Annotated in this window: 56 protein-coding genes and 2 pseudogenes (1 of these 58 cut by a window edge); 9 read left to right on the top strand and 49 right to left on the bottom strand. The window is 38.2% G+C overall.

What is annotated here, in order from left to right; translation table 11 throughout:
• The 4 genes from COD11_RS03960 to upp all read right to left on the bottom strand — a co-directional run.
• Nucleotides 1-64, bottom strand: the 5' portion of a protein-coding gene (locus COD11_RS03960; RefSeq protein ID WP_098795459.1) for an ATP synthase subunit I. 305 nt of this gene lie to the left of the window's left edge; only the first 64 of its 369 coding nucleotides appear in the window; the start codon lies at nt 62-64; its stop codon lies beyond the left edge, outside the window.
• Nucleotides 65-70: 6 nt separating this feature from the next.
• The gene (locus COD11_RS03955) at nt 71-292 is read right to left on the bottom strand and encodes an AtpZ/AtpI family protein (RefSeq protein WP_098795458.1); all 222 of its coding nucleotides are present in this window, start codon (nt 290-292) and stop codon (nt 71-73) included.
• Between the two features lie 217 nt (nt 293-509).
• The gene (locus tag COD11_RS03950; RefSeq protein ID WP_098795457.1) at nt 510-2,732 is read right to left on the bottom strand and encodes a S8 family serine peptidase; all 2,223 of its coding nucleotides are present in this window, start codon (nt 2,730-2,732) and stop codon (nt 510-512) included.
• 101 nt (nt 2,733-2,833) lie between these two features.
• Nucleotides 2,834-3,463 carry a uracil phosphoribosyltransferase gene (gene upp, locus COD11_RS03945; protein WP_098795456.1) on the bottom strand — a complete coding sequence of 210 codons (630 nt, stop codon included), beginning with the start codon at nt 3,461-3,463 and terminating at the stop codon, nt 2,834-2,836.
• Between the two features lie 184 nt (nt 3,464-3,647).
• Between upp and COD11_RS03940 the strand changes: the two genes are divergently transcribed.
• Complete coding sequence (locus tag COD11_RS03940; protein WP_176550967.1) at nt 3,648-5,873, top strand: MASE3 domain-containing protein; 2,226 nt, start codon at nt 3,648-3,650, stop codon at nt 5,871-5,873.
• Nucleotides 5,874-5,916: 43 nt separating this feature from the next.
• Here the strand turns inward: COD11_RS03940 and glyA are convergent, their stop codons facing one another.
• The 7 genes from glyA to COD11_RS03905 form a co-directional block, all read right to left on the bottom strand.
• Nucleotides 5,917-7,158 carry a serine hydroxymethyltransferase gene (glyA, locus tag COD11_RS03935; protein WP_098795454.1) on the bottom strand — a complete coding sequence of 414 codons (1,242 nt, stop codon included), beginning with the start codon at nt 7,156-7,158 and terminating at the stop codon, nt 5,917-5,919.
• A 783-nt stretch (nt 7,159-7,941) separates the two neighbouring features.
• Complete coding sequence (locus tag COD11_RS03930) at nt 7,942-8,514, bottom strand: TIGR01440 family protein (RefSeq protein ID WP_098795453.1); 573 nt, start codon at nt 8,512-8,514, stop codon at nt 7,942-7,944.
• Nucleotides 8,515-8,531: 17 nt separating this feature from the next.
• On the bottom strand, nt 8,532-8,978 hold the full coding sequence (gene rpiB, locus COD11_RS03925) for a ribose 5-phosphate isomerase B (RefSeq protein ID WP_098795452.1): 447 nt from the start codon (nt 8,976-8,978) through the stop codon (nt 8,532-8,534).
• A 46-nt stretch (nt 8,979-9,024) separates the two neighbouring features.
• Entirely contained in the window at nt 9,025-10,311 is a 1,287-nt protein-coding gene (locus COD11_RS03920) for a methyl-accepting chemotaxis protein (protein WP_098795451.1), read from the bottom strand.
• A gap of 24 nt (nt 10,312-10,335) precedes the next feature.
• A complete protein-coding gene (locus COD11_RS03915; protein ID WP_098795450.1) occupies nt 10,336-10,785 on the bottom strand; it encodes a low molecular weight protein arginine phosphatase in 450 nt (149 codons plus the stop codon).
• A gap of 139 nt (nt 10,786-10,924) precedes the next feature.
• A complete protein-coding gene (locus COD11_RS03910) occupies nt 10,925-11,788 on the bottom strand; it encodes a TIGR03943 family putative permease subunit (RefSeq protein ID WP_098795449.1) in 864 nt (287 codons plus the stop codon).
• Nucleotides 11,789-11,802: 14 nt separating this feature from the next.
• A complete protein-coding gene (locus tag COD11_RS03905) occupies nt 11,803-12,819 on the bottom strand; it encodes a permease (protein WP_098795448.1) in 1,017 nt (338 codons plus the stop codon).
• Nucleotides 12,820-13,054: 235 nt separating this feature from the next.
• Here COD11_RS03905 and COD11_RS03900 point away from each other — a divergent pair, with 235 nt between their 5' ends.
• The gene (locus COD11_RS03900; protein ID WP_176550966.1) at nt 13,055-14,041 is read left to right on the top strand and encodes a CobW family GTP-binding protein; all 987 of its coding nucleotides are present in this window, start codon (nt 13,055-13,057) and stop codon (nt 14,039-14,041) included.
• 27 nt (nt 14,042-14,068) lie between these two features.
• Here COD11_RS03900 and COD11_RS03895 read toward each other — a convergent pair whose 3' ends face one another.
• The 4 genes from COD11_RS03895 to COD11_RS03880 all read right to left on the bottom strand — a co-directional run bounded on the left by COD11_RS03895 (nt 14,069) and on the right by COD11_RS03880 (nt 17,204).
• A complete protein-coding gene (locus tag COD11_RS03895; protein ID WP_098795446.1) occupies nt 14,069-14,827 on the bottom strand; it encodes an alpha/beta hydrolase in 759 nt (252 codons plus the stop codon).
• A 78-nt stretch (nt 14,828-14,905) separates the two neighbouring features.
• Complete coding sequence (locus COD11_RS03890; protein ID WP_098795445.1) at nt 14,906-15,466, bottom strand: manganese efflux pump MntP; 561 nt, start codon at nt 15,464-15,466, stop codon at nt 14,906-14,908.
• A 77-nt stretch (nt 15,467-15,543) separates the two neighbouring features.
• The gene (locus COD11_RS03885; RefSeq protein ID WP_098795444.1) at nt 15,544-16,593 is read right to left on the bottom strand and encodes an L-threonylcarbamoyladenylate synthase; all 1,050 of its coding nucleotides are present in this window, start codon (nt 16,591-16,593) and stop codon (nt 15,544-15,546) included.
• Between the two features lie 167 nt (nt 16,594-16,760).
• A complete protein-coding gene (locus tag COD11_RS03880) occupies nt 16,761-17,204 on the bottom strand; it encodes a hypothetical protein (RefSeq protein ID WP_098795443.1) in 444 nt (147 codons plus the stop codon).
• Nucleotides 17,205-17,374: 170 nt separating this feature from the next.
• Here COD11_RS03880 and COD11_RS03875 point away from each other — a divergent pair, with 170 nt between their 5' ends.
• Entirely contained in the window at nt 17,375-18,226 is an 852-nt protein-coding gene (locus COD11_RS03875; RefSeq protein WP_098795442.1) for a hypothetical protein, read from the top strand.
• Nucleotides 18,227-18,270: 44 nt separating this feature from the next.
• Nucleotides 18,271-19,293 (top strand): hypothetical protein, encoded by a 1,023-nt coding sequence (locus tag COD11_RS03870; protein ID WP_098795441.1) that lies wholly within the window; start codon nt 18,271-18,273, stop codon nt 19,291-19,293.
• 76 nt (nt 19,294-19,369) lie between these two features.
• Here the strand turns inward: COD11_RS03870 and spoIIR are convergent, their stop codons facing one another.
• From spoIIR to prfA, 3 genes are all read right to left on the bottom strand, one after another.
• On the bottom strand, nt 19,370-20,023 hold the full coding sequence (gene spoIIR, locus COD11_RS03865; RefSeq protein WP_098795440.1) for a stage II sporulation protein R: 654 nt from the start codon (nt 20,021-20,023) through the stop codon (nt 19,370-19,372).
• A 128-nt stretch (nt 20,024-20,151) separates the two neighbouring features.
• Complete coding sequence (gene prmC / locus COD11_RS03860) at nt 20,152-21,000, bottom strand: peptide chain release factor N(5)-glutamine methyltransferase (RefSeq protein ID WP_098795439.1); 849 nt, start codon at nt 20,998-21,000, stop codon at nt 20,152-20,154.
• 7 nt (nt 21,001-21,007) lie between these two features.
• Nucleotides 21,008-22,078, bottom strand: a complete 1,071-nt coding sequence (gene prfA, locus COD11_RS03855) for a peptide chain release factor 1 (protein WP_098795438.1) — start codon at nt 22,076-22,078, stop codon at nt 21,008-21,010.
• A 150-nt stretch (nt 22,079-22,228) separates the two neighbouring features.
• Between prfA and gloA2 the strand changes: the two genes are divergently transcribed.
• Nucleotides 22,229-22,615 (top strand): SMU1112c/YaeR family gloxylase I-like metalloprotein, encoded by a 387-nt coding sequence (gene gloA2, locus COD11_RS03850; RefSeq protein ID WP_098795437.1) that lies wholly within the window; start codon nt 22,229-22,231, stop codon nt 22,613-22,615.
• A gap of 253 nt (nt 22,616-22,868) precedes the next feature.
• Here gloA2 and nikE read toward each other — a convergent pair whose 3' ends face one another.
• From nikE to nikA, 5 genes are read right to left on the bottom strand one after another with little or no spacing between them, the layout of a single operon-like run.
• A complete protein-coding gene (nikE, locus tag COD11_RS03845) occupies nt 22,869-23,723 on the bottom strand; it encodes a nickel import ATP-binding protein NikE (RefSeq protein WP_098795436.1) in 855 nt (284 codons plus the stop codon).
• Between the two features lie 17 nt (nt 23,724-23,740).
• A complete protein-coding gene (nikD, locus tag COD11_RS03840; protein WP_098795435.1) occupies nt 23,741-24,559 on the bottom strand; it encodes a nickel import ATP-binding protein NikD in 819 nt (272 codons plus the stop codon).
• Between the two features lie 15 nt (nt 24,560-24,574).
• Nucleotides 24,575-25,408, bottom strand: a complete 834-nt coding sequence (gene nikC, locus COD11_RS03835) for a nickel ABC transporter permease subunit NikC (protein WP_098795434.1) — start codon at nt 25,406-25,408, stop codon at nt 24,575-24,577.
• A complete protein-coding gene (gene nikB, locus COD11_RS03830) occupies nt 25,405-26,349 on the bottom strand; it encodes a nickel ABC transporter permease subunit NikB (RefSeq protein WP_098795433.1) in 945 nt (314 codons plus the stop codon). The genes nikC and nikB overlap by 4 nt, the downstream gene beginning before the upstream one ends.
• A gap of 25 nt (nt 26,350-26,374) precedes the next feature.
• Entirely contained in the window at nt 26,375-27,952 is a 1,578-nt protein-coding gene (gene nikA, locus COD11_RS03825) for a nickel ABC transporter substrate-binding protein (RefSeq protein WP_416636143.1), read from the bottom strand.
• Between the two features lie 402 nt (nt 27,953-28,354).
• Between nikA and COD11_RS03820 the strand changes: the two genes are divergently transcribed.
• A complete protein-coding gene (locus COD11_RS03820; protein WP_098795431.1) occupies nt 28,355-28,870 on the top strand; it encodes a MerR family transcriptional regulator in 516 nt (171 codons plus the stop codon).
• Between the two features lie 18 nt (nt 28,871-28,888).
• Here the strand turns inward: COD11_RS03820 and COD11_RS03815 are convergent, their stop codons facing one another.
• From COD11_RS03815 to COD11_RS03785, 7 genes are all read right to left on the bottom strand, one after another.
• The gene (locus COD11_RS03815) at nt 28,889-29,323 is read right to left on the bottom strand and encodes a hypothetical protein (RefSeq protein ID WP_098795430.1); all 435 of its coding nucleotides are present in this window, start codon (nt 29,321-29,323) and stop codon (nt 28,889-28,891) included.
• A 532-nt stretch (nt 29,324-29,855) separates the two neighbouring features.
• Nucleotides 29,856-30,473, bottom strand: coding sequence for a thymidine kinase (locus COD11_RS03810; RefSeq protein ID WP_098795429.1), 618 nt, complete (start codon nt 30,471-30,473; stop codon nt 29,856-29,858).
• A gap of 215 nt (nt 30,474-30,688) precedes the next feature.
• The gene (gene rpmE, locus COD11_RS03805) at nt 30,689-30,901 is read right to left on the bottom strand and encodes a 50S ribosomal protein L31 (RefSeq protein WP_098795428.1); all 213 of its coding nucleotides are present in this window, start codon (nt 30,899-30,901) and stop codon (nt 30,689-30,691) included.
• Between the two features lie 162 nt (nt 30,902-31,063).
• Complete coding sequence (rho, locus tag COD11_RS03800) at nt 31,064-32,335, bottom strand: transcription termination factor Rho (RefSeq protein ID WP_098795427.1); 1,272 nt, start codon at nt 32,333-32,335, stop codon at nt 31,064-31,066.
• A 353-nt stretch (nt 32,336-32,688) separates the two neighbouring features.
• Entirely contained in the window at nt 32,689-33,978 is a 1,290-nt protein-coding gene (locus COD11_RS03795; RefSeq protein ID WP_098795426.1) for a UDP-N-acetylglucosamine 1-carboxyvinyltransferase, read from the bottom strand.
• Nucleotides 33,979-34,598: 620 nt separating this feature from the next.
• Nucleotides 34,599-35,456: a class II fructose-bisphosphate aldolase gene (locus COD11_RS03790; protein WP_098795425.1), complete on the bottom strand. Its 858-nt coding sequence runs from the start codon at nt 35,454-35,456 to the stop codon at nt 34,599-34,601.
• A gap of 208 nt (nt 35,457-35,664) precedes the next feature.
• On the bottom strand, nt 35,665-36,039 hold the full coding sequence (locus COD11_RS03785; RefSeq protein WP_098795424.1) for a response regulator: 375 nt from the start codon (nt 36,037-36,039) through the stop codon (nt 35,665-35,667).
• A 321-nt stretch (nt 36,040-36,360) separates the two neighbouring features.
• Between COD11_RS03785 and COD11_RS03780 the strand changes: the two genes are divergently transcribed.
• Nucleotides 36,361-36,906: a DUF2529 domain-containing protein gene (locus COD11_RS03780; protein WP_098795423.1), complete on the top strand. Its 546-nt coding sequence runs from the start codon at nt 36,361-36,363 to the stop codon at nt 36,904-36,906.
• A 36-nt stretch (nt 36,907-36,942) separates the two neighbouring features.
• On the opposite strand, the gene COD11_RS03775 is transcribed toward COD11_RS03780, so the two are convergent.
• From COD11_RS03775 to COD11_RS26660, 6 genes are all read right to left on the bottom strand, one after another.
• Entirely contained in the window at nt 36,943-37,707 is a 765-nt protein-coding gene (locus COD11_RS03775) for an IclR family transcriptional regulator (RefSeq protein ID WP_098795422.1), read from the bottom strand.
• A gap of 111 nt (nt 37,708-37,818) precedes the next feature.
• Nucleotides 37,819-39,171 (bottom strand): acetyl-CoA carboxylase biotin carboxylase subunit, encoded by a 1,353-nt coding sequence (gene accC / locus COD11_RS03770; protein WP_098795421.1) that lies wholly within the window; start codon nt 39,169-39,171, stop codon nt 37,819-37,821.
• A 24-nt stretch (nt 39,172-39,195) separates the two neighbouring features.
• On the bottom strand, nt 39,196-39,666 hold the full coding sequence (accB, locus tag COD11_RS03765; RefSeq protein WP_098795420.1) for an acetyl-CoA carboxylase biotin carboxyl carrier protein: 471 nt from the start codon (nt 39,664-39,666) through the stop codon (nt 39,196-39,198).
• 15 nt (nt 39,667-39,681) lie between these two features.
• Nucleotides 39,682-40,674 (bottom strand): 5-oxoprolinase subunit C family protein, encoded by a 993-nt coding sequence (locus tag COD11_RS03760; RefSeq protein WP_098795419.1) that lies wholly within the window; start codon nt 40,672-40,674, stop codon nt 39,682-39,684.
• Nucleotides 40,671-41,387: a 5-oxoprolinase subunit PxpB gene (gene pxpB / locus COD11_RS03755; RefSeq protein ID WP_098795474.1), complete on the bottom strand. Its 717-nt coding sequence runs from the start codon at nt 41,385-41,387 to the stop codon at nt 40,671-40,673. The genes COD11_RS03760 and pxpB overlap by 4 nt, the downstream gene beginning before the upstream one ends.
• Nucleotides 41,388-41,487: 100 nt before the next feature.
• Nucleotides 41,488-41,631 (bottom strand): hypothetical protein, encoded by a 144-nt coding sequence (locus tag COD11_RS26660; protein ID WP_176550965.1) that lies wholly within the window; start codon nt 41,629-41,631, stop codon nt 41,488-41,490.
• Between the two features lie 285 nt (nt 41,632-41,916).
• Here COD11_RS26660 and COD11_RS03750 point away from each other — a divergent pair, with 285 nt between their 5' ends.
• Together COD11_RS03750 and COD11_RS03745 are read left to right on the top strand one after the other, a co-directional pair.
• Complete coding sequence (locus tag COD11_RS03750; RefSeq protein ID WP_098795418.1) at nt 41,917-42,675, top strand: LamB/YcsF family protein; 759 nt, start codon at nt 41,917-41,919, stop codon at nt 42,673-42,675.
• Nucleotides 42,676-42,746: 71 nt separating this feature from the next.
• Complete coding sequence (locus tag COD11_RS03745) at nt 42,747-43,928, top strand: NRAMP family divalent metal transporter (RefSeq protein WP_098795473.1); 1,182 nt, start codon at nt 42,747-42,749, stop codon at nt 43,926-43,928.
• A 248-nt stretch (nt 43,929-44,176) separates the two neighbouring features.
• On the opposite strand, the gene COD11_RS27350 is transcribed toward COD11_RS03745, so the two are convergent.
• From COD11_RS27350 to rpoE, 13 genes and pseudogenes are all read right to left on the bottom strand, one after another.
• Nucleotides 44,177-44,506, bottom strand: a complete 330-nt coding sequence (locus COD11_RS27350) for an LPXTG cell wall anchor domain-containing protein (RefSeq protein ID WP_098795417.1) — start codon at nt 44,504-44,506, stop codon at nt 44,177-44,179.
• Nucleotides 44,488-45,111 carry a carbohydrate-binding domain-containing protein gene (locus tag COD11_RS28150; protein WP_483296274.1) on the bottom strand — a complete coding sequence of 208 codons (624 nt, stop codon included), beginning with the start codon at nt 45,109-45,111 and terminating at the stop codon, nt 44,488-44,490. The genes COD11_RS27350 and COD11_RS28150 overlap by 19 nt, the downstream gene beginning before the upstream one ends.
• A pseudogene (locus tag COD11_RS28145) lies at nt 45,112-45,339 on the bottom strand (carbohydrate-binding domain-containing protein); the annotation flags it as partial.
• A gap of 60 nt (nt 45,340-45,399) precedes the next feature.
• Nucleotides 45,400-46,710 (bottom strand): cellulase family glycosylhydrolase, encoded by a 1,311-nt coding sequence (locus COD11_RS28140; protein ID WP_416635912.1) that lies wholly within the window; start codon nt 46,708-46,710, stop codon nt 45,400-45,402.
• A gap of 192 nt (nt 46,711-46,902) precedes the next feature.
• Nucleotides 46,903-47,814 carry a methyl-accepting chemotaxis protein gene (locus COD11_RS28135; protein WP_483296273.1) on the bottom strand — a complete coding sequence of 304 codons (912 nt, stop codon included), beginning with the start codon at nt 47,812-47,814 and terminating at the stop codon, nt 46,903-46,905.
• 30 nt (nt 47,815-47,844) lie between these two features.
• Nucleotides 47,845-48,615: pseudogene (locus COD11_RS28130) on the bottom strand (MCP four helix bundle domain-containing protein); the annotation flags it as partial.
• 177 nt (nt 48,616-48,792) lie between these two features.
• Nucleotides 48,793-50,142 (bottom strand): GH1 family beta-glucosidase, encoded by a 1,350-nt coding sequence (locus COD11_RS03725; protein WP_098795415.1) that lies wholly within the window; start codon nt 50,140-50,142, stop codon nt 48,793-48,795.
• A 38-nt stretch (nt 50,143-50,180) separates the two neighbouring features.
• Nucleotides 50,181-51,182, bottom strand: coding sequence for a LacI family DNA-binding transcriptional regulator (locus COD11_RS03720; protein WP_098795414.1), 1,002 nt, complete (start codon nt 51,180-51,182; stop codon nt 50,181-50,183).
• 124 nt (nt 51,183-51,306) lie between these two features.
• Nucleotides 51,307-52,149: a carbohydrate ABC transporter permease gene (locus COD11_RS03715; RefSeq protein ID WP_098795413.1), complete on the bottom strand. Its 843-nt coding sequence runs from the start codon at nt 52,147-52,149 to the stop codon at nt 51,307-51,309.
• Nucleotides 52,149-53,093 (bottom strand): carbohydrate ABC transporter permease, encoded by a 945-nt coding sequence (locus COD11_RS03710; RefSeq protein WP_098795412.1) that lies wholly within the window; start codon nt 53,091-53,093, stop codon nt 52,149-52,151. The genes COD11_RS03715 and COD11_RS03710 overlap by 1 nt, the downstream gene beginning before the upstream one ends.
• Nucleotides 53,094-53,171: 78 nt before the next feature.
• Nucleotides 53,172-54,473, bottom strand: coding sequence for an ABC transporter substrate-binding protein (locus tag COD11_RS03705; protein WP_098795411.1), 1,302 nt, complete (start codon nt 54,471-54,473; stop codon nt 53,172-53,174).
• A gap of 252 nt (nt 54,474-54,725) precedes the next feature.
• Nucleotides 54,726-56,333 carry a CTP synthase gene (locus COD11_RS03700; protein WP_098795410.1) on the bottom strand — a complete coding sequence of 536 codons (1,608 nt, stop codon included), beginning with the start codon at nt 56,331-56,333 and terminating at the stop codon, nt 54,726-54,728.
• A 295-nt stretch (nt 56,334-56,628) separates the two neighbouring features.
• Entirely contained in the window at nt 56,629-57,195 is a 567-nt protein-coding gene (gene rpoE / locus COD11_RS03695) for a DNA-directed RNA polymerase subunit delta (RefSeq protein ID WP_098795409.1), read from the bottom strand.
• Nucleotides 57,196-57,671 lie beyond the last annotated feature (476 nt).

Below are 57,671 nucleotides of genomic sequence, written 5' to 3'. Positions count from 1 at the left end.
AAACGGCTAGTAGATAAAATATGTATTTTCGATATCTGCGAAACATCAGATGCATTTCAAACATGAAATCTTATTCTCCTGAGAAATAGTGGTTGACTAACTTTAGCATGGCATATACACCAGCAGCTAGTCCTAGCAGAAGGCCTATGATTAAAAACAACGGTTCTGTTTTAAAGTAATCATCTACCCACTTCCCTGCAAAAATACCAATTAAGATAGAGCCAACTAATTGGGAAAGGATAGCTGACATGAGGCCCATCGCATGTAAAGGATGGCGTTTTTTTTGTCGCATTTTATAAATCCTCGCTGTAGATTTATAACGGAATAAGGGGTTATTTACGGGTTTTTATCGGAATTGTAAACCTTATCATTATACCCTCGTTTAGCATACAATAGCGTATATGTGATGTCAATGTGTTTAAAGTTAAAATGTTCACAATCTTACCCAATCATCACAAATCGTTCACAATCACCCTCAATAACCCCCTTGACTAAGTAAATCCACTTAATTATTCACCTAGTAAAATATCCGTTTCTACAAAGTCTTCTTTTCCGCTTTTGTTTGCAAAAATGACTCCTTTATAATTCCCCTCGGGTATATCCGTTTCTTCTAGTTTTACTTCTTTTTCTACTAATCCGCGGGGAGCATCGTGAAACCAATCTAAATAGCCAACAAATGCTAAAGTATCTAGATCATATAAGGCTATTCCCACTTCATCCGCACCACCTGGCAAGTACATCCGGTATTTATAAACTTCCGGCTCATCACTATAAGCAAATTCAAAGCCCATAATTCTCGGATAATTCGGCTCATCCACAACATACGCATAAGGAACGTCAATATCATTTCCATCTTGCTGTAATTTTAACCACCCTTGATGAATACCTGGCGTTAACTGACTTGGAGTAAGATCTAGGCTTATTTCAACCTGCTTTTTCTCACCTGGCTTGATGTTTATATTTTTTGGCAGTTCCCACCTAACCCCAGGTTTATTTTTCGGCATATCAAAATAGATATGTTCTTCTTTATTTGATTGATTATCTATTGTAATTTTTACTGTTTTTTTCGTTCGTGGATGATTTGTTTCATACTGTCCAAATGTTAATGAACCTGGATATACAAGAACTTTTGCCTCAACAGCTTCTTTAATATTAATTCTTCCAGCACCTTGTTCATTTGGCTTTAACACTTTTTCATTATCATTTGTTAATTTTGTTGCCGTGTTCATTAAGGACGCTTTTATTTGCTCCGGATTCCAATCTGGGTGGGCCTGCTTGATTAGTGCGCATGCTCCTGCCACATGTGGCGCTGCCATGCTCGTTCCATGTAATGCTAAATAACCATCAGGAACAGTGCTTTCAATTGCTACACCCGGCGCGACTACATCTGGCTTTATCGCCCATGTACTTGTAACAGGACCTCGCGAACTAAAATCTGCAAGTTGGTCTTGTTCTTTTCTATACTCCGTTCGTATACTAGGATGATGCTTTAGCTGCTTTCGGATTGCCGCTCCAGCTTCCTTTGAAATTGAAGCAACCGGCATGTCGAGCGGTATTTCTAATGCTCCTGCAAAGTTACCTTTTACATTGTTCGAAATTAGCACTGCTTTAGCCCCTTTTTCTTTGGCATTCAGCACTTTTTCAGTAAAAGAGATTTTACCTCTTTCTACTAAAACAACTTTTCCTCTCACAGAATCTTTGATGTCATTTTTATAGCCTAAACCTGCATCAACGATTTCTTCTAGCCCTTTTAATTGCCATGACTTTGCTCCTTGCAGTGAGTGAATGGAGATGTCTTCTTTTATTCCGCCCACTTTTAAATAAGGCATTTGTAGCGGTGGTGAAGATGCCCCTACAGAAATCGCTTTTGAAGATGTTCCTGGAGAACCGACTGTCCAAAGACCAGGACCTGAATTTCCACTAGAAGTAACAGCAACAATCCCCGCTTCAACTGCTCGGTCAAGGGCGAGACTTGTCGGCCAATCAGGACCATTCACATTGTTTCCTAACGATAAGTTGATAATATCTACCTTATCTTTTATCGCTCGATCAATTGCCGCAATCACTTGATCAGATGTTCCCATACCACCTGGTCCGAGTGCGCGATAAGCAATAATTTCTGCTTCTGGCGCAACACCTTTTAGTTTTCCATTAGCGGCAATAATTCCGGCCACATGTGTGCCATGAATCGTTTCACTTCCGTCCTTCGCCATTGTTTCCATTGGATCTTGGTCACCATCTATGACATCAAAGCCACCAAGATAACTTCTTCTTAAGTCAGGGTGGTTATAGTCCACACCTGTATCAATAACAGCAACCTTCACTCCCTCACCAGTTAAGCGATGATCACTTCGGTCAAATAATCCTCTCACATCGTCGCCACCGATGAATGGAACACTTTCATCAATCTGTGACGCATAAGAAACAACAGGACTTGAATGAATCACAGCTGGATCATTTTTTAAGGTCATGATGTCATTAGTTTGACCTTCTATTGAAAATCCGTAAAACACATTTTGATAGGTTTGATTGATCGTAATGTGAGGGTAGCTCTCTAATCTCTTTTTAAAATAATCAAAGTCCTCTTCTTTAACGATCATCATCATTTTTTGATTTTCTTCTTGTGATTCTTTTGGAAGCGGAGGCCTGTTTGGAAAGGTTTCTCCAATTGCCATGTTAGGAAAACAAATCGTTGTAATCAGCATGATGTAAAGTACTTTTTTTATTCCCATCTTGTTCCACCTCCTTTATAGTTTGTTCGCTCATGATAAAATAATGTACAAAAAAGGCCAGAATCTAACAACTGTGTTAGATCTGACCTTTTCTCATGCTCTTATTTTGTTCCGTATAGACGGTCTCCAGCATCACCTAAGCCTGGAACGATATACCCGTGATCGTTTAGCTTTTCATCTAAAGCAGCAATAAAAATATCAACATCAGGGTGGGCTTTTTTCACAACTTCCACACCTTCTGGAGCAGCAATTAAGCACATGAATTTGATATTTTTTGCACCGCGTTTTTTCAAGCTGTTGATCGCTTCCACTGCCGAACCACCTGTTGCAAGCATAGGATCCACAACGATAAAATCGCGCTCTTCTACATCAGAAGGTAGCTTTGCATAATATTCAACAGGCTGTAATGTTTCAGGATCACGATATAAACCAATATGACCTACCTTTGCAGCAGGAATCAGTTTTAAAATCCCATCAACCATACCTAAGCCAGCACGAAGGATCGGGATAATTCCCAGCTTTTTCCCTGCAAGCACCTTTGATTTCGCTGTTGTTACCGGAGTTTCAACATCCACCTCTGTTAATGGCATATCTCTTGTAATTTCAAAAGCCATTAAGCTTGCTACTTCATCAACAAGCTCACGAAATTCTTTTGTACCAGTTTTTACATCTCGAATATATGTAAGTTTATGTTGAATTAATGGATGATCAAATACGTATACTTTCCCCATCAAATCATCTCCTTTTCTTTGACACTTCAATAGATTTTACAGAAAAAAATGCATAGTTTCAAGCGAGTTCGTCTTATTTCTACATATATTGAAAAAACATGCCAGAACTTAGAGGAAAACCCTCTGTCTTTGTCGAAAATTTCAATATATAAGGTTTATCGTTAGTTAAGAAAGGCTGATGATCATGAAAGCATACCAGGACCACCATAAGGCCTATACGATCTCATTTATTTATACTTTCGTACCGTTACTCTTGTTATACCTCATTCAATTTCAATTTCAATCTTTTTATGATCCTAAAAATCATTTAAGTATACACTTAATTCTTGAAACGTATAGTGTGTTTATCTCGTTCATTATTTTTGTTTTTGGATGGAAGGCCTTTGGTCATAACCCACCAACTACCTTGCTATTTGTGCCCTTTGTATTTTTAGCTGTCGGCTATTTTGATTTTATGCACACAATAACCTATTCGGGTATGCCTCCGTTATTTGTTGAGAGTTCAATCAATAAGACTGCTTGGTTTTGGGTCGTTGCACGAGCAATCGAAGCCATTTCCTTGGCAATATTATTTTTTTATGATGAGAAAACTGTAAGGAATCTTAACAGAAAATTGATCCTATTAGGTACGCTTATTTTTCTTGCATTACTAACTGTTTTGATTTATACCTTCGGACCTCAAGCTCCCCAATTAATCATTGAAGGAACCGGACCAACACCTTTTAAAAATGTACTTGAATATGTTTTTAATGGCTTGCATTTCCTCTCATTTATTTTAGTTTTACGCAAATTAAACCATGTGAAAACAGATTCAAACATCTATTTAATATTTGCTTTTGTTCTTTTAATAATAGGCGGATTTCAAATTACGTTATATCAAAGCGTACATGATTTAGTAAATATTATTGGACATGTTTACAAAGCGATTGCCTACACCTTTATTTACCGGGCGTTTTTCTATTCTAATCTTCACTTAACGTTTGTACATAAAGAAAAGGCGGAGAAGAACCTAGCCGCTACACAAGGAATATTAGAATCATTTTTCACACACACACCTGATAGTATTGCTCTTTGTGATCAAAACGGGAATGTTGTTAAAGTTAACAAAGGCTTTGAAAAGCTTACTAAATTAAAATCTGAACAAGTTCTAGGAACACCACTTTCAAAAACGTTTCCACTATTTGAAAAGGAATTGAATGTTCTAATTAAGGAAGTATTAAAAGGGAACAGAATGATTGATTATGAAATTGGAGCAAAACCTCCTAGTTCAATTAGAGTAAACTTTACGATATACCCTATTTATTTCGATGAGTATATTCAATTTGCTGCTATAGCAAGGGATATAACTGAGGAAAGAGTCGCTAAAGAAAAGCTTAAGCAAGTTGAAGAAGAGTTAAAAGAAATGATACAAGAGCATCAAGGAGTTTTTGCTAAATTTAAAAAGATTGATGATTATTTTACGATTACTCTTTGCCACGGAGAGCTTCTAAATGATATGGGAATCTCCAGTGATATTGTTGGCTTTACCTTATATCCCGGCAGTTGTGGTCATCTCGGCACAACAATCTATTCAAATTTACAAAAAGCATGGGAAGGAAACGAAAGAACCTTTGAGTTTGAAAGACATACAGGCATTTATGCCGTAACTCTGAAACCGATTCTTCGTAATTTTGAAGTACAGGAAATTATCGGCTCCTGTATAGACATTACAAAATTAAAGAAAACCGAAGATCTCCTAAGAAAATCAGAAAAGCTCGCTGTAGTTGGAGAGATGGCAGCTGGTATTGCCCATGAAATTAGAAATCCGTTAACTACCTTAAAAGGTTTTACCCAAATCTTAGGTAAGGATGCCCAAGAGAGAGAGAAGCAATTTGTTGATCTTATGCTCTCAGAGTTAAGCCGGATCGAACTAATTACTAATGATTTTATGATTCTTGCAAAGCCACAAGCAATCAAATACCAGGAACATGATTTAAGAAAGATAGTTAATCACGTCTTAACCATCATTGAACCCCAAGCTATACTCAACAATATAGAGATTATTAGTAGAAATACGTCTGTGGAAGAAATTCCTATCATATGTGATGAAAACCAGTTAAAACAAGTCTTTATTAATTTAATAAAAAATGCAATAGAATCAATGCCAGCCGGCGGTCAGCTCGATGTGTCAGTGGAACTATCTCACAACGGATATGTTACCATCAACATAAAAGATACTGGCTGTGGCATTCCAGAACATGTGATCACCCGACTAGGGGAACCTTTTTACACATTAAAAGAAAAAGGCACAGGATTAGGTCTAATGGTAAGCTTCCGTATTATCGAGGCACATAAAGGGAAAATTGAATTTAGTAGTAAAGAAAATGCCGGTACAAAGGTTGAAATTAAGTTACCGCTGAAATCAGTATAAAAAGAGAGACCAACTTCATCATTCGAAGTTGGTCTCTTTCTTTTTATAAGTTACGGTATAAAGGGAACTTGCTTGTTAAGTTTTCAACGCGTTGTTTCGCTTCAGCAAGCTTCGCTTCATCTTCGTGATTTTTTAATGCAAACGCAATAATGCTTCCGATCTCATCCATTTCTTCTAAACCAAAGCCACGGCTTGTTACAGCAGCAGTTCCGATACGGATTCCACTTGTTACGAATGGGCTTTCTGTTTCAAATGGAATTGTGTTTTTATTAACAGTAACTCCGATTTCATCTAATACGTGCTCAGCCACTTTACCAGTTAACTGAAGAGAACGAACATCTACTAATAATAAGTGGTTATCAGTACCACCAGATACAAGTGTTAAACCTTCTGATTGAAGCTTTTCTGCTAAACGTTTTGCATTATCAATGATGTTTTGAGCATATGTTTTAAAGCTATCTTGAAGAGTTTCACCAAATGATACAGCTTTTGCTGCGATAACATGCATAAGCGGTCCACCTTGGATACCAGGGAAGATTGATTTATCAATTTTCTTACCGAACTCTTCTTTACAAAGAATCATCCCACCACGTGGTCCACGAAGTGTTTTGTGAGTAGTTGTTGTAACGAAATCTGCGTATGGCACTGGGTTTTCATGAAGTCCTGCAGCAACAAGACCAGCGATATGAGCCATATCCACCATGAAGTAAGCACCAACTTCATCAGCGATTTCACGGAATTTTTTGAAGTCAATTGCTCTTGGATATGCACTTGCACCAGCAACGATTAATTTCGGCTTATGAAGTCTAGCTTTTTCTAACACATCTTCATAGTTGATGCGGTGAGTTTCTTCGTCTACACCGTACTCAACGAAATTGTATTGAACACCACTGAAGTTAACAGGGCTACCATGTGTTAAGTGACCACCGTGAGATAAGTTCATTCCAAGAACTGTATCACCATGCTCTAAAATTGTGAAATAAACACCCATGTTTGCTTGTGCACCAGAGTGAGGCTGAACGTTTACATACTCAGCACCGAAGATTTCTTTCGCACGGTCTCTTGCGATATCTTCAACAATGTCCACATGCTCACAACCACCATAATAACGACGACCTGGATAACCTTCTGCATATTTGTTTGTAAGAACAGATCCTTGAGCTTCCATTACTGCTTCACTAACAAAGTTTTCAGAGGCAATAAGTTCAATCTTAGTTTCTTGACGAGTACGTTCTAACTGAATGGCTTCAAATACTTTTGCATCTTGTTCTGGTAAATGTTTCATTCGTTCGTATCTCCCTTCATTTAAAAAACGGTTGGTATTGGTTTTTCATCGAACTCTTTCACAACGTATAATTCCATCTATATTTTACACGCTAATGCATTGGAATGTAAAAGATTTTCTGAAATAATTGTGAAATTTTTCGGATTTCGTGTCAAACTTCGTGTTAAAACCGAATATTATATGTAGTTGATAATGCAAACATTCGGTTGAATAACACCCTCATGTTTATAATATACAACCTATTGTCGTTACTTTTTCTCACAATGTCAACCATAATAATAGAATATTTTGAGACTTCTTAAAAAATGTTGGAAGGTAACCGTTTGCAGGGGGTGTGGACGGTTTTAGTATGGCTTGGGGTGGGGAGATTACGCTAGTGAATTCGTAAAAATGTTTTATAACTTAAGGTAGTATGATTGAGATCTATAGTATATTACCGATTGGGACTAGATTTGGATTTGGATTAGGAAGTTGTGGGCTTTGGTAGTTACGTATATTGGAGTGTTGGGTGAGTGTTATGATATTGATATAGAAAATTGTGGCGAAGAAACTATAGTGAGATGGATTTTGCTTGGCAGATCAGGGCTTGTCTCGATTTTCGCTGGATCGAGACATGATTTTACTTGTCTGACCTGTTTTTGTCCCGATACCGCGACTGAACCAATACACGAATCATCGAGTCCCCTAACCCTGTTCGTATGCGTATGCATGAGAATTCAAAGTTCAGCTCATCTCCTAATCATTGCGCAAAAAGAAAAAGAACCAACCAAAGTTAGTTCCTTTTTAACGACAAGATTGATTTTCTGATGTGCTTTCATAAACAGCCCGTACTCCACCAATTAGTTTTGGGCGGGTTTTTGCCATTGTGACATGGGCGGACCCGATTTCTGTTATTTTGCTACGAAGTGGGACAGCAACATGTTTTAAGTGCATTCCGATGAAGGTGTCGCCGATGTCGACTCCCGCATCCGCTTTAATAAATTCCACCACAACCGGGTTTTGCATATGCTGATAGGCATAGGTGGCCATTGCACCACCTGCTTTTCTCACAGGAACAACGGTTACTTCTTCAAAACCCTTTGTTCTGGCTACCTCTTTTTCCACAACTAGTGCGCGGTTTAGGTGCTCACAGCATTGATAGGCTAGGTGCACTCCTGTTGTTTGGTGGAGGGTTTGGAATGTTTCATAAATCAATTCGGCTACTTCTTCTGTGCCGGCCGTACCGATTTTTTCACCGATTACTTCACTTGTGCTGCAGCCTACCACAAGGAGATCGCCTGCACTAAGCTCAGCCTGATTTGTTAAGTCTTTTAGTAACTCAGATAAATCTTGCTTCCATTTTTGGAGATTTGTCATGAATTTACGACTTCCTTTTAGTTTTGATTCTCTTCGTATTGAGTGATCTTTCCTACGCGTGTTGCATGACGCCCACCTTGGTAGTCTGTTGTTAGCCAGATTTTAGCGATATCGCGAGCTAATCCAGGACCGATTACGCGCTCACCCATTGCGAGCATGTTCGTATCATTGTGCTCACGAGTTGCTTGAGCACTGAATGTATCATGAACAAGTGCGCAGCGGATGCCTTTTACTTTGTTGGCAGCGATGCTCATGCCGATGCCAGTTCCACAGATTAAGATGCCACGATCGAATTCACCGTTTGCTACTTTTTCTGCTACAGGTAGAGCGTAATCAGGATAATCAACAGATGTTTCACATTCACATCCCATATCCTCAAATTCAATATTTAATTCTTCAAGTAATCCAATAATTTCTTTTCTAATATTGATTCCACCGTGATCTGATGCAATTGCTACTCTCATCGTGCCCTCCTATGGTTACGTATTTCTTCCATTTTTATTCTATCTCTTAAATAATAAAACGATCAATTGTTTTCCTTAATTCTTCTGAACTTTCTGCTAGTTTCTTTCCTAAATCGTTCATGTGATTAATTTGTTCGGACTGCTCTTTAATCGACGATGCGACTTCATGTGCACCTGCTGATGTTTCCTGGGCAATAGCGGCCACTTCTTCAGATTGCGCACCCGTTCTGTGTAATGAGTCCATTTGCTGATGAATGAGCTCACTAATTTGCTTAACTGCAGTGGCTACATCTAAGATAGCTTGACTTGATTCGCTTAGGATTTCTGCCGATACTTGTCCATTTTTTGCTTGGTTTCTAGCCTTTTCTACTTGTTCCCCAATTTGCCCAACAACATTTTGAACTTCTTGTTGAATGTTTTGTATGAGACCTGTTATTCCTTGAACGGCTTTTGCGCTTTCATCAGCCAGTTTACGAACTTCATCAGCAACAACAGCAAAGCCTTTACCATGCTCACCTGCTCTAGCAGCTTCAATAGAAGCATTTAATGCGAGTAGATTTGTTTGGTTTGCAATCTCCCCAACAAGTGATACGATCGATGATACTTCATTGGCGTGCTCTTCTAAACGACGAACTGCTGTCATTGATTTTTCATTTTCTTCTGCTAGTGTTTGAATTCCACCGATTAGTGATGTATAAACTTCTTTCGTTTCATTTAATGAGGATACCATTTCATTTGATAGCTTCTCTGATGTTGTCGCTTTCTCTTCAACCTGTGTAGCAAATTCAATAATATCTTCAACAGCTGTAGCAGTTTCCTGAATAGCTGTTGCTGATTGGTCTGCACCACGTGCAATTTCTTGAACAGTGACTAATATTTCATCGGCCTGGTTCGAAGCGCTACTAGATGCCGTTGCCATTTGACTAACTTGTTCATTAGTTGAGTGAAAGTTTGACTCAATGCTTTGAACCATATTTCTCATGTTGTGCAGCATTTCGTTAAAGGCTACACTTAGTGCTCGAATTTCATCATCACTATCTGAAACAGGAACATCTTCATTTATATCTCCTTGTGCAGCTTTGTATGCAGCAACTTCAAGCTTTTGTAATGCTCTTGTCAAAAATCCTGATCCAAAGTAAGCTAAGACCCCTGACCAGAAAATTCCCATCACTAATGTAATGAGCGTAAATATTCCTGGTGACACAAGGTGATCAACATATTCAACTAAAAATGAAATAAAGATCGCACTAGTTGAATACGTAATAATCGCAAGTACCGTTGTAAAAATGACCAGCTTTAATCTTAAGCTAAACTTATACTTTTTCTGTTTCATGGTGGTTTCTCCTCTGCGTAATGATCATTTGTTGAGCTTTTTCACTAATTTTGAAATAAGTGCTTCGAGATCCGATAACGTTTGACGATACATTGGGAGAGGTCCCCCGAATGGATCTGAGATATCTCGTTTTTCTTCATCCTGGTCTGAAACATATTCTGAAAGTGTAAAGGTTTTACGCCCTGCATAAGGATGTTGATCAATTACCGATTGTTTATGTTGATTTGTCATCGTTAAAATAATTGTTGCCCATTCAACTAGGTCTTTTGTTAAGCTTGAGGATTGATGTTCACATGTAATCCCTTTTTCCTTTAAGGCTTCAATTGCGTTTGGAGATGCTGTACTGCCATCAAAGGCAAAAACTCCTGCAGATTTTACGCTAATGTTACTTGAGTTTTTCAAGTGATTTAAAAGAGCCTCAGCCATAGGGCTTCTGCATGTATTTCCCGTACAAACAAATAGTACATTTGTCATATAAAACACTCCTTTCTCTTATTATAATAGAAAAATGGAGCTGAAAGTAGTCGTGAGGATTATTGAATTCGACAAAAGTGTGATCAGACTTTTCGTAATAATTAAAAAAGTGTAGAACAAAGGTCTACACTTTTACATGTTAATAAATATAGATATATGGATCAGAAGGTGCTTCAACTTTTTCTAACGAGCTAATCCCGATGGATGGGATTGTTACTCCATTTCGATCAGTTTTTTCGATGACACCTGTTACCTTTACCCATTCATCATTTTTTAAATTTTTCACTTCATCACCGGTTGCGAGAGTTCCCATTACTTGAAGATCTGCCACACAGCAAGATACGGTGAATCTGGAAACGGCCATTTGATTCTGAGTAAAATCAGGCTCACGGTATACAAAGCCGGTTAGTTCAATTTCTTTACCGACAAACTCATCTAGATGTGTTTCAAGATATCCAGATATTTTTTGATACTCAACATCTGTGACAACTATTTTCTCACTATTTAAAAGTCCCTCAATGTAAAGATCATCAACACTTTTGGGCTGAGAATCATCTGCTGCAGTGCTTTCACCAGTTGATTTCTCTTGTGTGCTAGTGTTTTGATTTTCTTCCGCTGCTACAGAAGACGTTCCTAGGTTAATACCTCTTTTTGCTACGATCGAGCTGTCCAAAATAACTTCCGGAAACATGAATCCTGTTAAGATCGGAAACAAAAAGATTGAATAGATTAGTAGAGACTTGATTGGTGAGCTTTTTGCGGTGTGATCTAGTCCACAATCACAAAAAAGGTCAATATCTTTTTTAGAGTCACTGCGAAAAATTTGAATGGTCCCAAGCACTAAAAATGTACCGGTAGCAAAGTAAATAAACGGCAGCATTTTTGGTGCAATAAAGTTGGTAATATCTCCTGAAATGATCAGTTTAAACAATAACATCGTAAAGCCAACTAAGATAATTCCACGAATAAACTTTTGAAACCCTAAGTGATCTGACTGCTCCATCTAGATTCCTCCTATTAAAATACTATTGCTTGATAGATAAGAACACCTACGTATACAACGACTGTCACAACCAACATAAATACAAGGACAAATTTTGCTTTAAAATACGCAAATAGCATGACGGTGTTTTTCAAATCCAGCATTGGTCCATAAACCAAGAATGCTAGTAGAGCACCCGGTGCAAACGCACTTCCGAATGAAGCAGCAACAAATGCATCCGCTTCTGAGCATAGAGATAACAGAAAAGCAAAAGCCATCATGACAATTGGTGATGAAAATTCATTTGAGCCTAAACTTACAAGAATGCTTCGGTCTAAGAATGTCTGGAATACACTAGCAATTAGAGCACCAATGATTAAATATTTACCCATATCGAAAAATTCATCACTTGCATGGTAAATCGTTGCTTTTAGTCGATTTACTTTCACAGGAGTTTCTGATGGGTCAGCTCCTCTACCGATTAACTCTTCAGATGTTACTTTAAATTGATTACTTTGTTTAAATAGAACATATAAAATTAATCCGATGACCATTGATAACAAAAACGCCAGAGCCATACGCCCAATTAAGATATCTGTATTGTTTCGAAAGGCAAAGTAAGTTGAAGCAGCAACAACAGGATTTAAAATAGGAGCACAAGCTAAAAAGACGAACGCAACATGCAAGGGCATCCCTTTTTTAATAAGCCTTCTCACAACAGGGACAATTGCACATTCACAGACTGGAAAAATTGCTCCTAATAATGCCGCTGGTAATACGGCCACGATCATATTCTTCGGGATATATTTTTGAACAGTTTCTTCTGAGACAAAGACTTGAATGAGAGATGAAACAAAAACACCTAACAATATAAATGGTATCGCCTCGATCACAATACTTAAAAAGATTGTATTTAAGTTTAGTAGATTCTGAGGAATGGTAAATTGCCTTTGTAATGTTTCATAATCCCAAAAGAGAAAAAAATAGATAAATACGGCAACTAAAGCTAAACCTATTATCTCTTTTGACTGATTTAATAGTGAAGTTTTCATTCTAAAACCCCTTCGTTTTCTTGTTTTTCATCCAATTGCTTAAAATCTAGGTATCTTTTTATATTTTTCTGCATATATCCTTATGATAGAGTCCAAATGTTAAGGAATCTTTTACATAATTTGTAGATTTCGTAAAGTTTTTGTAAATTTCTGCTTTAACGTTGTCGAAGGTACTAGAATAAAATATGATGAAAGAAATAGAATCGTTATGTTTCCTACTAAATGGAGGGATTTGATGAACAAGCCTGTTGAAGTCTATATACTAAGCGGTTTTTTAGGAAGCGGGAAAACTACTGTTCTGAAGAGAATTGTAGATGAATGTAAAAAACGTGACCAAAAGCTCGGCATTATTTTAAATGAGCTTGGCGATACAAATGTAGAAAATCATCTTTTTGAAAATGAAAAAATGTACGAGCTTCTTAACGGCTGTATTTGCTGCTCGATCCAAGATGACCTAAAGTCGACCTTGAATCAATTTGTGGAAAATCCCGTTGATGTACTACTTATTGAAGGAACTGGTGTAGCAAATCCGAATGAAATTGTGGAGGCTTTGGCCACTCCGGAATTTATTGATCGTTTTTCTCTACTTTCGATTATTAGTTTAGTTGATGCTAGTAATTACCTTGACTATCAAAGTATTTTTTCTAGCTCAAAGGAAATTCGTACGTTATTAAAGGAACAAATTACAAGTGCTTCACTGATTATTTTAAATAAAACAGATCTTGTTTCAGATAAAAAGCTGGAAAAAATCAATTCACAAATAAGCAAGCTGATCACCCATGATGTACCTGTTGTGAAATCTAGCTTTGGTGAGGTTCCAGCGGATGTGCTTCTTCAAACAAGAATTAGAACATTGAAGTTATCCCAAGAACCTAAAACATGCGGCTGTTCTTCTACCTGCGATCATGACCATTCTCACGATCATGTAAATCATGCTGCAATTAAGGCGATTAAGCTGGAAGATTTACCTGTTGTGGAGAAAAGGATATTCGAGAAGTGGCTGAAAGAATTGCCTAACGGCGTGTTACGTGGGAAAGGAATTATTCAGTTTAAAGGTGACTCTGCTCTGTATTCATTCCAATTTGCTTCAAAAAAACTTGCAGTTGACAAAGTAGAGGGAACATCTAGTCAAAAGCCAATTATGATATTGATTGGGAATTCTTTAAACATCGAAGAAATCCGAGCATCGTACGAAAAAACATTTTTACAACTTTCCAGATAAAAACAAAGAGGTGCACTCACCTCTTTGTTACTTTATAAATTCAAGAAAAGCCGGCACCCTCTTTTTGAAATCCTCATAGTGATGACGCCCTTCAGGAATAATATCGAATTTCACATTCGGCACTTTATTATTCAGTAATTCATAAACCCTTTTGTTTGATGATACAAATTCTTTATTTTTTCTTTCATCATTTGTTTCACTGTCACCACAATCCATATAAATGCCTTTTACACCTGATAAACTTGAATTTTGAATATACGTTTCGATTTCTTCCTGATTTCGTAAAAAGGCTGAGGAGATTGCCGCAACCTTGTGGAAAACCTGTGGATAACTACAAGCTGCGTAAACCGATATTAACCCTCCAAGTGAAATACCCGCAATTGAGTTCTGATTGTTTAATGTGCGGTACTTTTTATCCATAAATGGCTTAAGGTAATTGATGATAAAATCAACATAGTCTTTCCCCTTACCGCCTGGTAAATCAACCTGCCCAAAATGCCTCTTACTGTATTCACCAATTTCCCAAGGACAATATTCATTCATCCGCTCCTCAGGGTTTTGATCAATTGCCACCACGATCAACTCATATTCCTGTTCATTAAGATACTGTTCAAGCCCTAAAGAAATGCCGCCAATCGCTTCATCGTCACTAAACACATTCTGACCGTCATGCATGTACAACACAGGATAACGTTTCTCTCCCTTATCATAATGTTTTGGTACATAGACTCGAATTGTTCGATGTTGTTTAAGAGCTGTCATATAAAGAGAGAAAAATTCAACCATATTTGTTCACCATTCACTTTCACGTTATATGTATTTTAAAAAAGGTTCAAACCATAAATGATTTGAACCTTTGAGAACTTAAAAAGGAAATAGCAGCTTTAAACCAAACGCAAGCAGAATACTTCCACCTAGCGCTTCACTATAGGCACCTAACCAATTTTGGACACGCTTGCCAACCAATAATCCAAGCCACGTCAACACCATACTAACGACTCCGAACATCATAACTGTTAGAAAGGTTTTGGCCCCGTAGATGCCTAAGCTTAAACCAACTGAAAAGCTATCTAAGCTGACACTTAAGGCAAAAACGATTAAACCGAAGCCTACGGGTGTAATGAGCGGCTCATCATCTTTTTTAAACGATGCAAAAATCATCTGAATACCTAATAAAATAAGTAGAGTACCGCCTAATAAAGTGGCAATCGTTCCAAACGTATCACTTAATAGACGGCCAATTAACATCCCGACAAGTGGCATCCATATATGAAAAACGCCGATTGTGATTCCTATGTAAAAAATCTGCCGCATTCGCAGCCTAATTAAGCCCATACCAAGGCCGACCGAAAAAGCGTCCATACCTAGTGCCAGTGCCATAATAAATAATGTAACGAGTTCTCCCAATATTGATTCTATGTTCATTTTCCCCCTCCTCGGACACGCCTAATTAACCTTATGCGCACCCGATTCTGATTAGAACATAGTATTAAGGAGCTTAATTATTCTTCTACAATAACTTGGTTTCCAGCTGCTTTTAAAAGCCTATTCATAATGGCTTCACCAACTCCGGCCTGTGGAAAACTTTCACTTAAAATAAGATCAACCTCTTCTTCTTGGTCAAATTTTCTTAACACATCATAAAGATTAGCTGCTACAGTTTGGAGGTCTTCCCGTGTTCCGCATGCTATGACCTTTGCAGCATGAAGCTCAGTTTTCCCTTCCTCTGTTGTTAATACGCCTACTTTTTTTCCGTTCTTTTCATATTGGTTGATGAGAGTTTGTAAGAACGGACGGCTTCCATCAACGACAATAACAGGTGCGTTTGGAGCATAATGTGTATATTTCATGCCGGGAGACTTTGGTGCATGACCTTCTTCAAGTAATGCCTGGTCCACACCCACTTCACCAACAGCTGCTTCTAATTGCTCCTTCGTTACTCCACCAGGTCTTAAGATCGTTGGAATGGTTGAGGTACAATCCACAACCGTTGATTCAACACCAACTCCAGTTGCCCCCCCATCAACAATTCCACTGATTCTACCTTTCAGATCATGGTATACGTGCGATGCTTGGGTCGGACTTGGCTTTCCTGATCGATTTGCACTTGGTGCCGCGACTGGGACATCTGCTTCTTTTATTAACGCTAAGGCAATTGGGTGGTCCGGCATTCTCACTCCAACCGTATCAAGACCCGCTGTAACGAAGTCTGATAGGAGCTCTCCTTTTTTTCTCAAAACTAATGTTAACGGGCCCGGCCAAAATTCCTTGATTAGTTGGTATGCATAGTCTGGGATATCCTGTACAATATCGTTCAGCTTTTCTTGTGAAGCAATATGGACAATCAGCGGATTATCACTTGGGCGCCCCTTTGCTTCAAATATTTTACGGACCGCTTCATCAGAGCAGGCATTTGCCCCAAGTCCATAAACAGTCTCGGTAGGAAAGGCAACAACCTCGTTTTCTTTTAACATTTTAGCTGCCTGTGTAATTTGTGGATAACTAGTGGATAAGTCAGTTAAATCATCCACAGTCCAAAGATTCGTGTTCATTTTCTATTAACTCCCTTAAAATCCGTACTTTCACCTACATTTATTGCCCTAAATGTAGAGGTTTAACTCTTGAAAGTATAAAAGAAGACTCACAATAAAACAAGCCTTATCCACAAATTGTGGATAAGGCTGTTATTATTGTGTATAACTATGTGGATATTAGAAAATTAAGAGGATTTCACCATAATCTTTGCATTTGGATCTTCAAGTGAACCACTCATATGATCTAAGGTTAACATTTCATCAGGTATAACATTAGGTTCGATTTGGCTAAAGCCCATTAATGCTAGAAAATTTACAGATGCTTCTTTGTTTGTCACAAGGTATAAATTCGAAATTCCCTTTTTCTCTGCTAACGTTTGAATGCTTTGAAAAAGTGTCACAATATGTGCCTGCTTTAGCTTGTCCGAAACAACAAGAGAACGCAGCAATCCATGAGTATTCAGCGGTTCCACACCAATACAAGCCACAACCTCATGATTACCATCCTCCAACATCACAAAGTAATCTATTATAGTATCCAAACCTTCTGAACTAAGTCCTGCTTTCTCAATAAAATCTGTTAATCTACCAAGATCCTTTTCCTCTGCTATTTTTAACTGAAATAACATACTTTCACCCCATTTTGTTTTCTCTACTAAACTCTATGAGGAGAAAGCTAGATTTATTCATAGATTTTGTTCGACAAACTTCGGGAAGTGACAGGCACTACCTACATATTCCTACACATCTACACGAAGAGTATATATGGTGCATTTTTCAACGGAAAGGTGGTGAAATCATGCAATTCCGTCATTTATTATTTGTTGCTTTGGTCAGTTTTGTAGCCTTTGCTTTTCCTGATGATACTTTTGCTAAGGATAACGGTCAGCCTGAGAATAAGAATGCTCAAAATGCTCAACAAAAAGTGGACACGGTAAAAAAGGAAATTTCCAAACCTACTCCATCACCACAAGCAAAACCGGAAAAACCTTTACAAAACAAGGTGGAGAAAACACTTCCGGCTCAGGCAAGTGAAAAGGCTAGTAAAGCTAAGTCACTTCCTGAGAAAGCTAGTGATAAAACGAGCAACACTAAGCAGCTTCCTGAGAAGGCTGGTGATAAGGCAAAACAAGCTGTTAACAAAGTGAAAGAAGAAAAGGAAAAAGCGGTTAACAGCAACCAGCCCTCAGAACAGGCAGAAAAGAAATCCTCTGCTACTGAAAAGAAGGAAGAAACTGAAGTGAAAGCATCTCCACAGACTGTTGTTACTACTACACCTTCTGTTAAAGAGACTACTTCAAACGCTTCCGAAAAAGGTGATGATGTTAAACCTGTCAAGACTAGTAAAGAGGAAGTGAGTGTGGATCCTAAGAAGGAAGATGAACCTCCTGTTAAAAAGGAAAACAATGTTCCAATCAAGGCAGTAAACCCTCACTCTTCTGTTTCTCAGAAATCTTCTGAAGGATCATCAAAGGACAGAACGAGCAAAGGATCCAATGCAAAAAGTACATTTGATAAATTCATAGTAAATGCAGAAGCATACTTGATCGTTAGGCGGGTTCAGCCACTTATTTCTAAGCAGCTCCAGTACCGCAATCAATGGGATCATGCACCTCCATCACCGCCACCACAAGATACTCCTTTTTTCTAAAACTATTGTAAATACATTTTTTAATAGAAAAAGGAGAGAATCATATGTTAAAAATGAATGTGGTAAAAACAGCGGTATTAGCAGGAATTGTTTCAGTAGGAATTTTTGCTGGAGGTCAAATTAGTGAAGCAGCAGGACCGAAAGATGCTAAAGCAGTAAGAACGGTGAAAGTTGTAGAAGCTAAAAAAGTTGAAGTGAAAGCTGGAAAGTCACAGGCTAGTGTTAAAGCTAGCGCAACAGCAAAAGAACATGCTGCTGCAAATTCGGCTGTTCATGGAAAAACGAAAGTAAAAGCTCAAAAAACGGTAGAAGAAGTGCAACCTGAAGTAACGGAAGTGGAACAAACAGAAGCTGTTGAGAAAACAGAAAAGCAAAATAAATCTGCAGCAAACAAAGCAAACTCACAAGCATATGAGAATTCTAGTGACAATGCAAAATTGCATGCAAATAAAAATGCTGCTGTTCACGCTGTAGCTGAAGAAGAAGTGGCAACAGATGTAGAAGAAAATACTTCTGAAGATACAACTGAAGAAGCTACTGATGTTAATGAAGATAGCAAATCTACTGTAGAAACTGATGCAACTGAAGAAGGTACAGATGTTAACGAAGAAATTGAACCGACTGTAGAAGAAGATGCTGCGACTGATGAAGATGCAGAAGAAGCTACTGACGTTAATGAAGATCGTGAAACGACTGTAGAAGAGGGCGCAACTGAAGAAAGTACGGAAGAGTCTACAGATGTTAACGAAGAAAACGAGACAATTGTAGAAGAGGGTTCAACTGAAGAAGGTACGGAAGAGTCTACGAACGTTAACGAAGATAGCGAAACGACTGTAGAAGAAGCTACAACTGAAGAAGCAACGATAGAAACTACTGAAGATGAAGCTAGTAAAACTGTTGAAGTAAATACTTCTAGCAAAAATAAAGCAGCAGCAAAAGCAAACGAACACGCTAGTAACATGGCAAAATTACATGCACATGCAAACTCTGCTGTTCACGCAACAGCTGTGGAAGAAGAAACAGTTGAAGCAGATGAAGAAATTCAAGTTGAAGTAACAGTAGAATAAATCGATCAAAAAAGCCGGAGTGATTATCACTCCGGCTTTTTGTATTCGACAAACTTCGGGGAGTGACAGGCACCCTTCACGAAAACAACCCTTCAAACCACTCAACCAAAAAGAATTTCACTTCTACTTCTTGCTTTTCTTCTTCTTCGTCAACAACTAGTGATGCCACTTCTTCAGTTGTTTTGCTTGCTTCGTTTGTTTTTTCTGTTTCTTCGGCTTGCACGGCTTCTCCGTTTGAGAAGTCTAGGAAGCATAGCGGTGGGAATAGGACACACCACCAGTTAGCGCCCTTTGCTTCACCAAGGCTGATTAAGATTGCTTCATACTCACCTGCTGGATAAATAAAGTTACCATAAAGCTTTGTTGGAAAGCTTACATCATGATCAAAATCTACTGTATATTCTTGCTCCATCTTTTCTTCCTTTAGTACACGTGCAACGATGTTTTCGATTTCCGGAAGTCTTGATTCTATTAACTCTTCTGCTGCTTCTACTGAAGTTAATTCTGCAACCCATTCTGTGATTTCCTTGTTTACCTCGTCACGAACTTTTCTCTTTAACTCTTGATCTTCATCAGAATTACTATTTGCTAGAATTCGTAAGCGAATCGCCTCATCTGGAATCACTACCGGCTCCTGTGCGCTTGCTTCCACCGGCTCTTTATACACATTTGCTATTGCCCCAAAGAATAATAAGAATATATATATAAGTGCTAATTGTTGTTTTTTCATTTCCTCACGCCTCCCTTGTAGTAGACAGTATAGTCAGCGTGAGAGATTCTTAAACTATATTTTTCAAAAAAATAGTTTTATAGTTTTAAAAAAAGAATAGAGCCCTGTTTTACCAAGGGTTCTATTCTTTAAATTGTTGCAAATACCATGCGATCTTTACCATTAATATCGTAAACAACTTCTACTTTGGCCTTTGTCGAAAGTGCTTGTTCAAGAAGAGCCTTAACATCCTTCCCCTGTCCTGCTCCAATTTCAAACGCAATTAATGCTTTTGGATTTAGCAGGCTTTGCATGTCATTGATCAATCTTTTATAAAAATCCAAGCCATCTTCGCCACCAGCTAACGCCCGCATTGGTTCATGATCCTTCACAACAGGTGACAGTGTTTCGATTTCCCAATCTGGAATATAAGGTGGATTTGATACTAAGATATCGATTTTATTTTTAACAGGTTCTAGTAAATCTCCGTGAAGCCACTCGACTTCAGCATGTAGTTCTCTGCTGTTTTGCTGTGCTACTTGAAGAGATTCCTCTGCAATATCAACAGCTGCGATACGGAAATTCGGATTTTCAAGAGCCAATGTAATGGCTATTGCACCGCTACCTGTCCCAACATCGACGACATTTAGTTTTTGCTCCCCCTCAAAATGCTGAGAGGCTCTTTGTAAAATCCCTTCAACAAGCTCCTCTGTTTCCGGCCTTGGTATTAACACCTCTTTATTAACAAGAAAACGTCTGCCATAAAACTCTTCATATCCGATTAAGTATTGAACAGGCTGTCCTTCTGCATGTTTTTTCACATCAGCTTGAAATGCGTGGATTTGCTTCTCTGAGAGGACCAGTCTCAAATTAGACAATAATGTTGCCCGCTCCATCTCTAGATGGTGGCGCAGCAATAATTCTCCTGCATTTTCATCTCTTCCCGCTTCCTTTAAAAAAGAAGAAGCCCAATTTAGGGCTTCGTACACAAATTTCATGTTTATTTTAATCTTCCGCAGCTTCAAGGCGGCTTGATTGATCTTCAACGATAAGTGCTTCCACGACTTCATCAAGCTTACCTTCTAAGATTTGATCAAGCTTTTGAATCGTTAAACCGATTCGGTGGTCTGTTACACGGTTTTGCGGGAAGTTATATGTTCGAATACGCTCTGAACGGTCACCAGTACCAACCGCAAGCTTACGGTTTTGATCGTACTCAGCTTGTGCTTCTTGTTGGAATTTATCATAAACACGAGCACGAAGTACCTTCATCGCTTTTTCTTTGTTTTTGATTTGTGATTTTTCATCCTGACACGATACAACTGTACCAGTTGGTAAATGTGTTAAACGAACAGCTGACATTGTTGTATTAACACTTTGTCCTCCTGGACCACTTGATGCAAATGTATCAACACGAATATCTTTTTCATGGATCTCCACTTCTACTTCTTCAGCTTCTGGTAAAACAGCAACTGTCGCAGTTGAAGTATGAATACGACCACCTGATTCTGTTTCAGGAACACGTTGTACACGGTGGGCACCGTTTTCAAATTTCAACTTTGAATAAGCACCTTTACCATTGATCATAAAGATAATTTCTTTATAACCACCGGTACCTGTTGCGTTCGCTTCCATTACTTCTGTTTTCCAGCCTTGCATCTCAGCAAAACGGCTGTACATACGGTATAAATCAGACGCAAACAATGCAGCCTCATCACCACCCGCTGCTCCACGGATCTCCATAATAACGTTTTTATCATCATTAGGATCTTTTGGAACAAGTAAAAGCTTAAGACGAGCTGTTAATTCTTCTTCACGTTCTTCTAACTCGGAAAGCTCTTCCTTCGCCATTTCACGCATTTCTGCATCAAGCTTCTCTTCAAGCATTGATTTTGTATCAGAAATTTGCTCACGGACTTCTTTGTATTCGCGGTAAGCCTCCACAGTTTCTTGCAAGTCTGATTGTTCTTTTGAATATTCACGTAGCTTTTTTGAATCATTAATAATATCTGGATCCATTAAAAGCTGATTTAACTTTTCATAACGGTCTTCTACCGATTGTAAACGATCTAACACACATGTTCACCTCAATTTTCATGCATAACATTATAATTATAGTATAGGTCACAATAAGCGTCAAAAGCAAATTGACTAAATATAGTTCATTATAATATGATTTGTGAAAAACAGTGACTTTATTACATATTTAGGGAGAGAAGTTAAAATATGAAAATCAATAAAATCCACCATGTTGCGATTATTTGTTCTGATTATGATAAATCAAAGAAGTTTTACACAGAGGTCCTTGGATTTCCTGTTATATCGGAAGTTTATCGTGAAGAACGGAAGTCGTATAAATTAGATTTGATTGTTCATGACACCTATCAAATTGAGCTATTTTCTTTCCCAGATACCCCTGGCAGACCAAATCAGCCCGAAGCAGCAGGATTACGACACCTCGCTTTTGAAGTGGACAATATTGATGAGGCTGTTAATGAGCTCATAGGAAAAGATGTAGAAGTCGAAGAAATTCGAATCGATCCATTTACCGGCAAGAAATATACATTTTTTAAAGATCCTGATGGCCTGCCGTTGGAGTTGTATGAGGGGTGATGTGGGGACAGGTTCCTTGTCCCACTTTTTTGTGGTGCCTGTCACTTCCCGAGTTTTGTCGAACAGGACTAGGTACTTTGGGTTGGTGGTGCCTGTCACCCCCCGAGTTTTGTCGGCTAAAACATGTTTACACACCATACAAATGGCACATAAAAAGGAGTGTCCAAATAGTGGACACTCCTTCTTTGTACAAATCCCGATCCGTACATTCCTATTCGCGGGTCAAGGAACCTGTCCCTCCGTCCCTTCTTTGTCATAGGATCTTATACGCGGGACCTGTCCCTTTGTCACCAAACGAGCCGCTGTCCCTTACTGTGCGGTTTCGTGGGTGCTCGGCAAGGATAGAGTTTCTCATTTCTTTTGCGACGGGGTGGTTTGAGGTGAAGAATTGAGTTTTGTCGTGGTAGAGTTCTACTAATTCTCCTTTTTCTAGCAAGCCAATTTTATCGCTAATTTCATAAGCGGCTTTTATGTCGTGTGTAATAAAGAAGTAAGATAAGCCAAAGTCTTTCTTTAGCTCTTTTAGTAATTCTAAAACAAGTGTTTGATTCACCATATCAAGACTGCTGACAGATTCGTCTAATACGATCAAGCTAGGCTTTAGGGAGATGGCTCTTGCGATGTTGATTCTTTGTAATTGGCCACCGCTAAATTGGTTCGGGTATTTTTTTAGGTCCTTTTCGCTTAGACCTACTCTTTCCAGCAACTCAATAATCGTTCGCTTTTGTTCATTCACCGTTAGCTTTTCATAGTTTTCTAAAGGCTCGGCAATAATGCGTTCTGCCGTCAGTCGAGGATTAACGGAAGAGTAGGAATCCTGGAATACTACTTGAAGATCACGGCGAATTTTATGAAGAGTACGCTTATCAACGTTATAAAGATCATGGCCTTGAAAAAGAATTTCACCTTTTTGTGGTTGTTCTAATCCAAGTATCACTTTACCTAAAGTACTTTTACCAGCCCCGCTTGAACCAAGCATTCCTAAACAGGTTCCTTCTTCAATAGAAAAGGAAATATCGGAAAGAATCTTTTTCGAACGGTCTTTCCACTTAAAAAAGGATTGAGATCCGTAGCTATGAGTTACGTTATTTACTTGTAATAAACTCATTTTTCTCCCCCTCAATCTCAAATGACAGTTTCCTTTACATGTAGTAGTGGTCGTGCATGCAATAGTTTCTTTGTATATTCATGCTGCGGCTCATCAAATAGCTGAAACACATCTGCTTTTTCAACGATTTTACCATTTTGCATGACCGCTACGTCATCTGCCATTTCTGAGATAACCCCCAGATCATGGGAAATCAAAAGAATAGCCGAGCCATATTTAGAGCGAATCGCATCTAAATGATGTAATACTGTTTTTTGATTTTTCACATCAAGTGCAGTAGTTGGTTCATCGGCAATAATAACAGCTGGATGGGTACAAGCTGCAATGGCAATCATCACACGCTGAAGCATACCTCCGCTTAATTGAAAAGGATAGGATTTTAGCAGTTTTGCAGGGTCAGGTAGATTCACAGAGTTCATTGCTTCGATCGCAAGCTCTATTGCTTGTTTTTTATGACAATTTGTATGAGAGCGAATCGTTTCAACAAATTGATGGCCAATTGTAAAAACAGGTGTAAAAGCATTCATTGGGTTTTGCATAATAAACGCGATATCCTTACCACGTATCTTACGCATGTCTTTATCACTCAAACCATTTAATTCACGACCTTGTAATGTGATACTTCCTTCGATTGTTGACGTTTTTTTGTTAAGAAGTTGAAGGATGGACATACTTGTAACGGTTTTACCGCATCCACTTTCTCCAACAAGACCAAGAACACTTCCACGCTTTAATTCAAAATTAAGATCTTGAACTAGAGAAACCTCACTATTTTTCGTTTTTACCTTTACATGTAAATCTTTGACCTGTAGCACATTTGACTGTTCTGTTTCCAACCTTCTCATCCTTTGTTAAAATCTACGTTTTACACCGTAACGCTCTGACAATGCTTCGCCTAATAAATTGAATGTAATGATGACTACCATAATGAACAAGCCCGGATAGAGCATTAATTCAGGATTCGTTCGTATGTACGACTTTCCTTCATGAATCATTGCACCCCACTCTGGTGTAGGAGCCTGAACGCCCAATCCGAGAAACGACATGGCCGATATATCCATTATCGCCCAGCCCATTTCTAATGTTCCCATCACAACAAGCGGTGGAAGGACGTTTGGAACAATATGATTTTTAATAATTTTCCATTGAGAAGATCCACTCACCTTTGCAGCAGCAATAAAGTTCTGCTCCTTTAAGCTTAGGACCATCCCCCGGAACATCCGTGCATAATAAACCCATTGCACAAGCATAATGGCGATAATGACTTGTGTTAGCCCAGGTCCAAAAATACCTACAAGGCCAAGAACAAGGATCAAGTTTGGAAAAGCCATCACTCCATCACAAAACCTCATTAAAACGTGATCAATCCAGCCGCCTTTATATCCTGAAAAGGTCCCGACGATCAAACCAATTAGAATAGATGAGATAAAAATTAAAATGGCAAATCCTAGTGATATACGGGCACCATATAATATTCTTGATAAATTACATCTTCCTAGCTGATCCGTCCCTAAAGGATATTCCCATGATGGAGGCTGTAATTTATTCACTATGTTAACTGCGATTGGATCATTAGGTGCAATCCAAGGAGCAAATATAGCAATGAAGAAAAGAATACCTAAAATAATCGAGCAGATCGGAATTATTTTTTGACTGATGAAAATTTGGCGTATTCTTCTTATCATTGCTTGTAGCCTACTTTCCTGGAAATGCGCGGATCTATCACCATTTGAATCACATCTACTAGTAAATTACTAATAATAAACAAACTTGCTCCAATTAACACATAGCACTGAATCACGGGTATATCACGGTTAAAAATCGCTTCAATAAAATAACGACCAAAGCCTGGCCAAGAAAAAACAGCTTCAACAATAATCGTACCTGTTAGAAGTTTTCCAAGATTCATTCCTAACCCGGTAATCATTGGCGAAATCGCAATTCTCAACACGTGCTTCGCCATGATTGTTTTTTCATTAATTCCCCTCGTTCTCGCGTAGAGCACATAAGGTTCATCCAAATTTTCAAGCACACTGGCACGTAACAATCTTGTGTAAATCGCAATTAACGGAAGAGCCAGGGTTACTGAAGGTAGAACAAGATGCTGCCATGTTCCGGTTCCTTCAACTGGAAATAGATCGAGCTTTACAGAAAAGAAAAAAATAAAAAGATATCCAAGCCAAAAAGAGGGGATGGAAGCCCCTATAAAGGAAAGAAATCGACTAAAGTGATCTATCATACTATTTTTCTTTATTCCAGCAAGAAAGCCAAGAGGAACACTAACAAGGATCGCTATTAAAATACTGCCCAGTGCTAACTGAATAGTAGCTGGAATTCGAGTGATGACCTCATCCCAAACAGGCTTATTCGAAACATAAGATATGCCAAAATCAAGCTGGCATATCTTTATAATAGAATTTACATATTGAATGAAAAATGGCTGATCTAAGCCAAACTCTTGTCTTTTTTGTTCCAAGAGTTCATCAGTTGGTTGAATATGGGCCGCAGTTAAATAAGCTTCAGCCGGATCTACCGGTGAAAGATGAATCATTCCGGTTGTCACAAGTGCTGCCAAAAGAAAAACCGGAACGATCGAGAACATTCGCTTTAAAATAAAAGTGCCCATAATAACCTCCTGGTACTACAACTTCCTACTTCATGCTAATGTTCGTAAATGGATGCTCATCACGATTAGCAGGGAAAGTAAAGTTCGTTACATCCTTTTGATAAATTGCTGTTTTCTTAATATAAGAAATAGGAATAATCGCTCCCTGATCTTGTATCGACGTTAAGATTGATGTATATAGTTGCTGACGTTGTGCCTCATCAGTTGTCTTAGGAACCTCTGCAATTTGTTTCAAAATTTCAGCTTTGTTTGGATAAGCTGATATTGCCTCATTAAATCCAAACCCTTCTGATGCAACGATGTTTAAGAACGTATGTGGATCATAAGGAGCTCCGTAGTTACTAAAGAAATTAATTTCAAAATTATTATCCTTAAAACGTTGAACCTGCTCAGTTAATTCAACTCCGACAATGTTTAATTTCACACCAATTGCTGCCCATTCTGATTGAAGAACTTCAGCCATTGTTTTTTGAATGAGTTCTGCTGAATCATACATTAGCTCAATTTCAAGGGGTTGTCCATCTTTTTCACGAACCGTTTCTCCTTCAGAAAGCGTCCAGCCCGCTTCGTCTAATAACGATCCTGCTTTTTCTACATCATAATCAATAACAATTGCACCATTGTCTTTCGTATAAGGTAAGTTTGTTGGCAGGATATAGTCTGCTTTTTCTTCATATCCTGACGTAACGCCCTCAACTAAAGCTTCCTTATTAAAAGCGTAGTGTAAAGCTTGACGTACCTTTTCATCAGAAAGCTGTTCTTTTTTCGAATTTATTACAAGCTGTCTTGTTGCAACTGGCTCAGAAATACTAGATTCATAGTTTTCTGTTGATTCTAACTGTTTGAAGGCATCTAAGCTAATTGTCCCTTCTCCATACAGAAGATCGATTTCACCTTTTTCAAACGCAAGCACTCTTGTTTCGGCATCAGGAATAATTTTCACTGTGATTTTTTCTTCTTTTGGAAGCTCGCCCCAGTACTCTTCATTACGCTTGAAAACTGCATATTCATCTACTTTATACTCTTCTAGCACCCACGGACCTGTTCCAACTGGTTCTACTACACCTTTTGATGTATCACCATCCTCAGGAAACCCCGCTTCACCTAAGAATCGAACTGGTCGAACAACGGCTAATTCCTGAATGGTTGGATAATAAGCTTCTGTTAAAGTTAGCTTGAATGTACTTTCATCAACAACTTCAGTTGAAGCAATTTTTGATAGAAACCCTAACCAGCTATGCATATCTAAATGATTTAAAATGGTATCAAAATTCTTTTTCACAACTTCGGCATTAAAGCTCGTTCCATCAGAAAACTTTACACCTTCTCGAAGATGAAACGTATATTCCTTACCATCCTCAGAAATATCCCAAGACTCTGCAAGATGCGGTTTTAGCTCTCCACCTTCTTGATAGCTAACTAATGGTTCATATACCATTGATTGCGCAAATAATTGTGAAGGATTATACACATGCGGATTCATTTCACCTATATCTCTAGGCCAAGCAAACGTCAGCATATTTTCTTCGCCTTTTTCCTCTGAGCCTGCTACTTCTTCACTGCTATTAGCACACCCTAGCAAAACTGAAGATAAAATAAAAATAAAAACTGATAATAATAACCCTCTACGATGATGTAACTTCTTATCCAAAATTCTTTCCTCCCAAACGCAATTGATAATTGTTTTCAATTGTATGAGAAGTAAGGGGAACTGTCAATAGAATTGTGGGAATTTTCTGGGTTGTGGTGCCTGTCACTTCCCGAGTTTTGTCGAACTGTTTGGTTTGGGTGCCTGTCACTTCCCGAAATTTGTCGAACTCTTCACAATATGTAAAACATCCACTTTCTTTGCCGAATTGGTTCTTGTTTTGTCTAATGTGAAGGGAACTTTCTTTTTAGGTCGAAATTCTACTCTAGTAAGTTCCTTAACAATTTCTGTTCTTAGGATTGGCGCAACGAGGAGTTTTGGACTTGTACTTATATCAGTATCAGGGGAGGAGAAAAGATGAGTACAGCTGCTGTTGCAAAGTCACTTGGGGTTTCGAGAAGAACTTTAATGAGATGGGTAGATCAGTTAGATTTGGAGCTAGAGAAAAACGAGCTGGGACACTATCAATTTTCAGATGCAGATATAGAGAGATTAAAACAACTGCAAAACAATCCGACAGTCACCCCAACACCTGCTAATGAGCAAACACGAAAGGGGACTATTACTCAAATGGTATCATTAGATGAAAGCAAAGTAGATTCCTTAACACAAAGGATCGAAGAAGTAGAACGAAAAGTTCAAAGCAAGGCTGATGGAGTCGTATCCTACCAACTTCTTCAACATCGAAGAGAGATGGAAGAATTACAAAGCACAATTAAAAAGTTAGAGCTTCGAATTGAAGAGCTTGAGCAAGAGAAACTTTCGAAAAAACAAGAATTTGGTAAAGATCCTGCTCTTGTTTTTGATCAAACAAAAGCACCAGCGAAGCCATCGCGCCGAAAAGGGTTAATTAGTTCTATTTTAGGTTTTTAAGGGGCGAAATGCCCCCTCTTATTTCTTTTCTAGATTTACATCTATTCGATATCTTGGTAAAGCCGTAATCATGTTTTCATGAATTTCCTTCGTTTTCTTCTTCATTTCTTTTTTTGAAAGATCCTCAGTTGTATATACCGTCACATTTATATGGTTTGCATTCATGTTGACTCTTCCTAATGATAAGGTATCGTCATTCATAATTGCCTCTTCTAATTTACTTTGGTCATCCCCTTTGTCGGGTCTTGTTTCTGTTAGATCAATGAAATTTGGGTTTTGGTTTGGAACAAACTGCTCATCGTCGAGCTCTTGGTTATCATATGTGCCATGACCATCCCTCATCAATCTTAACCCGTTTACGTCTTCTTGTTGGGGCTCGTAGCGTTCTCCTGCTTGAAACTGGCAGCCTGCCATACAAAAGCAGAGGATAGATAAGATAAGTACCTTTTTCATTTTTCAGCACCTCCTACTGTGTAGGATGCCCGATGTTTTTCTTTTCATGAGGGGAAATGAGGGCGTGGGAATTGGTGAAAACAGAATGACATACACGCTCTATATCCGGAGAAAAAAGTGGGAAAATCATGTGTAGTCATTTATGAACGACAGGTGAATTACATTTTCTGACTGTTTTGTCGTTCATCACTCTTATGAGCGACAAAACGTTTGGTGTTTCCGGCTGGTTTGTCGTTCATCACCACTATGAACGACAAATCAATTGGTGTTTCCGGCTGGTTTGTCGTTCACCACCTCTATGAACGACAAATCAATTGGTGTTTCCGGCTGGTTTGTCGTTCATCGCCCTTATGAACGACAAATCAATCGGTATATCTACCTATCTTGTCGTTCATCACCCAAACCATAAAAAAACAGCCCAATTCTCTCTAAAATTGGACTGCTCAATTTAATTATTCTCTTAGAAGTCAAAACAGCGATAAAACTCTTTCGACAAAATCCGGGAAGTGACAGGCACCTCCCCACCCCAACCCTACTTCACCACATTACTCTCTCTCTTAAAGTCCTTTACCGGTGCGCCCGGTACTTCGTGGTGGTGTCTGCATCTTGGTTCGTAGGATTCAGAGGCACCGACTAGGATGATTGGGTCGTCATAGGATGCTGGTTTGCCGTTGATGAGTCTTTGGGTACGGCTTGCAGGAGATCCACAGACAGAGCATACAGCTTGAAGCTTTGTGACGGATTCAGCTAGTGACATTAGGGCAGGAACTACGCTGAAAGGTTCTCCTCTGAAGTCTTGGTCAAGTCCAGCTGCAAGGACGCGGTAGCCTTGATCGGCTAGTAGAGTTAGGACGTCAACAATTTGTTCATCGAAGAATTGGACTTCATCGACTGCGATGACGTCTGTTTTTTCTGTTATATATTCAAAAATCTCAACTGATGCAGCGAGTGGTTTGCATATGATGGCTGTTCCGTTATGGGAAACAACACTTTCTTCGCTGTATCGATTGTCGATTACAGGTTTAAATACTTTTACTTCTTGTTTTGCAAATTGAGCTCGTCTTACGCGACGAATGAGCTCCTCTGATTTGCCTGAGAACATGCTTCCGCAAATGATTTCAAGCCATCCACTTTGCTTCATTACATACATTGAAACGGCCTCTCCCTTCGTTGCCCCGAGTTTACTCGGACAACCGATTCCTGGTAAAGTGATCATCTATTATGACATGTATTATACATGGTATCAACGTTCAAAAACCCTACCAATATATGTAGGATAACCAAATTTTAGTGTGAAAATTGTAAAAGTGGGCGTGAAAAAACAGGCAAGAGCCAAAATGTCCTGCCTGTTTGGAAAAAGCCTTATTATTGTTGTTGTGACTTAAGGCCGTATTTTTTGTTGAATTTATCTACACGTCCACCTGCATCTGCAAATTTTTGACGTCCAGTGTAGAATGGATGGCACTCAGAACAAACCTCAACTTTGATCTCTTTGTTAGTAGATCCAGTTTCGAATTCGTTACCACATGCACATGTCACCATAACTGTATTATAGTTTGGATGAATTGCTGATTTCATTCTTTTCATCTCCTTCCGCCCTGAGTCTTTCGAAACAGAGTTATATATCTAGGCTCTCACTCGTCCAACTGACAAGCTGTTTCCTAGAAAAGCACATGATGAAATTATAACAAGTGCTTAAACTAAAATCAAGCTGAAGTTAAATATTACTATTTTGATTATTTACCGAGTTCGTGCCTTTTTCATTTCTTCATCTAAGTTACTAAAGAATTCCTCGTTTGATTTTGATTGACGAAGTTTTCTTAGGAACTTTTCAACAAAATCAGGAGTGTCTGTCATAGATTTACGGATCGCCCATAGTTTTTCAAGGTGTTCTTTAGGAATAAGAAGCTCTTCTTTTCTTGTTCCAGAACGACGAATATCGATTGCTGGGAAGATACGTTTTTCTGCAAGAGAACGATCAAGGTGAAGCTCCATGTTACCAGTACCTTTGAATTCTTCGTAAATTACGTCATCCATACGGGAGCCTGTATCAACTAAAGCTGTAGCTAAAATGGTTAAGCTTCCGCCTTCTTCAATATTACGAGCTGCACCGAAGAAGCGTTTTGGACGGTGGAATGCCGCTGGGTCGATACCACCTGATAATGTACGGCCACTTGGCGGGATGACTAAGTTATAAGCACGAGCTAGACGTGTGATGCTGTCCATTAAGATGATCACGTCTTTTTTATGCTCAACTAGGCGCATAGCTCTTTCAAGAACAAGCTCGGCCACTTTAATATGATTTTCTGGAACCTCATCAAATGTAGAGCTTACAACATCACCAGCTACTGAACGTTCGATGTCAGTTACTTCCTCAGGTCTTTCATCGATTAACAGGACGATTAGCTCTGCTTCAGGGTTGTTTGTTGTGATGCTGTTGGCAATTTCCTTTAAAAGCATTGTTTTACCTGCTTTAGGTGGTGCCACAATTAAACCACGTTGCCCGAATCCAACTGGTGCAATAAGGTCCATAATTCTTGTAGATAGGTGATTAGGTTTTGTTTCAAGATATATTTGTCTATCTGGGTATAGAGGAGTTAGTGCTGGGAAGTGAACACGTTCCTTGGCTGTTTCAGGGTCTTCACCGTTTACCGCTTCTACATGAAGTAACCCGTAATAGCGTTCGTTTTCTTTAGGAGGTCGAACTTTACCTGAAACTTTGTCTCCATTACGTAAGTCAAAGCGTCTGATTTGGGATGCTGAGATATAAATATCCTCTGAGCTTGGTGAGTAATTAATCGGTCTTAAGAAACCAAATCCTTCAGACTGAATAATTTCCAAAACACCTTCCATAAACAGTAAATCTTCTTGCTCTGCATTTGCTTTTAAAATCGCAAAAATTAATTCTTTTTTCGTTAGCTTGCTATAGTAAGACACTTTATAGTGACGTGCAAGCTCGTATAATTCTTTCAATTTCATATGTTCCAATGAAGAAATTGAAACCTGATTCATAAAAACACCACTCTTTTTCAATTTTCAATACATCATACTTTCAAACGATCATCATTCAAACTCATTTCATATGTGAGAACTTGTCTAGTAGCAAATTAGGATGAAGATGATTTGCTCTATGTTGTAAAAGAAGAATAAACATATCACTTTAGGATAGAGAAGGAAATGAAGGTGAGCTTGAAGTAGATTTTGTAGTTATTCATTCAATGCAGCACTCTTTATTTTTACCCTATTTTTTAGATTTAATCAATCATTTTTGGGATTTTCCATTAAAAATAGAGCAATTACAAAGAAAGTATGATCGTCAAGGACAAAGGTGTTCCTTATCCTTGACGATCATATTTTACAACTTATTACGAATTTTGAAGTTGTTCAATTTCTTTTTCTGTTAATTTTTCACGCCAAATTGTTGCTCCAAGGCCTGTTAGTTTTTCTTCTAACTGACTGTACCCTCGATCAATATGCTCTAAACCTGTTATCTCCGTTATTCCATCTGCCATTAAGCCTGCGCAGACTAAGGCAGCCCCTGCGCGCAGGTCACTTGCTTTTACTTTTGCTCCTTGAAGCTTAGTAGGGCCCGAGACGATTGCTGATCTGCCTTCAACTTTAATAGTTGCACCCATTCTTCTAAGTTCATCAATATGTTTAAAGCGTGCAGAATAAATGGTGTCTGTTACCATACTTGTTCCAGTTGCTTTTGTAAGGAAAGAAGTAAATGGCTGTTGCAAGTCTGTTGGAAAGCCAGGATATACGAGCGTTTTAATATCAACAGCTTTTAGTTCCTTTTGACCACCAACGATTAATATCTGGTCATTACTTGTTTCAATATGCATGCCCATTTCTCTTAGCTTCGCGATTAGGGATTCAAGGTGTAAAGGAATGACATTGTCAATCATGACCTCTTTACCCATTGCAGCACCAATAATCATATATGTTCCTGCTTCAATGCGGTCAGGAATAATGGAATGACGGCAGCCATGCAGCTTTTCAACACCATCGATGCGGATCACATCTGTACCAGCACCTTTAATTTTCGCACCCATACTTGTTAATAATGTCGCAACATCAATGATTTCCGGTTCTTTTGCTGCATTTTCAATAATTGTTCTGCCTTTAGCTAATACAGCTGCTAGCATAATGTTAATGGTTGCACCAACACTAACAACGTCTAGATAAATACGAGCTCCTTTTAGCTCATCAGCACGAAGATAGATCGCACCTTGTTCATTTGTGATTTGAGCACCTAATGCCTCAAACCCCTTAATGTGCTGGTCAATCGGGCGGGGACCTAAGTGACAGCCACCAGGAAGGCCGATTACTGCCTTTTTGAAGCGACCAAGCATAGCTCCCATTAAATAGTAAGAAGCTCTAAGCTTTTTCACTTTTCCGTTTGGTAAAGGCATCGAAATCATCGCAGAAGGATCAACGACCATCTCGTTGTTTTTCAACTCTACTTTACCACCGATTTCCTCTAATAAACCACCTAATATATTCACATCTGAAATGTTTGGTAAACCCTCAATTGTAACAGGAGATTCAGCGAGTATCGTCGCTGGGATCAGTGCAACCGCACTGTTTTTTGCTCCACTAATTGATACTGTACCTTTTAGTAAATCTCCACCGGCAACTTTTAATTTTTCCATGTTAGTCTCCCTTCTATGAAGTTGACTTTCCGGAAAGAACATTAAGGGTGAGCTAAGCTCTGTTTTAAGCATAGCTATGTATAAAATCACACGACCATCATGTTTTCCGAATAAAAACATCTAGTCAACATAATTAAAAAATTAGCAACCATGTTATACGACTATTACTTTTTAAAAGTGTTTATCTATTTTATTGCCTTATATGCCTTAGTCAATACATAACAATCTTACTTATGTAAAACTTATTCATTAAGAAGATATAATCTTTTTTTAACCCTCTTATTATTAAACCATCTATTGTGTTGGACAACAATGATTTACTGTAAAAGAATCCGTTTTTCCATCCAGTTTTTGAGAGCTTCGTGAATAAATGCTGTACTTAAGATAGGAAACTTGATGCACTGAAAGGTTTTTGTAGGTTATGATTTGCGGAAAAAGAATTAAAATCTCAGATGACAAATGAAAACGGACTAGCATAGGCAAGTCCGTTTTCTATTATTCTATCAATTATGGTCAGCTAGGTAAAGGTTTAGAAGGATTTTACCACTAATTTGTTAGCGCTTTCTTAATTTTCGGAATATAACCGCCTTTTTGCAAGGCGGTTTATCCCTAAAATATTATTACGCTTTATTAGATGAACCAAATTCACGCATTTTGCCGATAACTGTTTCTTTAATCGCGTCACGAGCTGGTCCTAAATATTTACGTGGATCATATTCATCTGGCTTCGCAGCTAACACTTCACGAACTGTTTTTGCAGAAGCAATTTGGTTTTCAGTGTTAACGTTGATTTTAGCTGTTCCGAAAGAAATAGCTTTTTGGATATCCTTAGTTGGGATTCCAGTACCACCATGAAGTACTAATGGCATGTTTGTTAAGCCAGCGATTTCTTCCATTTCTTTGTAACCTAAGTTAGGCTCACCTTTGTATGGTCCGTGTACAGAACCAAGAGCTGGTGCTAGGCAATCAATACCAGTGCGTTTAACAAGTTCTTCACACTCTTTTGGATCTGCATAGATTACGCCTTCTGCTACAACGTCATCTTCTTGTCCACCAACAGTTCCAAGCTCAGCTTCAACTGATACACCTTTTGAATGAGCATATTCTACAACTTTAGAAGTTGTTGCAATGTTCTCTTCAAATGGATCATGTGAAGCATCAATCATAACAGATGTGAAACCAGCATCGATTGCTTCTTTACATTTGTCATAGCTTGAACCGTGATCAAGGTGAATCGCTACCGGTACAGTGATGTTGTAGTCTTCGATAAGACCTTCAACCATTTTTACAACAGTTTTGAATCCACCGATGTAACGAGCAGCACCTTCAGATACACCAAGAATAACTGGTGAGCTTTCTTCTTGAGCCGCTTGCAGGATCGCTTGAGTGAACTCAAGGTTGTTGATGTTGAATTGACCTACTGCATATGCTTCGTCTTTTGCTTTGTTAAGCATTTCTGTCATTGAAACTAAAGGCATGTGAAAAATCCTCCTATATAGACCTTATTTTTCTTATACAGAAAAGTATATCATACCTAGCATGACCAAATAATTTTCCTTATATGTAACTTCGCATGATCACTTTTCACATCTTCTAGCATACCAATATATGAAGATTTCGGCAACAATTCGACATATATTAGGGTAATATAATATTACAGGATGCTTGCAAAGTTAGGTTTCGTAATTAATTCGCTTTAAGTGGTAAATACTTTTTTACTGCTTCACGAATTTCATCGATGTCAAAAGGTTTTGCAAAGTGTGTTAGTGCGCCTAAGTCTTTTGCTTCTTGAATCATATCAAGTTCGCCGTAAGCAGTCATGATGATGACACGGATGTCTTGATCGATTACTTTCATTCTTTTTAGAATTTCAATTCCATCCATTCCTGGGATTTTCATATCAAGTAACACAAGATCTGGAGAGTGGTTTTCTACGATTTCAAGTGCTTGGAAACCGTTTGCTGCTTGAAATGTTTGATATCCTTCTTTTTGAAATACTTCATTTAATAAAATACGAATTCCGTATTGATCATCAACAATTAAGATCTTTTCTTTTAACATTGTCTACACCTCTTGAGTTATTTTTTGTTGTTTGTGACATGTTTCGAACTTTATTTTAAAATTAGCATTTATTTTCACGCTAAAATTAAGCGCTTTAAGCATAAATAAACGATCACCTAATGGATTCGTTTTCCCCTTGATATTTCCTGCATTTTTTCATCTTCTTTTCTCGACAAATTCTGCTTGGGTTAAGTTTATCATAATAAGGTTTGTTATGGTAAACTTGTTGGGGCGGTGCCTGTCACTTCCCGAAATTTGTCGCAGAAACTTCGGGTGGTGACAGGCACGCCCCGAAGTTTGTCACATTAGGAGGTTATATTTTTGATGAAAATTTTCTCCACACAGTTAACGGGTCATTTTAACCGAATTGTTGAGCAAGAGGAGCTGAGTATTGAGGATAGTGCGCGCTTGCTTGCCCAGGCATTAGTTGGTGAAGGAAAGATTTATATATATGGTTTTCAAGAGTTACATGGAATTGTTTTAGAGGCGGTTAACAGTAGTGAGCCTCTTATCCGTTCAGAAGCGTTGTTCAATCAAAACGGTGAAATGAAGGAACTAACAGCTGCCGACCGTGTCCTTCTCTTTACATATCGATCCACTGATGCTGAAGCGATCAAACTTGCTCAAGAATTATCTTCTAAAGGAATTCAAACAGTTGGTGTTTCTGCTGTGATTAAAGGTGAAGATACAGGCCTCAACACTATCACCGACCTACATATTGATTCAAAATTAAGGCAGCCGCTTATTCCCGGTGAAGATGGTGAGAGATACGGTTTTCCTGCATTAATGACATCGTTATATGTTTACTACAACTTAACTTTTATCCTAAAAGAAATTTTAGATGAGTTTGAGGAAGATGAGCTTTAATTCTCAACGAAAAAAGAATGAACTCCCCAAGTGAGTTCATTCTTTTTTATTATCGTACCCTAATTTAACTGAAATATTTTCAGCGACTTCTTTCACTTTATCAATAATAACCGGAATTGTTTCTGCTTGGAAACGAACATTTGGACCTGCCACACTTATACCTGCAACAACTTCTTTTTTATGATTAAAAATTGGCGCAGCGATTGATGTCGTATAGTCTTCTAGCTCTGAGTTACTAATTGTATATCTATTCCTCTGTGTTTCCTTTAATACTTTACGGAGCTTTTCTTGGTCAGTAATCGTTCCTGATCCAATTGCTCTTAGTTCGACATCATGTAAATATTGCTCTAGTTCTTCTTCAGGTAAAAAAGCAAGAAGAACTCTTGAACATGCCCCAGCATAAAGAGGAGATTTCCTGCCGATTGCTGTATACAGCCTAACTGGCTGAGTTGTATCAACCTTTTCAATATACATCGCTTCATTTTGGTCTCGAATTGTCAGGTTTACAGCTTCTCCCATTTCATCTCGAAGTAATTTCATATAAGGTAAGGCAATTTGACGGATATCCAGCCTGTCCGCTACCAATTGACCGTATTGTAAAAATAATAAACCAAGAGAGTATTTCCCCTCTTCATCTTTATCAAGAAACCCCATATCCTCAAGTGATCCGAGCATACGATGAACAGATGTTTTTGGCATGCCGGAAACTTTGATCATTTCATTAAAAGATAGTTTAGGGTGCGTTAAAAAAAGGTTAAGGAGGTCCATCGATTTAATCACGGTTTTATTCTTATTTTGCAAAAATTCTCCCCCTTAGTCGATACATCTATCGAAAAAATTGTCTATCATTCATTATATATTTTTTCTTATCTTTTACAAGATTTGTATTAGACTAGGGTATATGCAGAGAATTTATTCTTTTATTGAAATATGATAGGTTTCTAGAAACTTCGTATTGAACTCTCCCGTAACAAATGCATCATGCTCTAGTAGTTCGAGATGAAACGGAATCGTTGTTTTAATACCTGTTATGAAGAACTCATCAAGAGCCCTTTTCATTCTGTTAATCGCATCTTCGCGATCTTTTCCCCAAACGATTAGTTTGGCAACCATTGAATCATAAAAAGGAGAAACAGTGTACCCCGGATAAACAGCACTATCTACCCTAACACCAAAGCCACCTGGTGGAAGATATCCTTCTACAAGACCAGGAGATGGCATAAAGTTTTTCGCAGGGTTTTCAGCATTGATACGACATTCAATTGCCCAGCCGTTAATTTTGATTTCCTCTTGTTTAAAAGATAATTCGTACCCAGCAGCTACTGCTATTTGCTCTTTAATAAGGTCAATGCCAGTAACAAGCTCTGTTACGGGATGCTCAACTTGGATACGCGTGTTCATTTCCATAAAATAAAAATGACCATGTTTATCTAGTAAAAACTCTACCGTTCCCGCACCATGGTATTTTACAGATTGAGCTGCTTTTACAGCCGCATCCCCCATTTTGTTACGCAGTACTTCATCTAGGGCTGGTGACGGAGCCTCTTCAATTAGTTTCTGATGTCGGCGTTGAATGGAGCAATCTCTTTCACCAAGATGAACAACATTACCGAATCGATCGGCGATGATTTGAATCTCAATATGACGTGGCTCTTCTAAATATTTTTCTAAATAAACTCCCGGATTTCCGAAGGCTGTTTCTGCTTCTTGCTGTGCTTGACGAATTGCTTTTTTCAATTCTTCTGCACCGTACGCGACTCTCATACCTTTACCGCCACCGCCTGCTGTTGCTTTTACGATCACTGGATAACCAATTTCAGTCGCAACTTGCAATGCCTGTTCCTCATCTTTGATCAACCCATCTGTTCCCGGTACAGTCGGCACTCCTGCTTTACTCATTGTTTCACGGGCTACGTCTTTAGTTCCCATTTTCTGAATTGCATCTGAGTCTGGGCCAATAAATGTGATATGACATTTTTCACACGCCTCAGCAAAATCAGCATTTTCGGCAAGAAAGCCATAGCCAGGATGTATTGCGTCCGCTCCTGTCATTGTTGCAGCACTTAAAATATTCGGGATATGTAAATAACTTTCCTTTGAAGCTGTTTTCCCAATACAATAAGCTTCGTCAGCTAATTTTACGTGAAGCGCTTCTCGGTCAGCCTCAGAGAAAACAGCAATTGTTTTAATCCCTAATTCTTTACACGCTCTAATAACTCGAACAGCAATTTCTCCTCGATTAGCAATTAACACTTTCTTAAACATACGATGCTTCCTCCTTACGAAAAGTTAAGATTCTCTAATTGCAAACAAAGGCTGTCCAAATTCAATAAGTTGACCTTCATCTACTAAAATCTCAACAATTTCCCCATTTACTTCAGCTTCAATTTCATTGAAAAGTTTCATGGCTTCTAGTATACAAACAACAGTGTTCTTTTGAACTTTTGAGCCAACTTGAACAAATGGATCTGCATCTGGATTTGAACGGGAATAGAATGTACCAACCATTGGAGACAACACTTTATGCAGATCTTCTTTCACCTCTTCTACCTTTTCTTTTTTCTCCACGACAGGAGGCTCTTTTACAACTGGTGCTGCTTGTGGTTGCGGGCTAGAAATCTTTTCAACAACGAGTGAACCTTCTACTTCAGAAATTTTTTCAATCACAACCTTTGTACCCTCGTGCTCTAACCTAAACTTTTGAATGGATGAAGAATCAATTGCTTTAATCATTTCTTTAATGTCATTTATATTTAGCATGAATTGTCACTCCTTCTATTGTTTTAATTTATAGGTAATACTCACCGCTAATTGCTTTAAGCTTTTTTCTCTTTCTAGATACAATCTTTCAGCTTCTTCTAATGTTATTTCAGTAAAAGAAATGGATTGACCTGGCATAACCTGCGCAACAACTGGTAAGTCAACAGTTGCAACTTGGCCAATTTTCGGATATCCCCCTGTTGTTTGGCGGTCTGCAAGCAGGATAATTGGATTTCCATCAGGAGGGATTTGAATCGTTCCGTGAGCAACAGCTTCTGAAAGCATTTCCATTTTTTTCTCTAATTCAATAGCAGGTCCTGATAATCGGTACCCCATTCGATCCGATTGTGGCGACACTCTAAAAGATTGGGTGAAAAACTGCTGCTTGCTTTGTTGTGTAAAGTGTTCAAACTGTGCTCCTGGTAAAACGCGAATATTCGGATTTTTCGCAAAAGGTAAAAACTCATTCCAACGAACAGACCAGTTAGCTGTTAAGAAAGAACTAGTAGATTGCATGTTTTTTAGTTTAACTCCTTCTGATATCGAGTTTGTTTCTAACATATCTCCCTCTTGAATCGCTCTACCTTGATATCCACCTATTTCTGCTCTTAAGTATGTGCTTTTGCTCTTCATCATTCTCTTAACAGCAAAGCCACCAGCTACTGCCAGATAAGCCCTGCAGCCAGATTTTTGTGCTCCGAATTGAAGTTTACTTCCTTTTTTCACGAAAACTGGACGCCATAATGGGACAGAAACTCCTTCAATGGTTGGAGATAAATCACCTCCTGTAATCGCGATGAGCATATCTTTTTCAAATAACAACGTTGGCCCCATTAGAGTAATTTCTAACGCAGCTTCTCCTTCTGAATTGCCAACTAATAAATTTGCAATTCTAAGAGAATATGTATCCATTGCACCACTAACAATGACTCCGTACTTTTGGTATCCATATCTTCCTAAATCCTGAATCGTCGTAAGCAGCCCTGAACGTAAAGTGGTTATACTCATTTATTTCCCTCCTTCCATTCCAAAAAGTCTTTGTAGGAAATAGGATAGAACTTCACTACATTTCCAGCCTGAAGTAGACTTGGTGGCTCTTTTTCTGATAAGAAAAGACTAAGAGGAGTTTGACCAATCAGCTGCCAGCCGCCTGGAGTGGAAATTGGATAAACACCGGTTTGTTTCCCGGCAATTCCAACAGAACCGGCTGGGATGCTAGTTCGTGGTGTGGAACGTCTTGGTGTTGCAATTTTCTCTGACATTCCTCCTAAAAACGGAAAGCCAGGGGCAAATCCGAGCATATAAACGAGATATTCCCCACCTGAATGAAGGCTTATCACTTCATCAGTTGTTAAGTTGTTTTGTTTAGCAACAAACTCCAGATCCGGACCGCATTCACCACCATAGCAAACGGGAATTTCAACAGTCCGGTGTGGTTCAGTTTCTTCATCTTTTAGGTTTGTTAATATATCCTCGATGATGGAAAGGACAATTTTGTAAGGAGAGACAATTTGTCCAACTTTATAAGCATGATTTTTATCTACTAATAGTGGATCATAAAAAACGGTCACACATGTATAAGAAGGAATGCATTCAATGAATCCCTTAAAGCTGTTTTGTGTTAAATAATTGGACAGCATTTGTACCTTACGATGTGTGGAATATTCAATTTCAGAACCAAACCGAATCACAATCGCAGCATCTCCAGCAGGTTCGATCATGACGTTTGCTTGATTTATATGATTAGTCTTTGTCAATCCTCTCACATCCTCTTTGCATCTTTTAATAAGAAGATTTCCATTTTGGGATTTTCCTTAATGACTATTGGAAATCATTATAGTAAACAATTTGGGAAAGAAATTTACTTCCTTTTATTTTATCATAAGCTTCTTTTGCTTCTTTTTCGTTATTGAACTCAAACATTTTCGGATGATTTTGCTCTGAGTAGACAGTGATAACCCACATTAGAGAGCCTCCTAAGCTATTTTTATTATAATCTATTTATTATATTCCGTTAAACGGAACTGAATTTCCTTATATCGGACTTAGAGGCTATTATAATTTTAGTTTTTATAAAATACAACAAAAAACTTGAACAAAATTATGTTTGTTAGAATAGATAACAAAATAGTTCAAAAATTTAAACAGATACATTATAGTCAATCCATGTTACAATAATTGAAACTATAGTTCCTAAATTCGGGAATAAAACCAATTGTACACTCATTCTTTTTTAAGGGGGAATCTTACTTGTATCAAATTGATTTGAATTGTGATTTGGGAGAAAGTTTTGGGGCTTATAAGATTGGGATGGATGAAGAAGTTCTTCGTTTTATAACATCAGCGAATGTGGCTTGTGGATTTCATGCCGGAGATCCATCTGTGATGAGAAAAACGGTGCAACTTGCTCTTAAGAATAACGTTAAGATTGGAGCACACCCTGGTCTTCCTGATTTAGCAGGCTTTGGTCGACGTAACATGAGTATTTCTCCGCAGGAAGCGTATGATCTCGTTGTTTACCAAATAGGAGCTCTTTCCGGCTTTTTAACGGCAGAAGGAGAAAAAATGCAGCATGTTAAACCACACGGTGCTTTGTATAATATGGCGGCCAAAAACAGAGAATTATCGGAAGCAATTGCCGAGGCTGTTTACAAAGTAGATCCACAGCTGATTCTTTTCGGTCTTGCCGGAAGTGAATTAGTAAAGGCTGGTGAAAAAATCGGACTTAATACAGCACATGAAGTCTTTTCTGACCGAACCTATCAGCAAGACGGCTCATTAACACCACGAACTCAACCCCATGCCCTTATACATAGCTATGAAGATTCTGTTTCACAGGTTATTCGTATGATCAAGGAAGGAAAAGTTCGTTCAACGCAAGGCGTTGATGTACCTGTATTAGCTCAAACAGTTTGTATTCATGGAGATGGTCCTGAGGCTCTTGTATTCGCTAAACAGCTAAGAGAGTCAATGCAATCTGAAGGCATAGAAGTAAAAGCGTTTAGTTAGGAGGAAAATGTATGGAGCCACTTAATGTTTCACCAAAAAAGGATGATAAAAGCAAATCATCTTTACCAAAAATGAATTGGTCACTCTTAATGGGGGCTGCCTTTTTAATGGCAACCTCAGCAATTGGACCTGGTTTCTTAACACAAACAACTGTGTTTACTCAAACATTAGCAGCCAGTTTTGGTTTTGTTATTTTAGTTTCTATTATTTTAGATATTTTTGCTCAAACAAATATATGGCGGATCATTGCTGTTTCTGAAAGAAGAGGACAAGATATCGCCAACATGGTTTTCCCGGGACTCGGGTATATCCTTTCCTTCCTAATCGTCCTTGGAGGTCTTGCCTTTAATATTGGGAATATTGCGGGTGCCGGGCTCGGTTTAAACGCGATAACCGGTGTATCGCCGGAGGTTGGTGCGGTGATTGGTGCAGTGATTGCAATCTTTATTTTCGTTGTAAAAGAAGCAGGAAAAGCAATGGATCGCTTCACACAAATTGCCGGATTTGTCATGATTGGATTAATGATTTACGTTGCGATTACAACAGCTCCTCCTGTTGGTGAAGCGATCATCAGATCGGTTGCACCCTCCCAAATTGATGTTTTGGCGATTGTCACGTTAGTTGGTGGTACAGTTGGTGGATATATTACCTTTGCTGGTGGACATCGTCTTTTAGAAGCTGGTGTAAAAGGAAAAGCCGCGATTCCAGAGGTAACAAGAAGCTCTGTTGTCGGGATTTTATTTACATCTGTTATGCGTATTGCCCTTTTCTTAGCCGTACTGGGAGTTGTTTCAAAAGGGTTGGGTTCACAAATTGATCCAACGAACCCACCTGCATCTGTGTTTCAGCTTGCGGCTGGAGATGTTGGTTATAAAATTTTCGGTATTATTATGTTTTCTGCTGCCATTACATCGGTAGTTGGTGCAGCGTATACTTCTGTTTCGTTTATTCGTACATTTAGTGATAAATTCGAGAGAAATAATAAGCTGATTACAATTGGTTTTATTGTTGTGTCAACTCTTGCATTTGTGTTGATTGGAAAGCCAGTTAAAGTGTTAGTTTTGGTTGGTGCTTTAAATGGTCTGATTTTGCCATTAGCGCTTGGAACATTACTTGTTGCGGCTTATAAGAAGAGTATTGTTGGGGATTATAAGCATCCGTTATGGTTAACGATTTCAGGTGCGCTTGTAGTGATAGTGATGGCGTTAATGGGCGGGTATACGATTATTAAGTCGCTTCCGCAGTTGTTTTGATTTGGTGAATGTGGACTAAGGGTAAAAATTAGTCCGTTCCATTGCGCTGCAGAAACTTGCTTTCCGCGGGGCGTGCGCTGAGCCTCCTCGGCTTTGCCTGCGGGGTCTCACCTGTCCCGCTGCTCCCGCAGGAGTCAAGTTTCTTCCGCTCCATTACACTATTGTTCTTTAAATTTATTTAAATGCACCAATCTTAACCAAAAAAGCTTGTAGAGATAAATCATAGTCTCCACAAGCTTTTTCACGTATTATTCTTGTTCTAATTTAGCTCTTCTTCTTAGATAGAAGTAGGATCCAGCCCCTACTAGTAATACTAGTCCACCAATCAATAGTGTATTGAAAGAGTTTGTTGCTGTTTTTGGTAGCTTTTCACCCTTATTGTCTTTATCTTTTTCTTCTGCTTTTTCTTTATCTTTTACAGGTGTTGCTACAGGGTCTTTGCTTGCTTCGTCACCGTCAGTAGGGTCTGGTGTTTGTCCTTCGTTTTCACCAGTGCCTGGTTGAGCTGGTGTTTCTTCGTTTCCGTCACCTGTACCAGGTGCGGAGGCTTTGTCGAATCTTACATTATCAACAAACATCTTCCTGCAAAATCACTTTCATCATCTGCAAAAATTAGTAGCATGTTGCGTAATGATGTATCTGATTTTACGTTTTCAAGGTTTGTAACATCAATTTTCGCTTCATAGTGATACAGGCCATCTGCCGTTTTTTCTGCTGAGTCTAATGCTGTTAAATCAATATCAAAAGTTTCTGCGGATTGTTGCCAGAAGCCAAGTGATTCTGGTTGGAAAACTAGGTTAATAGAAATTCCACCTTCTGTTGCACGAGTTGGGTCAAGATATAAATCAAATGCAACATACTCATTGTCACCGCGCTTTAAATCTTCTGACCAGAAGTCTAGGCGTGGAGCTGATGCCCAGTTGTCAGTTGGTTTTACTTCAGGATAAGCAAATTCCCATGATAAGGCTTTAGAACCGTTTGCTTCTTCAATTGTTAATGCTGTTTTAACTCCAGAGTCTCCACTCCATTTCCAGCCTTGACGAGTATCATCCTCAAAAGTAGATGGAAGTGTTGCTGCTCCTTCTGGATCATTAACTACTTCAATCTCAATTTCTTTACCAGTTACCGTCATATTATCTAAAGAAACAACATCTGCATTTTCAGCTCCAACAAATAAGATCATATTCTCTAACTTGTTATTATCAGGGCTTTCTGCAATTGTTGCTAGTGATGGTGCGTCTTCTTTTGAAATTGTTAATACTGCTTTGTATTTATTTCCAAATGGTTCAAAATCCTCTGCTTTTACTTGAATTGCACGCGTCGGATTAGCCCACCCTGCTGAAGGTCCTTGTGGAATCGCTGCAACAGAAACAGTTGTTGGCTTGTCCACAATCACGTCCATTGATAATTCTTGCGCACCTAGAACATCAACTGATTCACCCCAGTTATCAGCAGATAAGCGTACATTCGCTCAATAGTTGTCTGAAGTAACATCACTGCTTGCGTTTAGTCCAGAAATTTGTAAAGTTCCATCAACATTCTTTAATGCTACATCCTTTACTGGACTGTCACCATTTACGCCAAAGCCTTGTGTCGAGTTGTTAAAGTCAAATAGTACTTTCGAGTATTTCGTACGATCGATCGGCTCATAGGATACTCCTTTTATACGAGCACGAACATATTCACCTGATAAGCTTAATTCTTTAGGTGCCCATACCTGGTCAGCACCTGGATCTAAATCAGTTGCCTCTGTTTTCCCCAATTGAAATGGAGTAAAGGCTGCAGATGTTTCATTTTTATTTGTTAAAGACCAGTTAGCCCAGCTAATATTATTTTCATTTAAGAAATTGATCCATTGGTTTGCTTCTTCTAAGTATGGACCATTGTTTCCATTCGCTTCACTTGTTCCCCATTCTGTTGCAAAAACAGCTTGTCCTTTTTCAAGCGCATATCTAGCATTACTCATGACATTTTCACGATTTGAGCTATCTGATGCTGCTGGATGTGAGCCAGTGTAAAAGTGAACAGTATACATTGTGTTGGCATCATCAATTGGATTATCAGCAGCTAAATCTGCGCGTTGGCTCCAGTTCGGGCTACCTACAATCACAATGTTTTGATTTCCATTATCACGGAGCATTTTAATAATTGGCTCTGCATATGATTTAACTTTTGCCCAACCTTCTGCGTTATTTGTTAATCCAGGTCCATCATTACTATTACTACTTGGTTCGTTTGCTAATTCATAGATAATGTGAGGATCATTAGGATAAAGACTTGAAATTTCTTTAAAAAAGTTCAATGCCCCTTTATAAACATCAGCATTTGGATCTCCCGGAGCATGTACATGCCAGTCGACAATCACATACATATCATTTGCTTTTGCTAATTCAATTCCATCAATGACACGTTGCTTGATGACTTCTGGATTTGAAGCATATCCACCTTCACCCACATACATTGCAAGACGAATAAGATTTGAACCCCAATCATTTGATAGAGCTGAAAACGCATTTTCATTTAAAATTCCTGGGAACCATTGTAAACCGTGAGTACTCATTCCACGGAGCTGAATTGGTTGGCCGTTTTTATCAACCAATGTTTTTTGACCATTAACTACCTTAAGACTTAATGCCCCAGCTTGAGACGGTTTTTTTCCTGGTTCAACAAGCAAGCTGTTGTAATCAGCTTCTGCTGCTGAAGCAAAATTAGGTAGTAATGATGTTAATAATCCAAGAACCATTATTAGTGCCATAAACCTTTTTAGTATTCTGTGCTTCAAAATAAATCCCCCTTGTTTGATATAAGTTTTATAGAAACCGGTTTCCTAAATAAGATAAAAAAGTATCGGAAACCGTTTTCTTTACCACCCAAAAAAATATACACCCTTTGAAAACGCTAACACTTATTTTAGTATACTATGGATACTTTTTCATGAAAAGTAATATTAAAATAATTCTAATAATTTATCATTCTAAACTCTAAAGCTCTTCACTAGCTCCTGTAGTGCTAATACCTTTGAACTCAATTCCTCAGATGATGAAGTAACTTTTGTCATAATAGCATTTTGCTGTTCAACTGATGCAGCCACTTCTTCTGTATTTCCCGCTGAGAAGACAGATATATTTGCGATTTCCTCTATTATATCAACCATGCTTTGTGTGCTAGCATTTACTTGCTCCACTATAGCCGATACTTCCTGTGATTGTGATGCAACATCAGCTACCATGTCAACAATATTCTCAAACGAATCACCGGTTTTATTAACCATCACGATTCCATCATCAACTGCATTGATTCCATCACTCATAGATTTTAGTGCATTATTAACTTCTGTTTGCATTTCATCTATCACTTTTTTGATTTCTTCAGCTGCTTTTCCTGATTGCTCAGCAAGCTTTCTGACCTCATCGGCTACAACAGCAAATCCTTTACCATGTTCACCGGCTCTTGCTGCTTCAATAGCTGCATTTAGAGCTAATAGGTTTGTTTGCTCCGCGACATTTGTTATTAAAGAGAGCATTTGACCGATTTGGTTTGATTTGTTACTTAACGAATTCATCGCAGTCGAGGTATGTTGAACTTTATGTTGCACTTCATTCATTTGAACAACAGTTTGCGAAACAATTGCTTGTCCAGTTGTTGCCTTTTCATTTGTTGCCAATGTGAGATCGGAAACGGCTTGTATAGAACGTGCAGCTTGTGTCATGCCTGTTGAAATTTCATGAACCACCCGGTTTGCCTCAGAAGCACGTGTAACCTGATTCTCCGCACCACCAGCTACCTCTTTAATAGCTGTAGAAATCGAATTATTTCCTTGTTGTGTTTGTTCAGCACTAACTGAAAGCTCTTCAGATGTAGCTGCTACTCTCTCAGAATTATTCATCACTTCAATGATAATTTTCCTTAAGCTTTCTGTCATTGTGTTAATATCTGTTGCTAGTTTGCCAATTTCATCCCTATTTTTAATAGAAATAGGATCTAGCATTAAATTCCCTTGTGCTACCTGCTTCACACTCATTGACATCGTGGACAACGGTCGAGATATGCTTCTTGAAAGAAGAAGCCCCATGATGATTGAGATGACTAGAACAACCACAATCAAAATCGCTGTATTGGATAGAATGATGGTTGTGAGATTATGTCTTTCCTCCGCAGCTTCCTTTGCCATTGATTGATTTAACTCAACAAGCTTCGTTAGATAACCTTCAACTGTTTCAATTTGTTGCCTGGATTGTTTGATCATTTGACTAGCATCATCATCTTGATTGGCTCTTGATAAAGCAAGAATTTCCTCATGAACAACAAGATATTTATCCCATTCTGCTTGAAATCCATTATAAATTTCTTCTTCCTCTTTAGTCGAAATGGTCTTCTCAACCTGTTTGAACAGCTCATCTAATCTACTAAAAATCGTATCAAATCGCCCATCAAACTGATTCATTTCTCCAATTGTTTCCGCACTAGCATAGAACAGCTGAAACGCAGCAACCTGTTCAACAAGATACCTCATTTCACCTAGCCTTTCTACTGATGGAAGCCACACATCCTCAACTTCACTAGATTTCTTGTTCATTGTGTTCAATCCAGTAAGAGTAGAAACACTAAGTGTTGCAATTAAAATAAAAATGATAGCAAATACAGCAAAAATCTTTCTTCCAACAGTAAGCTTTAAGGGTAATTTCATGACAGTTTTTCTTTGATTACTAGTGTTTCTCTGCTTCTTTACGTATTTATGTAAGAGCTTCTGCATATAGATCCCCCATCCACAGCCATATAATTGTCTGTTATCTAATTTTATTTACCCTTTGATGATAAAAATCCCCTTTTGCACCGAAATCGGTTTCCAAAAGGGGTAAAGTTCTTAGTAAAACATATCAAACCAACCATTTTTAATTGTTTGCTTATACCAATAGTAACTATCTTTCTTTGTTCTTTCTAATGTATTGAAATCAACGTGAATGATTCCAAAACGCTTATCATAGCCTTCTGCCCATTCAAAATTATCAAGCAACGACCATGTGAGGTAGCCTTTAATATTTACACCACTATCAATTGCTCGTTTTAATGATGTTAAATGTTGTTTCAAATAATCAATACGTCTTTGGTCTTTTACTCTGCCGTTTTCAACTCCATCATTGTAGCAGGCACCGTTTTCAGTAATATAAATTGGCACTGAACCGTATTGTTCGTTTATTTTTGTTAAAACCTTATAGAAGCCTTCAGGGTAGATATTCCAATCAAAATCTGTTTTTTCATAACCAATATCTACTTTTTCAGTATCTAGTAATCCCTCATTCTCTTTGTATCTAGTCACACTGCCTGTGTAGTAGTTGATTCCAACAAAATCAATTTCTTGGTTAATGATAGCCATATCGCCTTCTTGGATAGGCACTGTTACACCTTTTTTCTCGAACCACTCTACCATAAATTGTGGATAGCTACCTTTGAATACAGGATCAAAGAACCACTCAACAAACCAGCCTGTTGCTCTGTTACAAGCATCGATGTCTTCTTGTTTGTTGCTAAATGGCTCGTTCCATTCTGTATTAGGTGCATAACCAATTTCACCTTCGTATCCTCCGTCTCTTAGGCGGGATACTGCTTTACCGTGTGCAAGTAGTAAATGATGTGAAATCGTTGTAGCTAATTGTAAATTTTGGAATCCTGGTGCATGAAGTCCGATAAAGTTTGATAGAAATGATACACACCAAGGTTCATTGATTGTAATCCATTTTTTAATTTTTCCGTTAAACTCTTTAAACATAACCTCAGCATAATCAGCAAACGCATCTACTGTTTCACGGTTTTCCCAGCCGCCCTTATCTTGAAGAGCTTGTGGCAGATCCCAGTGATATAGTGTACACATTGGCTCGATTCCATTTGCTAGCAATGCATCTACAAAATCATGATAAAATTGAAGACCCTTTTCATTGATTTCTCCAGTTCCATTTGGAAAAATACGTGGCCATGATACAGAAAAACGATAAATATCAATGCCAAGTTCTTTCATTAATGCAATATCTTCTTCATAGCGGTGATAGCTGTCACACGCTACATCTCCGTTATCGCCATTTAATACTTTACCAGGTGTTTTGGCAAAGGTATCCCAAATGGAAAGACCTCTTCCATCCTCAGTTGCTGCTCCTTCGATTTGGTATGCTGCCGTTGCAGCTCCCCATCTCATCTCTTTTGGAAATTGTATAATTGCCATTGTTGTACCTCCACCAAATTCTTTTCTTATGATTGGCTTTATGATTCTCTTACTACTAAATTAGAATCGATAAAAACAGGCTTTAACTCTGATTTTCCATTGATGATGTCATTTAACATATACGCAGCAAGCTTCCCAAGCTGTTCTTTATCCTGCCTTACAGTCGATAGCTTTGGACTGCTATGTCGACATGCATCAATGTCATCACAGCCAATCACAGATATATCTTCAGGAACCCTTAGTCCCTTATCTCTAATCGCATCAATTGCACCAAAAGCCATCATATCCGATACTGCAAAAACAGCTCGCGGATAAGCTTTTGTTTCTAATATTTTATTCATGGCTTGATATCCACTTTCTTCATGGAAATCCCCATATTGAAACCACTCTTGATGAATCTCAAGGCCAAGCTGATCCATTGTTTCTCTTACACCTTTTTCGCGAAACATCGTGATCGCAGAATCTTCTTGACCACCAATAAACCCAATGTCTCTAGTTCCTTGCAAATAAAAGTGTTGAATCACTTTTCTTGATAAATTCACATTATCACTCATCACAAAGCTTGCTTTTGGTCCGCTAAGCTCCAGGTCAATTCCCATACAAGGAATTTCCTCTCGCACAAGCTCATAGATCGCATCCTCTACTTCTTCACCAGCAATGATGACACAACCATCTACATGAAAATGGCGACATCTTGCTAAATAACTACCATTATCTTTGTAGAATTGTTCGTTTGAGAACATGATAATGTCATAGCCTAGCGAACCAATTGTTTTTTTAAACGAAGTAACAACCTCATTAAAGAAAGGATGTGTAAAATCAACATTTACTTTACCGGCATAAATTAACCCAATTAAATTCGATTTTTTGGTGGCAAGTGCTTTCGCAGAAAAGGTAGGCTGATATCCTGTTTCCCGGATAATATCCAGCACCTTTTTCTTCGTCTTTTCACTAATACCACCATAATTATTTATAATTTTTGATACAGTTCCTGGAGATACTCCAGCCATCTTCGCAATATCTTTAATCGTTAAATTCATAGCGGTCCCTCAATTGCCTTTCGCCTTCATAATAGATTGCTTATTTACTGTTAGATTACTATTATTTGAAGCAATTTACAATTTGATAATGGGCGAAAAAAGAAGGTAATAAATTGAAATTTTTTTATTTAACCGCACCATCTGTAATACTAGAAATAAATAGTCTGTTAAACAGTAGGAAAATAATTAATAAAGGTACTGTAGCCCAGAATACTCCAGATAAAATCATACCGAAGTCAATGTTGAATGTGTTACTTAATGTCGCTAAGGCAACTTGAATCGTATACATTTCTGGATCTCTTAAAATCGTAAATTGCCATAAGAATTCTCCCCATACAGCTGTGAAGACAATAATACCTAATGTTGCGAAAGCTGGTAAAATAATCGGTAACACAATGCTGCGGTAGATTCTAAAATTTGAACACCCATCAAGCTTTGCAGCTTCAATTAATTCATCAGGTACCGAATTGCTTACATATTGTCTCATTAAGAAGATTCCTAATGGATTTAAGAAAAATAGAATCGCAACACCTTGTAATGTATCAAGCAAACCTGCTTTTGAAATTAAGTAGTATTGCGGAATTAACCCTAATTGCGGCGGGATAACCATTGTTAAAAGAATGGAAACAAACAACGCGTTTTTTCCAGGAAATTTAAATTTTGCAAAAGCAAATCCTGCTAGTGAGCTAATGATTAATACAACAATTGTTACTGATGTACAAAGAATCACAGTATTGATCATTGCCTGGAAGAAATCAATGGCACCCAACACCTTTTGGAAGTTTTCCACTAACAACTTACCTGGAGTGATTGTTGGCGGAATGGAGTTGTAAGCTGAACTAGGGCTTGTTGCCATCACAAACATCCAATAAAACGGAAACAATGAAAAAAGTGATGCTAGAGTAAGAAATGCATAGATGAATATTCTACCTTTTGAAAACTTTTTTGTTCCTGCTACGTCACCCATTATTTAGCTCCCTCCTTTTTTCTACCAATCTTCCCAGATGTTATTAACGTATTAATCGCAGAGAAGATGATGATGATAAATAACAAGATTACAGCTGTTGCAGATGCTGTACCAAATGATTGTAATTTAAAGGCATCGCGATATAGATACATAACAACGGTCATAGCTTCGTCTCTTGTAAAGGCAGATGTGCCTAAGAATACGGTTGGCTCAGCGAATAATTGCAATGCACCAACTGTTGAGAAGAAAACAGTTAAAATGATAAACGGTTTTAGCATTGGCATTGTGATATAAAGCATTTGTTGAAACTTATTAGCACCATCAATTGTCGCTGCTTCATACAGATCATTTGAAATACTTTGAAGACCTGCTAAATAAATAATTGTGTTATAACCAACCCATCTCCAAAACACCATAATGGAGATTGCAATTTTTGTACCCCATTCAGATGTTGCCCAGTTAACAGGATCAAATCCAAACACGCCTAGTACATAATTGGCTAAAGAAGTTTCGTGATTACTAAATAACACACTAAAAATGAGGGCTACTGCAACCATTGACGTAATATATGGCATGAAGATCGTAACTCTGAAGAAATTTCTAAAGCGGAGAAACGATAGATTTAATAGAAATGCAAGGATAATCCCAAAAATTAATTGAGGAGCAGTACCCATTAATCCAATAACAATTGTGTTATATAAAGATTTCCAAAATAGTGGATCTTCTAATACAATTTTGAAGTTATTTAACCCAGCAAACTCCATAGGGCTTAACCCATTCCATTTTTGAAAAGCGAGGTACAAGCTGAATAGTGCTGGATATAATCCAATAACAGCAAAGATAATAAAGAAAGGTGAAACATAAAGATAGCCAGAAATCATGTCTTTCTTTTCTTCAGATAGAAACCTTTTCTTTTTGACTGCTTTTTCGTTTGCAGAAACCATTTTCACTCCCCGTTTCTTTCAGGAAAACTAGATATGGTGCAACAATGCGCACCATATCTTAGCTTCAATCTTTTTTTATTAACGACTTACTAAATCTTGCGCACGTTTAACAGCTGCTTTCCACTCTTTTTCTGGGTCAGCTCCGTCTTGAACGTTTTTAAGAGCATTAAGAACTTCTTGGTGTACTGGGAAGTATTTTTCACCTTTATAAACGGCACCTTCGATATCTTGTGCTGCTTGAGCAAATACTTCAGAAGTTACTTGACCACCAAAGAACTCATCTTGGTTAGATGTGAATTCTTCCATTTCATACACAGATGGTGCAGATGGGAATAATCCATTGCTTTGGAAAGATTTTAATTGGTTTTCAGGTGATACTAACCATTCAACGAAATCATATGCAGCTTGTGCATTTTCAGTTTCACTTGGGATTGCGATGTAAGATCCACCCCAGTTAGCAGCAAATTCAGTTGGTAATGTAGCTACTTTGAATTTACCAGAAGCGTCTGGAGCATTACCTTCCATCCAACCTTTTAACCAGCCAGCCCCTAATTCAGCAGCGAACTCACCAGTGTTAACAGCATTTGACCATTCTGGAGTCCACATATCAAATTTACCAACAACACCAGCTTCGTTTAACTCAACAGCATAATCGTATGCTTTTTTAACTGCACTACCTTCTTCATCTAAAATTAACTCACCATCAGGATTTAAATATGTTTCAACTGCAGGATCAAGAAGTGCTCTGTAAGCCATTTCAATACTATCTACGAAAGGTTTACCAGTTTTCTCTGTTACTTGTAATCCCGCTTCTTTAAATGCTTCAGGAGAATTGATTAATGCTTCTACTTCAGCAGGCTCAGTTGGTAGACCAGCTGCTTCGAATACATCTGTACGATAGTATAATGCTTTAGGACCAATATCAGTTGGTAGACCGAATAAGAAGTCTCCTCCTTCATTTTCACCAGCATTCCATTTCCACTCTAGGTATTGATCTTGAACGTCTTTTGCACCAAGATCATATAAGTTTGCAAAGCGATCTTGAGCTGCTTTGAAACGATCAAATTGATCTACTTCTAGCATTGCGATATCAGGAGCACCACTACCAGCAGATAAAGCTGTGAATAATGCATCATGATGTTCAGCTGTTTCAGAAGATTTAAACTTTATAGTTACGTTTGGATTTTGTTCTTGATATTCTTTTACTAACTCTTCATAGCCTGTCGCACCGAAAGCCCAGAAGTTTAGTTCTACTTTTTCATCTCCACTTCCGCCGCCCTCTGAAGCAGATTCTTTCTTATCGCCACCACTACATGCTGCTAACGAAAATGCTAAAGCTAAAGACAAACCAGAAGCTAACCATTTTTTCTTGCTTTTCATTTTATTTCCCCCTTGGTTTTTGTTTTATAACCGTTACCCGTTACGGAAACCGATTTCCCTATCAGGAAAAAATTAAAGTGGTTTTCGTTACTGGAAACCGCTTTCAACTATGATTATATCTTCTATTATTCTATAAATCAATCTATTTTTTGAAAAAATTAAAAACTTTTTAAAAACCGGTTTCCATATCTATTTCCTTCTATAGTAAAGCTAATTAAAAAGCCATCCTTATAGGATGGCTTAACTAATGTTTTATAATTTTTCAGCAGCCGTTAATGATGCGCGAACAAAGTCACGGAATAGTGGCTGTGGTCTTGTAGGTCTTGATGTAAATTCCGGATGGAACTGTGATGCAACAAACCAAGGATGATCTTTCACTTCAATAATTTCAACTAAGCGGCCGTCTGGTGTTGTACCAGAGAAAACAAAGCCTGCTTCTTCCATTGCTTGACGATATTCATTATTGAACTCATAACGATGGCGATGACGCTCATAAATTACTTCATCTTGGTATGCCTCGAATGCACGAGTTCCCTCTTGAAGCTTACTTGGAGATAATCCAAGACGTAATGTTCCACCTAAGTCTTCAACATCTTTTTGCTCAGGAAGTAAATCTATAACCGGATAAGCTGTGTTAGGATCAATTTCAGCAGAATTTGCTCCCGCTAAGCCTAATACATTACGAGCATATTCAATTGAAGCCACTTGCATACCTAAGCAAATTCCTAAGAATGGCACTTTATTAACACGTGCATAGTTCGTTGCAACGATTTTCCCTTCAACACCGCGGTCACCGAAGCCACCAGGAACTAAAATACCATCAACATCAGCAAGCTGATCTTTTACGTTTTCAGATGTTAATTCTTCTGCGTTTACCCATTTGATTTCGATATCAGAATCATATTCATATCCAGCGTGGCGAAGTGCTTCAACAACAGAAATATATGCATCTTGCAGTTCAACATATTTCCCAACAAGAGCAATTTTTGTTGTTTTTGAAAGGTTCGTAACACGTTGTACAAGCTCTTTCCATTCTGTCATATCCGCGTCATTGCAATTTAGTTTCAAGTGATTGCATACAATTGTATCTAGGTTTTGATCTTGAAGATCAAGTGGGATGCTGTATAACGTTTCTGCATCACGACACTCGATAACTGCGTTTTTATCAATATCACAGAATAACGCAATTTTATCTTTCATATCTTGAGAAATTGGCATCTCTGTACGAACAACGATCACATTTGGTTGAATACCAAGACTTCTTAATTCTTTAACACTGTGCTGAGTTGGTTTAGTTTTCATTTCACCAGCAGCTTTAATATATGGAACAAGTGTACAGTGGATATACATCACATTGTCACGGCCAACATCACTTTTTACTTGGCGAATGGCTTCTAAGAATGGTAGTGATTCAATATCCCCCACTGTTCCACCAATCTCTGTGATAACAACATCTGCACCTGTTTCTTTACCAGCGCGAAATACTTTGTCTTTGATTTCATTTGTGATATGCGGAATAACCTGAACAGTTCCACCTAGATAGTCACCACGGCGCTCTTTCTTTAAAACAGTTGAATAGATTCTACCTGTTGTCACGTTGTTAAATTTAGTTAGGTTTTCATCAATAAAACGCTCATAATGGCCTAAGTCTAAGTCTGTTTCTGCACCGTCTCCTGTAACGAATACTTCACCGTGCTGATACGGACTCATTGTTCCCGGGTCCACATTTATGTACGGATCGAATTTTTGGATCGTTACACTGATTCCACGGTTTTTTAATAATCTTCCTAGTGATGCAGCTGTGATCCCTTTACCTAAAGATGATACAACTCCACCTGTTACAAAAATATACTTTGTCATGGTCTTCCCCCTCAGAAGCTAATCTTTTTTTATTTTGTACAGAAATGAAAAAATCATTTGAAAAACTATGAATAAGAGTGAAAAATTTTGTGAAATTCAGGGGTAAGCCTGTCCTACTTAACAATTCTAAATCATTTTAGAAATGAACTTTAAACTTTTATATAAAATAAGAAAGCTCCCTTCCAAACAAACTTGAAAGGGAGCAGTAATTGTTTAATTAAACGAACAATCTCTTTTTAAAGAGCCCAAAATAGATTCTACCTAGTTAGAAAAAGAAAGTCAAGACGATTTGATTTTATTTTTCTTCGTCTGAATCATCATCAAAATCGTCGTCTTCTTCGTCATCATCAAGGTCGTCATCATAGTCATCGTCATCATCATCGATTAAATCATCATCATCATCTTCATCTAAATCGTCTGCATCATCTATATCATCAAAATCATCTTCTTCTTCGTCGTCATCTGAATCATCGTATTCATCGATATCGTCATATTCGAGGTCTTCCTCATCAAGCTCATCGTATACATCATCCAGATCTTCATCGTCTGCTTTTTTCGATTTTTTCTTTTTAGGTTTTGCAACAGGAACGATTTCTTCTTCAATTTGCTCGTATGGATACCATGTGCGTAATCCCCACATGTTTTCACCAACACAAATAAAACGGCCATCGATGTTGATGTCTGTATAAAATTGAGCAATTTTATCTTCTACTTGTTGCTGTGATAATCCTAGAAGATCAGCAATTTCTTTTACTAAATCACTAAATACGTAAGGTTTTCTTGCTTCTAAGAAAAGTTCATAGGCAACCTCAACCATTGCCATTTCTTTTATTTGTTCTTCTGTTAATTGTTTTAGACTCAAGTTCCGGCACTTCCTTTCTACATCATCGATCTATTGTAAATCCAGGGCCGCTTTCTAGTGTGGTTCTGTTATCTTAGACAGAATTCAGCTAGAATAAGCCAATTAAGTAGAATAAACTTTAAAATATGTACATAGCAAACCTATCAAATCATACCATTCATTATAAACAATTTCTAGCAGTTTATGCCACCTTTATCATGTAAAAATTGATTTAGGAGTGTTTTTAGGTTATTTTTGCCACCATCTCGCAACTCTTTATCCACTAAAACGGTCTTCATCACATGCATGAAGACCATCTCAGCACGTTTCACCCACTTAAACAGTCTTCATCTCGCCTATGAAGACCATCTCGCAACTCTTCACCCACTTAAACAGTCTTCATCTCTCTTATGAAGACCATCTCAGCACGCTTCACCCACTTAAACAGTCTTCATCTCGCCTATGAAGACCATCTCACAACTCTTCACCCACTTAAA

The organism is Bacillus sp. AFS040349 (assembly GCF_002577655.1).
GTDB lineage: Bacteria > Bacillota > Bacilli > Bacillales > Bacillaceae > Metabacillus.
This window is presented reverse-complemented; position numbering and strand designations above follow the sequence as displayed.

Bases quoted from the DNA above. Each gene is read 5' to 3' on its own strand.
- COD11_RS03875 (WP_098795442.1), top strand. From the start codon at position 17,375: ATGCAATTCCGTCATTTATTATTTGTTGCTTTGGTCAGTTTTGTAGCC.
- upp (WP_098795456.1), bottom strand. From the start codon at position 3,463: ATGGGGAAAGTATACGTATTTGATCATCCATTAATTCAACATAAACTT.
- COD11_RS27350 (WP_098795417.1), bottom strand. From the start codon at position 44,506: ATGTTTGTTGATAATGTAAGATTCGACAAAGCCTCCGCACCTGGTACA.
- COD11_RS03885 (WP_098795444.1), bottom strand. From the start codon at position 16,593: ATGAACACGAATCTTTGGACTGTGGATGATTTAACTGACTTATCCACT.
- rpmE (WP_098795428.1), bottom strand. From the start codon at position 30,901: ATGAAATCAGCAATTCATCCAAACTATAATACAGTTATGGTGACATGT.
- accB (WP_098795420.1), bottom strand. From the start codon at position 39,666: ATGCTAAATATAAATGACATTAAAGAAATGATTAAAGCAATTGATTCT.
- COD11_RS03795 (WP_098795426.1), bottom strand. From the start codon at position 33,978: ATGGAAAAATTAAAAGTTGCCGGTGGAGATTTACTAAAAGGTACAGTA.
- gloA2 (WP_098795437.1), top strand. From the start codon at position 22,229: ATGAAAATCAATAAAATCCACCATGTTGCGATTATTTGTTCTGATTAT.
- COD11_RS03760 (WP_098795419.1), bottom strand. From the start codon at position 40,674: ATGAGTATAACCACTTTACGTTCAGGGCTGCTTACGACGATTCAGGAT.
- COD11_RS03785 (WP_098795424.1), bottom strand. From the start codon at position 36,039: ATGTTAAAAGAAAAGATCTTAATTGTTGATGATCAATACGGAATTCGT.
- COD11_RS03815 (WP_098795430.1), bottom strand. From the start codon at position 29,323: ATGAAAAAGGTACTTATCTTATCTATCCTCTGCTTTTGTATGGCAGGC.
- COD11_RS03880 (WP_098795443.1), bottom strand. From the start codon at position 17,204: ATGTTATTTCAGTTAAAAATAGCAGAGGAAAAGGATCTTGGTAGATTA.
- rho (WP_098795427.1), bottom strand. From the start codon at position 32,335: ATGAATCAGGTTTCAATTTCTTCATTGGAACATATGAAATTGAAAGAA.
- COD11_RS03710 (WP_098795412.1), bottom strand. From the start codon at position 53,093: ATGGTTTCTGCAAACGAAAAAGCAGTCAAAAAGAAAAGGTTTCTATCT.
- COD11_RS03870 (WP_098795441.1), top strand. From the start codon at position 18,271: ATGTTAAAAATGAATGTGGTAAAAACAGCGGTATTAGCAGGAATTGTT.
- COD11_RS03895 (WP_098795446.1), bottom strand. From the start codon at position 14,827: ATGGTTGAATTTTTCTCTCTTTATATGACAGCTCTTAAACAACATCGA.
- prmC (WP_098795439.1), bottom strand. From the start codon at position 21,000: ATGAAATTTGTGTACGAAGCCCTAAATTGGGCTTCTTCTTTTTTAAAG.
- COD11_RS03715 (WP_098795413.1), bottom strand. From the start codon at position 52,149: ATGGGTGACGTAGCAGGAACAAAAAAGTTTTCAAAAGGTAGAATATTC.
- nikC (WP_098795434.1), bottom strand. From the start codon at position 25,408: ATGATAAGAAGAATACGCCAAATTTTCATCAGTCAAAAAATAATTCCG.
- COD11_RS03930 (WP_098795453.1), bottom strand. From the start codon at position 8,514: ATGACAAATCTCCAAAAATGGAAGCAAGATTTATCTGAGTTACTAAAA.
- accC (WP_098795421.1), bottom strand. From the start codon at position 39,171: ATGTTTAAGAAAGTGTTAATTGCTAATCGAGGAGAAATTGCTGTTCGA.
- COD11_RS03920 (WP_098795451.1), bottom strand. From the start codon at position 10,311: ATGAAACAGAAAAAGTATAAGTTTAGCTTAAGATTAAAGCTGGTCATT.
- COD11_RS03890 (WP_098795445.1), bottom strand. From the start codon at position 15,466: ATGAACATAGAATCAATATTGGGAGAACTCGTTACATTATTTATTATG.
- COD11_RS03700 (WP_098795410.1), bottom strand. From the start codon at position 56,333: ATGACAAAGTATATTTTTGTAACAGGTGGAGTTGTATCATCTTTAGGT.
- nikE (WP_098795436.1), bottom strand. From the start codon at position 23,723: ATGAGTTTATTACAAGTAAATAACGTAACTCATAGCTACGGATCTCAA.
- spoIIR (WP_098795440.1), bottom strand. From the start codon at position 20,023: ATGAAAAAACAACAATTAGCACTTATATATATATTCTTATTATTCTTT.
- glyA (WP_098795454.1), bottom strand. From the start codon at position 7,158: ATGAAACATTTACCAGAACAAGATGCAAAAGTATTTGAAGCCATTCAG.
- COD11_RS03705 (WP_098795411.1), bottom strand. From the start codon at position 54,473: ATGAAAAGCAAGAAAAAATGGTTAGCTTCTGGTTTGTCTTTAGCTTTA.
- COD11_RS03955 (WP_098795458.1), bottom strand. From the start codon at position 292: ATGCGACAAAAAAAACGCCATCCTTTACATGCGATGGGCCTCATGTCA.
- COD11_RS03745 (WP_098795473.1), top strand. From the start codon at position 42,747: ATGAATTGGTCACTCTTAATGGGGGCTGCCTTTTTAATGGCAACCTCA.
- COD11_RS28135 (WP_483296273.1), bottom strand. From the start codon at position 47,814: ATGAATAATTCTGAGAGAGTAGCAGCTACATCTGAAGAGCTTTCAGTT.
- COD11_RS03810 (WP_098795429.1), bottom strand. From the start codon at position 30,473: ATGTATGTAATGAAGCAAAGTGGATGGCTTGAAATCATTTGCGGAAGC.
- COD11_RS03725 (WP_098795415.1), bottom strand. From the start codon at position 50,142: ATGGCAATTATACAATTTCCAAAAGAGATGAGATGGGGAGCTGCAACG.
- rpiB (WP_098795452.1), bottom strand. From the start codon at position 8,978: ATGAGAGTAGCAATTGCATCAGATCACGGTGGAATCAATATTAGAAAA.
- COD11_RS03940 (WP_176550967.1), top strand. From the start codon at position 3,648: ATGAAAGCATACCAGGACCACCATAAGGCCTATACGATCTCATTTATT.
- COD11_RS03910 (WP_098795449.1), bottom strand. From the start codon at position 11,788: ATGGAGCAGTCAGATCACTTAGGGTTTCAAAAGTTTATTCGTGGAATT.
- pxpB (WP_098795474.1), bottom strand. From the start codon at position 41,387: ATGATCGAACCTGCTGGAGATGCTGCGATTGTGATTCGGTTTGGTTCT.
- nikB (WP_098795433.1), bottom strand. From the start codon at position 26,349: ATGGGCACTTTTATTTTAAAGCGAATGTTCTCGATCGTTCCGGTTTTT.
- COD11_RS03790 (WP_098795425.1), bottom strand. From the start codon at position 35,456: ATGCCTTTAGTTTCAATGACAGAAATGCTTAACAAAGCAAAAGACGAA.
- COD11_RS28150 (WP_483296274.1), bottom strand. From the start codon at position 45,111: ATGATCTTATTTGTTGGAGCTGAAAATGCAGATGTTGTTTCTTTAGAT.
- COD11_RS03915 (WP_098795450.1), bottom strand. From the start codon at position 10,785: ATGACAAATGTACTATTTGTTTGTACGGGAAATACATGCAGAAGCCCT.
- COD11_RS03720 (WP_098795414.1), bottom strand. From the start codon at position 51,182: ATGAATTTAACGATTAAAGATATTGCGAAGATGGCTGGAGTATCTCCA.
- COD11_RS26660 (WP_176550965.1), bottom strand. From the start codon at position 41,631: ATGTGGGTTATCACTGTCTACTCAGAGCAAAATCATCCGAAAATGTTT.
- COD11_RS03950 (WP_098795457.1), bottom strand. From the start codon at position 2,732: ATGGGAATAAAAAAAGTACTTTACATCATGCTGATTACAACGATTTGT.
- COD11_RS03820 (WP_098795431.1), top strand. From the start codon at position 28,355: ATGAGTACAGCTGCTGTTGCAAAGTCACTTGGGGTTTCGAGAAGAACT.
- COD11_RS03900 (WP_176550966.1), top strand. From the start codon at position 13,055: ATGAACAAGCCTGTTGAAGTCTATATACTAAGCGGTTTTTTAGGAAGC.
- COD11_RS03905 (WP_098795448.1), bottom strand. From the start codon at position 12,819: ATGAAAACTTCACTATTAAATCAGTCAAAAGAGATAATAGGTTTAGCT.